The following is a 57,671-nucleotide window of genomic DNA, read 5'->3' on the forward strand; positions in this document are numbered from 1 at the left end:
TGGTACAGAACGTATTTAAAGAATTATACCGTCAACGAGTTAATCGTAAAACATGGCTATGATACGTTGAACGCTCTTGATAAAGAAGAGTTAAATACATTATTCCTCGAAAAAATGAGCAATAGTTTTGCTTCTAATGACAGCTTCCTGAATACATTTACTACTGACGTCAACGCGTATATTGAAAAAATGGTTTCTGAAATACTCATGGCGTTTGAATCAGAAAAAAACTCGATGGAGCAGATCAATGAATTACTCGGGGTTAGCCCGAATTTTTCGGTGCATCAGCCGATTGAAGCCACAGTAAAAACAAATAATCTTGTTGTCATGAGTAATGCTGTGTATCAATTCATTACAGAAGCAATTTCTAATCAGAAATTCGTATGCGAAGCGGATCAATGGCCACGCGCAACTATTCATGGGTCGAAATTAGAAGGTTCTTTGCAATTGCTTCCGAATGAAGACAACCGTACTGCAAGCCAAATGAATCTACTGCATGGCTATGCCCACACTTTATCAGAAGTCGATGTCGACGTACTCGATTCCTTATGTCATATGTATTTGACTCAATCACCGCAGGCAGACAAACGAGTAGAAATTCGGATTGATGACTTATTAACAATCCGTGGACTCAAAACCAAACTCGGCGGCACGGGGCGACGAGGAGGCTACGAGAAAGAACAACGTACTCAAGTAATGAAAGCGCTTTCCGTTATGCAAGCACTATGGATGCAACTTGATAGTGTAGTAGTCTATGAACAAGGCAAACCGATTAACAAGAACATGCAAGGACGTGCGTTTGTTTTCACGAATGAAGACGGAAGTTCATTCGAAGTCACTGAAGATATAACACCGGAACGTTTATTTATCAAGCTCGGAGAAGTATTCAATCATTTCTTACAAGGCTCCACGAGACAAGTGAAACTACTGCCGAATCAAGCGATCGAACTAAATCCATACCAGCGTAAATGGGAGAAAAAACTCATTCGGTATATTAGCTGGCGCTGGCGTACACAAGCCCGCAAAGCAAGCTACTTGCAGCCACATAAAATCAGCACATTGCTCGAAAAAATAGGTATACAAATTGATACACAGGCTCCGTCACGCATTCGCGACCGTCTAGAGAAAGCGCTAGATCTACTAGAAGAAGAAGGCGTCATTACGTTTTGGCAGTACAATCAATGGAACGAAGACAGCATGTCGAAAAAAGGATGGCTACGCGTCTGGTTAGATGCTACGATCATCATCGCACCGCCTGACGAGATTGTGAGCTATTATGAACCGATTGAGAGAAAGAAATCGGTCAAGACGCCGACCAACTTCTCCTTAGAGCCACAAAAAGTCTGCAAAAGCATAGGTAATGATTTTAAGGAATGCCGCATCAAACGTGGCTTGACACTCAAACAAGTATCAGATCAATTGAAAATTTCGACATCCTATATAAGTAATATCGAACGAGGCGGGGCATTACCATCGCAAACTGTCTACAAAAAGATGAAGGAATGGTTAAATTAAACTCGATTCTATTTAAGTTTCGACTTAACATAATATGAAGATAAAAATATATGTTATAAAAAATAAAAAAAGCGAACATACAGACGCCATACTAGGGTATACTAAGCAAAGCTCGTAAATTGTCGAGTTTTGCTTTTTTATCGTCAAAAGTAATAACTAATGGACTTTAAAATCATAAGAAACCTGGTTCCAAATAATCCTTGTTTAGTTTATTATTGTTCGCGCCGTATAAATAGGAACGCAATAAATATCTCACGTGTTGTAATCAAGGGGGGAAGTGGAAAGGGCAACAACCAGATCATATGTGGATCGATAGAATATGAAGAAAATCTGTGTTGCGATGTATTTACATGTCGTGATACGAGTGAAAGGTTTGCTGCGCCACACGGACAAGGTGTATGCAAGACAGATTTCCTGATCAACTTATACAATTCCATTAACGAATACGAACATACAAGCGGTAAAAGTGATAGACTAAGAACGGTCTATATGTATCGGAAAATCTAAATGCTATATGTAATCTTATTGAACATGGTTCCAAATAATCCTTCTTTGCATAATTTTCCTCGCATCATGCTATCAAATGAACATCGACTATTCCACGTAAAGTAATCAAGGAGAGGACCATCAAGTACTAAAACAAGCAGAAGATAAGAAGTTTAATCAGTCAACTGCAAGGGAAAGGGCGGTTAAACAGAAGACGATAGGATAATCGCCATGATAGTACGTGTCAATAGTCTTTAAAAGCGATACGTCAATTAACAAATTCAACACGGAGCTAAAGTGAACCTATAAATGACTGGTTAAATTAAGCTAAGCTAATGAGATCGATCATCCAGATAAAAAATGAAATATAAATCGCAAAGCAATACTAAAGATTTTATAGAGTTTAGTTAAGAAAGCATTGGCCAACCATTAAACAACACCTAAACATTAAACAACACCTAAACATTAAACAACACCTAAACATTAAAAAACCTTGAAGTAAACACGTTAAGTAATTATAATAGGCCTAGCGCATAAATCATTGAAAAAAGCGCAAATATCTCACTATCGCAAGTATACTTCTAAGCGAGACGTAACTTCCTATAATTTATATTATGTTCGGGGCGTTCTACGATCTATATAGTTTCCAATCTCCACGTATCCTTCTCGCCCTAGCTTTCTAAGCGATTCTTATGCTCTTTAGTCTTTATATCTTTGAAGTCGATATATCCTACACTGTACTCGATGACATCGTTTATGAACAACTTATGATCCTTAGCGAACTCTTTCACAGATTCAAGCAATTCTTTATCATACGTTGTTTTATACTGAATTCGATCTACTGGACGCAAATTCTTATCGTATTCAATAACTCCTGCAGCCAATACGTTCCACAAACCGTTTTCCAGCAAATAATTGCTATGTGTATTATGTCGCTCTGATAATTCCTCTAATTTCTCTAAAATCTCCTGACTAATATTCGTCCGAAACTTAATCCGTGTTTCATCAGTAGTTTGAATGATTCTACCACTTACTAATTTCCACATTATTTATACCTCCTAAGTCATCATAAACTCGCAGATGATTCACGAGTTTATTCTTTGTAATCGATCGGTTTGTTGCAATGCTTGGATATTCGCTGAACCTGTCGCAAACATCGCCATTCTTAATTCTAATTCACGCACTTCCATTGTTTGGAAAACGCTTTCAGCAGATATAGTGGCTTCTTCTAGAATTGCACGTCCAAAACCGACAAAATCTGCGCCGAGTGCAATACATTTTGCTGCATCGACACCCGTATGAAGTCCGCCGCTTGCAACGAGTAATTTTCCGTTCATATGAAGTCTAACTAGCTCAAGTGATTTCGTTGTCGGAATTCCCCATTCGCTAAACGCTGCCGCTGCTTGTTGTTTGATCGGTGTCGTACGGTATTTTTCCACTTGGCTCCAAGATGTTCCGCCTGCACCCGCTACATCAATGAATGACACGCCAATATCTAGGAGCTTCTTCGCGGTTTCCCCATCTATTCCCCATCCAACTTCTTTAATGCCTACAGGAATCGTTAATTCATTGCATAATTTCTCGATTTTAGAAAGTAATCCACTAAAATTCGTATTTCCTTCTGGTTGAATGACTTCTTGTAAGACATTGATATGCAGTACTAACGCATCTGCATCGGTGTAGTCGATAATTTGACGGCATTCATCAGCAGAAAATCCATAATTCAGCTGTACGGCACCTAAGTTGGCGATAATTGGTGTAGTTGGGGCGTACTTTCGTAATGCAAATGAAGGCCGGAATGCTTTACTTTCAATTAAAGCGCGCGTAGAACCTAGCGCAAGTGCCCAGCCGCGTTGCTCTGCAGCAAGTGCCAGATTGCGGTTGATCATTTCCGCAAAATCTGCTCCACCAGTCATTGAACTGACCAAAAAAGGAGTTTTGCATGTTTTGCCTAGAAAGTCTTGATCCGTATTGATTTCTTCAAATGATAATTCAGGTAAAGCATTATGTAAAAATTCATATTGTTCCACGCCTGTTGTGATCGAGTTTCCCGTCACGTGTTCATCCAGTACAATCTGGATATGCTGCGCTTTCCGATCATTTAGTTGCTTGCCCATGATTTTAGCTCCTATCTGGTAGTGAATCCATTTCGATACATATCAGTTACTAAGCATTATAGCGGTTCTCCGAAGATTACACAAAACATAAAAAAGCTCAGATATGAAATCGGAGCTTTCTGTGTGTTAATAGGTGGAAATCAATTGTTTTTTCCACTTTTCATCTTCAATTTGTCCTTCATTTAAATAAATAATCCGGTCTCCAAGACGTTCTGCTTCATCTAAATCATGCGTAACGACAATAAAAGGGATTTTCCAACGGTCGTGCAGGCGTAATAGCTCATCCTGACACTGTATACGTGTTTCTCTATCGAGAGCGGATAATGGTTCATCGAGCAATAGTACGGAAGGTTGTGTAGCTAACGCTCTCGCTAAGCCAACGCGTTGCTTTTCACCACCCGAGATTTGGTGCGGATACTTCTGCAATAAATGTTCAATGCCCAGTACGTGAAGTAACTCACGAATGGTTTCGGTACTCTCTTTTCGCCGATTCTTTTTAACACCAAACCAAATATTCTTCTCCACTGTCTTATGCGGAAATAACGCATAATCTTGGAATAAATAACCGATTTGACGATCACGAGCGGGCAATGGTTTTTCGCCGGTTTCATAAAAGGTTTGTTCTTTTGAAAGAATCATGCCGGAATCTGGATGTGTAAGCCCCGCAATGCTGTTCAGGATAGTGGTCTTACCAGAGCCTGATCGACCAACTAATACAAGAATCTCTGAACACATTTGAAAATGAATATTCATCTCATAGTGTGCGAGCTGTTTAGTGATTTCTACATGCAACATGTCGATTCCCCCTAGACTCACGATTTTGTAAAACGTCTCATATTACGTTTGCTCCACCAGTTCACCCATAAAATCAAACTAAATCCGAATGTAATGATGATAACGACCCAAAACGTCGCCTTTTCCATCTGACCCGACTCCACTGCAAAGTAGATCGCCATTGGAATGGTGTCGGTTTTACCCGGTATGTACCCTGCCAACATCAACGTAGCACCAAACTCCCCAAGTCCCCTTGCGAATGAAAGCACCAACCCTGCCAGCAATCCAGGCCAAGCGAGCGGAAACACTACTGACCAGAAGACGCGCCATTCAGAAGCGCCCATCGTACGCGCGGCATTGGATAGCCGTTCATCCAAACTGTCAAAAGCGGCCGCAGCACTTTGATACATCAGCGGAAATGACACAACAATCGAAGCAATGACAGCGCCAATCCACGTAAAGACAATCTGAAAATCGAACCACTCAAGTAACCAACTTCCAATCCAGCCTTTTTTGCCGAATAAAATAAGTAAACCGAATCCAACAACAGTCGGGGGTAACACAAGTGGCAGCAAAAACAGGGCTTCCAATATACTTTTTCCGAAAAAATCACGCTTTGCGAGCAAATATGCAATGAACACACCAACTATAAATACAAAGAAAGTGGAGATGGCAGCCACTTTTAAAGATAATAACAATGGAGAGTAATCCATTTCCAGCACGCCTTCTCCCCCCTTTCATTTACTTAAATCCAAACTTCTGTAATGCCTCTTTACCTTCAGCACCCGTTAAATAATTAAGGAATTGCTGTGCAGCTTCCTGATGCTTCGAGTCTTTAACAACAGCCCCAGGATAGACGATTGGCGAGTGCCAACCCGTGTCTGCCACAGCCAATACTTTCACATCGTCCGAAATGAACGCGTCGCTCGAGTACACGACACCGTAATCCGCATTGCCCATTTCCACATGTGTCAACACTTGCCGTACGTCGGATCCTAAAACTAACTTTTCTTTCAAAGGCTCCCATAAATCCAAGTTTTCAAATGTCTCTTTCGTATAGCGTCCAACCGGAACGGATTCCGGCTCGCCTACTGCGAAATGATTGAGTGCTGCCGGATCAATTTCTTCAAATGAAGAAATCGTACTGTCAGAATCTTTGTGTGCAATCAATACGAGCGCATTCTCAGTAAAGTCTTTTCTTGATTCATTGATGAGTAAGCCTTTGTCTTCCATTTCATTCATGTCTTTTGAACTTGCTGATAAGAAGACATCAGACGGCGCGCCATTTTCAATATTGGTTGCCAGTTTACCAGAACTTCCGAAGTTGTATGTAACGGTAACACCTTCGTTGGCTTCTTCAAAATCTGCTTTCAAGTCTTCAAGTGCGTCAGTTAAGCTAGCGGCAGCTGAGACTAATATTTCAGCTTCAGGTGTTTCTTGATCTGTTGCATCCGTATTATCCGTATCTGAACATCCTATCAGAAAAATAGTTAGCATAACGAACAAAGTAGAAAGTAAAAAATGTTTCACTATGTAATACCCCCTAACACATATAACTAATTATAGTTAAAAGTATCATAATATGCTTTGAAATGAAACGGGCCTATCATTCGCCGTGATCATTCTCTAGCAGTCTCAGGAGTTGCGTGAGTTGCGTGAATTGCTATGAGCGGTTATAGGTGTTCTATGATCACTTAGTTAGTTCTATGAGCGCTCGCGAAGTGTGATAGAGCGGAAATCGCATGTCATAGAGCGATTAACTAGACTCTAAGAGCACATCAAGCGTTTCTATGAGCACGCACATATTTCTATAAACAAAAAAGTAACCCGCCTTCTACCGGCGGGTTACTCTCTATCTATCTCATAATACTCCTCAAGCGAATCTGCATCATAATACATCTCTTCATCTGTCTCGAAACGATTATAGCGCAGCGTGAACAAGTAAAACATATGCGTCGCGACTACCTTCAGCAGCGCATACGCAGGAATCCCGAGAATCACTCCAGCGACACCGAATAGCGAACCGGCTGTCAGTAGGACGAAAATAATCGTGATCGGGTGGATATGTAGTGATTTCCCCATGATTTGCGGTGAAATGAACTTCCCTTCGATTACTTGCACAATCGTCCAAACAATCGCAAGCTTCACCAGCATGAACGGTGATGTGACAATCGCGATAATAGCTGCGGGCGTAATAGCAATGACTGGACCTAAATACGGTACAATACTCGTGAACATCGCAAGTACCCCGAGCAACAACGCATATTTCATTTTAATAATGAGGAAGCCAATCGACACCATGATTCCGATCGCAATAGCAACCAGAATTTGTCCTTGAATATACGCACTGATTTGCCGATCTGCATTGCGGAAGATGATCGATGCATCGTCTCGCAAACGTGGAGGCAACATACGCAAAATCATTTGGGGCAACTTCTCGCCGTCTTTCAGTAAGTAAAACAGTATGAGTGGTACCGTAAAAATACTCAAAATGATTCCCGTTAACGTAGAAACGAAGGAAGTAATACCTGATGCGATGCCACCTATAGTTTCCGTGAAGAACGTACCGATACTCTCAAAACCAGAATCAAGGAAGCTATTCACGTTAAAGTTGAATCCTTCATAAACCGGCGCAAATATGGAGTTGCGGAAAAACTGATCGGTGTCCAAAATTAACTGTTTAAAATACGTTGGGAATTCATCGAATAGATTGATCGTCTGTAAACGGAGGAACGGTAATACTAAGAAAATCACTAATGTTAGTAAACCTGCAGTCGCTAGTAGAATAATCAAGATTCCGTAGACGCGTGGTATACGCAGACGTTCTTCCAAAAACCGAAGAATCGGACGCATTAAGTAATACAAAATCGTCGCGAGTACGACCGGTAAAACAACTGTCGAGAAAAATACTTTAATCGGATAGAAAATAAATGAAACTTGAGTGAAGACCAAGATGATCAATCCAATGAACAATAAACAAAGTAAAACAAACAATGTAGATTGACCACCGAGAAATCCAACAACCGGTGAAGTCGAGGGAATCGACCAGAAGTTCCGTAAAGAAGATTTTTTTGGTGGCTGCCTCAATGTTTCACTCCCCCCTTTATTCGATTCGTTACGGTGTAGCTAAAAACGAACGAATCGCTTCTCTATTTTTATCTAAATCAATATCAATTACAGATCCTGCGTGACTATAGGAAGTAAAAGAATAACTTCCTTCAACTGGAATACGTAATGTTTGAAGATCCAGTTTGCGTTTCGCAACAATTGTCAGCACTCTTGTTAGCTCATCCTTTGAAGTGAGGTCCGTCTCAATGAAGTTATCGAGTGCACCAGCTACTTTCGGAGCTTGCAAGACTGTTGATACGCTGAATAGCTCGTCCTTCACTGCTTGAATCACTTCCTGCTGGCGATTGACTCGCCCGAAGTCCCCTTCATCATCTGCGCGGAATCGTGCATAACCAAGTAACTCTTTGCCGTTTAATCGCTGGACGCCAGGTTTTAGCGTGACGCCAATTTTTTCAGACATTTCATTTTGAACGTTCATTTCAAGACCCTTCGGAAACGCAATGTCCATAATGGATTCGAAATTATCGAAATCGACGACTGCGTAATGATGAATAGGTATATTGAACATCCCTGAAATCGTTTCTTTCGCAGTTTGGACACCACCCAAGTAGTAGGCGGTATTCAATTTATACGACTGGTACCCTGGGATCTGTGCGTAGATATCTCGCATAAATGAAATTAAATGCGCGGTACCAGCTGTTTGGTCCCAAGATAATACCATCATCGTATCAGTACGATATTTTCCTGATCCATCATTATCGACACCGAGCAATAAATAATTCTCTGTCGTTGGATCTTGCGGATTTAGCAGATCGCCTTGAAATTCTCCAGGGTTGATCTTGCTGCCTGCTGTCATCGCCTTGCCTTGTTTATATTGAAAGTAGCTATAAGCCGAAATCGTTACAGTGAATAGCAATACTGCTGTTATAAAAACTCTGCCAACGCGTAATTTACGCTTCTTTTTCCTGCGATGTGGCTGCTGTTCGTCGAAGTGTTCATCCATGTAGCGTCATTCCTCCATTATCCGTGTGTATCCAGTTATCAGGACGTTTCTGTTCACAACGGGTTGCGTCCAGTCACGAGCTTTGCTTGGCGGATCGACCTATTTGCAACGCTAGTCCTAGCATTGCCACAAATAAAAGAAGAAATACGAACAATGTAACATAATGATTTTCTGTGTAGTCATATAAGGAAGCGATGAGTAGAGGCAAGATTCCACCTATGATGAACCCCCCTGTCTGCATCATCGCAGTCCAAGAATTCGTTTCTTCGGCTGTATCAGTAGCGTCCATTGGCATGAGCAAGCAAATCGGGAATAATCCACCGAGCGGAATGCCCATCACGAGTACGCCGATTGCGAACCACAACGGGTCTGCCGTCCACATCAAGCCAATCGACACAATACCGAGCGCGAGAATTACAACAAGTGCTGGCGTTCTACTTGTAAACTTTTGCAAGACAATCGGGAAACCGATATTCATGAAGATCTGCACAACCGTCATCAAACTAAGCAATGTCCCCGCCTGTAAAAGCGTCATGCCGTTCGATACAGCAATCGGAACGAGATACGTTAAAACGGAGAAGAACAATGCCGTCTGTAAACCGAAGAATATAAGAAAACTCCATGCCTTCTTGCTGCGCCATGGATTTTCCCCTTTTACTACAGGTTGTTCTGACACTTGCTTCACTTCAATTGGATGCTTGGCGGTGACTGCCCACGCAATCATTCCTAGAACCGCAATAGCGGCCCAAACGGCTAGCGCAAATGAATAGGACCCTGCTTTTTCATAAAAGACCCCCGTTAAACCTGTGCTTAGCGTCGCCCCCATCCCCATACCGAATGAATAAATGCCGACTACTACTGCAACATGCATCGGAAAATACTGTTTGATGAGCGCGGACAGCAAAGGTCCAATAACGGCAATCGCGACTCCCGCAATGAAAGCTGTCAGTAATAATACACTAAATGACGTAACCGAAAAGCGAATTCCGGTTGCTACAGCAAGTAACAGCAACATTAAGTACATCGTCTTGTTTAAGCCGATCGCTTTATTCAGTATCGGTGCGAGCATGGCGAATACCCCCATGCAAATGACTGGAATAACAGTTAAGAGACTCACTTGTGTGTTGGACAACGCCAAATCATCTCGAATAATATCCAGCATGGGCCCAATAGATGTAATGGCTGGTCGTAAATTGAGCGCGACTAAGAAGATCGCAAATAATAAAAGAATTTGACTAGATTTAGCGCGCAATACCAAGACTCCTTTTACTCATAATTCGTATAGATCGTCTATCATCATTATATCGTAAATCAAATTTGTAAACAGTACTAGTTCAAACATTCCATTTCACGTAATTTTAATGTATACTAGGAACATTGTGAACTTAGGAGGATATTATATATGTTAGCAGTTAGTAATTTAAGTCTTCGCTTCGGCGACCGCAAGCTATTCGAAGACGTCAATATACAGTTCAATCCAGGTAATTGCTATGGATTAATTGGAGCGAATGGCGCAGGAAAATCTACATTTGTCAAAATCGTGTCAGGTGAACTTGAACCTCAAACAGGTAATGTTATTCTTGGAAAAGACGAGCGTATGGCTGTCTTGAAACAGAACCACTTTGAATACGAAGAATATGAAGTAATGGATCTTGTCATCATGGGCCACAAAGAGCTGTATGAAGTGATGAAAGAAAAAGATGCTATTTATATGAAGGAAGACTTCTCCGATGAAGACGGCATGCGTGCAGCTGAACTCGAAGGTGAATTCGCAGATATGAATGGATGGGAAGCAGAATCTGAAGCTTCTGTACTGCTTCAAGGTCTTGGTGTTCCTGAAAGCATGCATCACTCCAAAATGTCTGAACTGGACGGATCAAACAAAGTAAAAGTATTGCTTGCACAAGCATTATTCGGCAAGCCAGACGTTTTGCTACTCGATGAGCCGACAAACAACTTGGACACTAAAGCAATTCGTTGGTTAGAAGAATTCTTAATCAACTTCCCAAACACTGTCATAGTCGTTTCCCATGACCGTTACTTCTTGAATAAAGTATGTACACATATTGCGGATCTTGATTTCAGTAAAATCCAGATCTACGCTGGTAACTATGACTTCTGGTATGAGTCCAGCCAACTGGCGTTGAAACTATCTCAAGAGTCAAACAAGAAAAAAGAAGAAAAAGTTCAGGAATTGCAAGCGTTTATCGCGCGTTTCAGTGCCAACGCTTCAAAATCCAAACAAGCCACTTCACGTAAAAAGACATTGGAAAAAATTGAGTTGGATGACATCAAACCATCTTCTCGCCGTTACCCATTCGTCAACTTTACAATGGGACGCGAAATCGGTAACGATGTTGTATCTGTTAAAGATGTTACGAAAACAGTTGATGGCAAAACAATGATTAAAGATGCTTCTTTCTCACTCGATAAAGAAGACAAAATCGTTTTGATTGGTAACCCACTTGCGAAATCAGCAATGCTTGATATGCTCGCTGGAGTAACTGAGCCGGATTCTGGAGTGATTAAATGGGGCGTTACAACAACTAACGCATACTTCCCAATGGACAACTCGGAGTACTTTGAAGGTTCGGAGCAGACGCTAGTCGATTGGTTGCGTCAATACTCTCCTGAAGATGAAACAGAAACATTCTTGCGTGGATTCCTTGGACGTATGTTGTTCTCTGGTGAAGAAGTGAAGAAAAGTCCTAGCGTATTATCAGGTGGAGAAAAAGTTCGTTGTATGCTATCGAAAATGATGCTTACAAGTGCGAACGTCTTGTTGCTTGATGAACCGACAAACCACTTGGACTTGGAGTCTATCCAAGCGCTTAACAATGGTTTAATTGCGTTTAAAGGCGCTATGATCTTCACATCACATGACCATCAGTTCATCCAAACAATCGCTAATCGTGTAATCGAGATCAATGATGATGGAACGATCTTTGATAAATCGATGACATATGATGAGTATTTGGAGTTTAAAGGTCAGAAAGCATAATATATAGGTAATCTTGAGACTATCCTAGCAACAATTTCTAGGATAGTCTTTTTTCGTTCGTACAAACTATATGAAAAAAAGAAAAGCCGTAGCTTCTCTTTTCCTTTTTGTTATTTTCTTTTTTGCGAGTAGTTGTCTACTAACGCTCTGTTAAGTAACGATATGGATCGATCCAGTTCAAACTTGATTAAGTCTTTGTACGCTTTCACCTTTTCCTGATCCCCTATACGGTAGATGTAAAGTGTCTGCATCTCTGTCCCCTGTTTATGGACCGGATGTCTAACAATCAGGCCGTCGTTTAGTAAATCATGAAGCGATTTATATACTTCAGACTTAGTCGGACGGTAACCAAGGTCTCTGAAATGGTCTAGAAGGTCATCTAATATTTGTAGACCATACAAGTTCCCCTCTTCTGCTTTATGTAGCATGTAGAGCTTCAGAAAAGCTCTCTGACGAATGACAAATGTACTCTTCATTGATCTTCCCTCCTTGATTGCTGTACGTGAGATAGTTATAGTATAGCAAACTATGTGGTGCGAGGAGAATTGTAAAGAACTAGGATTATTTGGAACCAGGTTTCTTATAACTATGCAATAGGATAATAGACCGTATGTTCCTAGTTGTTGATGGTGAAAAAAAGATTGGTATTAATGAAGTTATAAAAATAGTTATATTTATTGATTATCCTGTGATTTATTTCTATCAATTAAGGGAATACTATAAGAATAAAAGGAGGTTTTCTTATGAAGAAACATACTGTATGGTTTCTGATAGCTACACTTCTTTTAGTACTTGCTGGATGTGGGTCCAAGCCTGCATCGACTGATAATACAAGTAGCCCTGCTCCACCCGTTGATGATGACACGATATTTGAACACATCGAACCAGAAGTGACTATTCCCGCTACTGAAATTGAAATAGATGAAAATATCGAAGAAGATGCTGTGGAGGAACCTGAAACAACAGCCGATCCACAGGCTATTCCTGATACCTTGTTGGATTACTTCCCTCCTGACGACACGAGTGTATATTATGAAGGTGTCGGGAATGAATTCGCGCAAATGGCTAATACTATATCCCGACCAGCACCCGATTATGTCGTCATTCGTGAAAATAATGGTGGTTCCTACATTCAAAAGGTCTACAAATTGGAAAGTGACCAGATTCAACTTGTGAAGGAGGAACCCGTTGATTTCAATGTACTATTGCCGACACCGGCTGAATTGGATGCTATGGTTCCCATTCGAACGTATTTGAAGGAACCTATTCAAGTGGGGACGACATTTGATGATTGGACGATTATTGAAGTCGGCGCTTCCCTACAGACACCTTATCAACAATTTGACGACGTGGTAGTTGTAGAGCAAGTTGATAGTGATTTCGTCAATAGAATATATTTGGCTGAAGGCTTTGGCGAGGTAAAACGGGAGTCGATCATGACGATCGCAGGAGAACCGGATTACGTTGTAACGTCCACTTTAGAAAATATGACGCAGCCTTAATTAATGGAAGTATAATAAATAGACTATGTAGGAAGACTATCCAGAAGTTCGAACTTTGGGTAGTCTTTTTCTTGAAACTACATACGTTTACGCTTCCCTATTCTTCACTTGATATGAATAGCTTCTACTAATAAGGGAATACCACAAAATAAAAGGAGGTTTTTCATTATGAAACGTAATCTTTGGTTTCTGATGGTTGTGCTGTTTCTCGTGCTTGCTGGATGCTCAAATAAACCTGTTACGTCCCTTGATGATAAGACGGGCTCTTCCAAGACAGGTACCGTAGGAAAGACTGACGAAAAGAAGGATCAGCAAAATGACGATGCGAATCTGACCGATGTGTCTTTATTGGAGTACTTTCTTCCCGACGGTTCCAGCGCACATTATAAAGGCGTAGGAAATGAATATGCTGAATTAGATATCACCGTAGCGAGACCTTCGCAAGATTATGTCGTCATTCATGAAAATAACGGAGGTACATTCGTTCAAAAAGTGTATAAGATCAATGGGGATGAAATTCAAGTCTTGCAGGAAGAACACATCGAATTGGATGCTGGCGTTCCTACACCAGAGGAATTAAAGTCCATGAAGCCGATCCGAACGTATTTGAAGGGCCCTATCGAAGTCGGAACTACGTTTGATGACTGGAAGATCGTCGAGATGAATGCCTCAGTAGAGACACCTTATCAGCAATTCGAGGATGCAGTTGTCATTGAACAGGCTGGGAAGGATTTTGTGAATAGGATTTATATCGTGAAGGATTTCGGGGAAGTAAAACGTGAATCCACGATGTCTATGGAAGGCGAAGAAGAATTTGTGGTTACTTCTAGTCTCGAAACCGTGACACAACCTTAATTTTCCGCAAACAAAAAGGCGCCACAATGGGCGCCTTTTCAAGTGGTTTAGATTTTAACAACGTTAGCTGCTTGTAGACCACGGTTTCCTTCGACAACTTCAAATTCAACCTGCTGACCTTCGTCAAGAGATTTGAATCCGTCGCCTTGGATTGCTGAGAAGTGTACAAAGATGTCTTCTTCTCCGTCAACTTCGATAAAACCGAAGCCCTTTTCTGCGTTAAACCATTTTACTGTACCTTGTTTCATTCGATTACCTCCAAAAATATACGTACTTATTAATACACGAACCTTAGCAAAGCAAAAAATTCACGTATTACAAAAGATACCGACGTCGCCGATCACTTTTGTAATAGGTGAATCACTTAGCATACGGTCGTTCGATTAATTTACTTACGTTAAGTATAACATATTTAACTTGATTGTCAATAAATAAATAACACTTTTTACAGAATGTTCTTACGATATGTTCGGTTCACCGTTTAGTAACACAATGATACCGTGATACAATTGTAAATCTCCTTCACAGCCATCGCAATAATGTTTTTCGGTTGTCGACCAAAATGCGTGGAAACAACCTTTACGAACTTCATAATGCTCAAAGTATGATTCCATCTTGCTGATCACTTCTTCAATATATGCTTGCGTTTCGATTTCATTCGTAAATGTTTTGGATGTGACGCTATAGTCTCTCCACTCTTCAAACATCCACCACGGCTCAAAGTCCGCCTTCATGTATACCACTTCATACATTCAGTATGCACTCCTTTATCTTGCGCTATGCAGGAATGATACTCATTTTAGCAAATCCTTCCCACTATTCAAAGTAAAATGATTCACGTGGCGTAATATATGAGTTTTCGACCATTTTCGGCTATAATTGAGATAGGTTCCAGTAACCTTACTGTCTGCACGATAAATGAAACCTTTTCGCAGTTAATCCGTAAGTATTATATAGAGTCAGAATGGAAGGTGGCCTGAACAATCATGACGAATATAAAAAACTTTTTCACACGACACTTAATTATGGCGCCTACTAGTTTCCTGACATGGTTCATCCTCATCGGTGGGACGAGCATCAATTTCTTCCTAGGGTCCGCAATCGGGATTGCCATGTATGCAGGAGGCAACGTAGCCATTAAAGAACTGCAGTTACGTTCCACACTGAAACAATTCGGTATGGCGCGCTCTGAATATAAACATATTGAACAACAATTGAGTGAATCCAAGAAAAAACTGAAACAACTCGGTAATATGTATGGACAAGTACGTTCGATTCAAGCATTTAGACAAGTGTACGACATGTCTTCAATGGCTCGACGTATCATCAAAATTGTCCAAAACAACCCACGGAAGTTCTATCAAGTCGAGAGCTTTTTCTATGCGCACTTGGACTCGGTCGTAGAACTTACTTCAAAGTATAGCTTGCTAGTGAATCAACCATTAAAAGATCAAGAGATCAAAGTTGCCTTGCAGCATACACGCGAAACATTAGCCGATTTAAGTCTCGAAATGGAACGCGATCTTCGAAATGCCGTAGCAACCGATTTAGAGAAACTACGCATGGAAATTGATTATGTGGACATTACACTCAAGAGAAACAAACCGTTGCTCGAATCGAAAGGGGAACATTCTAATGACAGATAAACACACACTAGAAGAAAAATCAGTAGACGATTTACTCGGCAATCCGTTCGATATGAACGCTAGCCTACTTCCAAAAGAGATGGAAAACTCGCTTGCGGATGAGACAGCACCTGTCAAACTCATTGACCGTTTAACACCCGAAGAACAAGTCAAAGCAAGACAATTGGCTTCACAGATTCCGGTAGGCAATTACGAAGCCGTCATTTCCTATGGCGCCAATGCACAAAATGAACTTTCCAACTTCTCTCACAAAATGCTTGACCATGTTCAAGGCAAAGATATCGGCCCTGTCGGTGATGTACTGAACGAATTAATGGCCAAATTATCCGAAATCGATACAGATGATCTATCGGATAAAAAGAAATCGGGACTAAGCCGTTTATTCAACAAGGCTACTCGCCCTATTAAAGAAATCATGACAAAATACGAAAAACTCGGCACACAAGTCGATAAAATAAGCGTTCAACTAGAACACTCCAAACGTGGTTTAATGGAAGATGTCCGCATGCTGGATAATTTGTATGAACAAAACAAAACCTACTTCCAAGCACTGAACGTCTACATTGCAGCTGCAGAATTAAAGATTGATGAAATCAATAGCACGATTATTCCAGAATTGCATAAAAAAGCACAGGCTTCAGATGATCAAATGATGGTCCAAGAAGTCAACGACATGGCGCAATTTGTAGATCGTCTTGAAAAACGCCTATACGACTTGCAACTATCACGCCAAATCACGATTCAAAGTGCGCCACAGATTCGAATGATCCAACAAACGAACCAAACGTTAGCTGAGAAGATTCAGGCGTCCATCATGACAGCTATTCCCCTTTGGAAGAACCAGATTGCGATTGCTTTAACACTCAACCGTCAGCAAAAGGCTGTGGAGTCTCAGAAGCTTGTGACGAAGACAACGAATGATTTACTACTTCGCAACTCTGAAATGTTGAAAGTGAATAGTATTGAGACAGCGAAAGAGAATGAAAAAGGCATTATTGAAATTGATACATTGAAAACCACACAAGAGAACTTGATCCAGACAATCGAAGAGACATTGCTAATCCAAGCAGACGGTCGCGCAAAACGAAAAGCTGCCGAGACCGAGATTGCCAGAATGGAACAAGACCTCAAGACACGTTTATTAGCTGTATATGAAGAGTCACAAAACCGTCCCTCATAAGAGAGACGGTTTTTTTGTATGATTTGTTGTAAGTAATGACATGTGAAGTCAGGCTATGAGCGGTTGCCGTGTCTCTATGATCGCTTGTCGGGTGTCTGTGAGCGACCAAGGACCCCGATAGAGCGGATGAGAGATGTCGTAGAGCACTTAACCAGGTTCTAAGATCACTTAACCAAATCAATGAGCGGCACCGCGATTGCCCTCACTAACTTCCTCACAAATCGAACTTCAAAACACAATAAAAAGAGACAATTCAATTAAGAACTGTCTCCCCATCCCTATCTATTCACTCAAAATACGTCTTATAATACCCGCCGACTTTGCCGGAATTGTCTACTACGAAAATAAACTCCTCGGTCTCGTTCTTCACGTCATACGCCTTCCCCGCCGTCAGCATATTACTAACGAAAAACTTCGCTGCATCCGTGTGCGTACACGTTACTGTCTTCAAAGTAGGCTCATCCAACCATTGTAAATATGACATAAAACCTCTCCCCTTCTAAATAAAAACGACCCGCTGATTAGCGGGTCGCTTGGATTGTGTTAATTAAGAACCTAGTAGAAGGTCTTCAGGGTTTTCAAGCAACTCTTTAACCATCTTCAAGAATCCTACAGAATCTTTACCATCAATTACACGGTGATCATAAGAAAGTGCAACATACATCATTGGGCGAATTTCGATATTGTCACCAATAGCTACTGGACGCTTCTGAATTGTATGCATACCCAAGATTCCTACTTGTGTACCGTTTAGGATTGGAGTAGACAATAGTGAACCGAATACTCCACCGTTTGTAATTGTGAATGAACCGCCTGTCATATCAGCCAATGTCAACTTGTTGTCGCGTGCTTTTTTCGCAAGCTCTCCGATAGATGCTTCGATTTGTGCGAAACTCTTACGGTCTGCATCTACTACGTTTGGTACAACTAGTCCACCGTCAGTAGATACTGCGATACCGATATCAAAGTAATTCTTCAATAGGATTTCATCGCCATCGATTTCAGCGTTAACATATGGATATTTCTTCAATGCAGCAACGACTGCTTTCGTGAAGAATGACATGAAGCCTAGACGTACATCGTTTTGCTCGAAGAACTGGTCTTTTTTGCGTGAACGAAGTTCCATCATTTTCGACATATCAATTTCGTTGAATGTAGTTAACATTGCTGTTGATTGTCTAACTTCAAGCAAACGCTTAGCGATTGTTTGACGGCGACGAGTCATTTTTTCACGAGTGATACGGCCATCGTCTTTCGCTTCTGCTTTAGGAGCTGGAGCCGCCGCAGCAGGTGCTGGAGCGTTGTTGTGAGCAGATACGTCTTGTGCACGTACGCGACCCATTGGATCAACAGGTGATACGTCCGCAAGATTGATACCTTTTTCACGTGCAAGCTTGCGTGCTGCTGGACTTGCAATTGTGCGGTCTGAAGAAGAAGTTTCTTCTGCTACAGCTGCTGCTGGAGCCGGAGTTTCTTCTTTTTGTGCAGGTGCTGGCGCTGCTGCTTCAGTTGCTTGTGGAGCTTGTTGTGCCGGTGCACCTGAACCTTCGCCTACAATCGCGATTACTTGGCCAACTTCAACTGTGTCGCCTTCTGCAGCCAATAGTTCAGACAATACACCCGCTTCTTCTGAAATGACTTCGACGTTCACTTTATCTGTTTCCAATTCAACGATGAATTCACCTTTATCCACGTTTTCACCGGGTTGTTTCAACCATTTTGCAATTGTACCTTCTGTAATTGATTCTGCTAGTTCAGGTACTCTGATCTCTGCCACAATAAATTCCTCCTCGTAGGTATACCGTTTTTTAACGGATAAGCTACTTTGTATAAGTAGTTTTTTAACTTTTTCTGTAAAGCTTATTTACTTGTTATATCACTTTTTCAAAGCTTCTTCAATAATTCGGTTTTGTTCTTTTTTATGTGAAGCGCCGTCGCCTTCAGAAGGACTTGAGCGTTTGATACGACCGACATAAGAAATGTCCTTGCCGTCAGCTAGTTTTTCTAGGAATGGATAAGCGAATGACCATGTACCCATGTTCTTCGGCTCTTCTTGAACCCATACTAAATCTTTTGCTTTCGGGAAACGAGCAACGATTTCTTTGATTTTGTCAGATGGGAATGGATATAGCTGCTCTACACGGATTACGTGCAAGTAGTCGAATCCTTCACCGTCTTTGATCTTCTCAGCCAAGTCAATTGCCATCTTACCGCTTGCGAACAAGATCTTTTTCACTTTTTCAGGTTTAGTTCCTGTACCAGGTTGCTCAAGAACTGTCTTGAAGTGACCTTCCGTTAAGTCTTCAACGTCTGCTCCAACTAGTGGGTGACGAAGTAAAGACTTAGGTGTTGCAATTACTAACGGACGCTCTGCTTCGCTGCCGAGAATTTTCGACTGGCGACGCAATACGTGGAAGTAGTTTGCTGCACTGGAGATATTCGCGACTGTCCAGTTGTTTTCTCCACAAAGCTGTAGGAAACGCTCAATACGAGAACTGGAGTGTTCTGGTCCTTGTCCTTCAAATGCATGTGGCAACAATAGCACTAGGCCGGATTGCTGTCCCCACTTCGCATAACTTGAAGAAACGAACTGGTCGAACATCACTTGTGCCATGTTCGAGAAGTCACCGTATTGTGCTTCCCAAATAGACATTGTTTTGTCTTCTTCTAAGTTATAACCGAATTCATATCCGACGATTCCTGCTTCTGTTAATGGACTGTTATAAGCCACGAACGAAGCGTTAGATCCGCTAATATGATGCAACGGAACAAGTTCTTCACCTGTTTTTTCATCATGTAAAACTAAGTGACGTTGTGCAAACGTACCGCGTTGGATATCTTGTCCAGAGATACGGATGGGCTTACCGTCTTGAATGATGGAACCGAATGCCAATTGCTCAGCATGTGCCCAGTCAATTTTGCCTTTACCATTGAATGGTTCTTGGCGTCGTTTTAAAATTTTATCCAATTTGCTGAAGACAGCGAAATCAGTTGGATACGTTAATAGCTCTTCGTTCATTTTACGAAGGCGATCTTCCGAAACCCCTGTTTCTAGATCACGTGGAAGTCCAGCTTGTACCACTTCCGGTGTTGCATTGGAAATTTGTGGTGCATCTGCAGATTGTTCTTTAACATGATCGTAAGCTTCTTGCATAGTTGCGTTGACCGACTTGTCCATTGCCTTTACTTCTTCGTCAGTCATGAGCTTTTGCTCGACCAGGCGTTGTCCGTAAATTTGACGAACTGTCGGGTGTTTATGGATTTCGTTGTACATCACTGGATTCGTCACTAGTGGCTCGTCCATTTCGTTGTGTCCGTAACGACGGTAACCGATTAAATCGATCAATACGTCTTTACCGAACTGCTGGCGATATTCGAATGCCAGTTTTGCGACAGCTAAAACTTCTTCTGGGTGATCTGCATTCACGTGGAATACAGGCACTTCAAAGCCTTTTGCTGGATCGGATGCATAGTGTGTAGAACGGGAATCATAGTATTCTGTCGTGAAGCCAATTGTGTTGTTGGCAATGACGTGAACCGATCCACCTGTTCTGAAACCACGAACGCGTGAATAGTTGAATGATTCCGGTACGATTCCCTGTCCAGGGAACGCCGCATCACCGTGTACTAGGATCGCGTATGCTTTGTTAGTATCTTGCTTTGGAATACCTGGGCTATCCGTGTTTTCCTGTGCAGCACGAGTCTGTCCAGTAATCACCGGGTTCACTACTTCAAGGTGAGACGGGTTATACGCTAAGAAGCGGTTCATTCCCGATTTGCCTTTATGAAGAGCTCCCATATGGTATTTCACATCGCCGAACCAGCCGCGTGTTACTTCTAAAGAACCGTCTTTTGGCAAGAACGGTGAAGCAGGTACGCCTGCGAATTCTGCGAACATCATTTCATATGGTTTATTTAAGTTATGTGTCAACACGTTCAGACGTCCACGGTGAGCCATGCCGATTAGCACTTTTTCCATTTTCGCTTCTTCAGAACGACGCATTAATTCGTCGATTAAGACAACTAATGTGTCCACACCTTCGATAGAGAAACGTTTAGCTCCAACGAATGTACGGTGAATGAACTTTTCAAATCCTTCAATTTCCGTCAAACGCTCAAGAAGTTGTTTTTTCTCGTCTTCTTGCAAGTTTGACTGTACGTCGCCGTTTTCAATTTTTGATTGAATCCACGTACGCTCTGTTTCATCGATCAAGTGTGCGAATTCGTATGCGATGGAGCCTGTGTAAAGAGACTTCAAGTAATTCATTGCATCCAATCCGTTTTCCACTGTCGCTGGAACATTTTTTAAGAACAAAGTTGCTGGCAATCCGACCAGATCGCTTTCTGTCAATCCATGATAAGACAGTTCAAGACGGGATGTATCTTTAGGTCGATCGTTTAATGGATAAATATCAGCTGCAAGATGTCCATAAGAACGAATAGCTTCAAGTAAAGAATAAACGGCAAGAACTTTACGCAAATCCGTTTGGGAACCTTGCGCTATAACTGCCTCTTGACCTGAATCATCCATCTGAGGCGCACCAAAATTCCTGAATAGCTCTGCTAAATCAGGATCTACTGCATCTTGATCTGTTTTAAACAGATCGTACATTTCCATTACATACCCAAGGTTTGGACCCGAAAAATTAGCATACGGGGAACGATGGGAATCCACATTGTTCGACATGTAATATAACCTCCACATTTGCCTACCGGCGTGTTGTGTTTATTTTCACTACTTCTATACAATAATAGCACGCAAACCTTAGAACTGAAAGGGATTAATCCTAATATGCATAGTTTTCTGCAAAGTACTAGCAAATATATTAAATAATACTGAAAACTACGCCTCTTAGGTACTTCGCGTACATTTTCATTTTTGGAACGACAAAATCAATTCTGCCATCTTTTCAGGCGTCTTCGGTTCTGTCGTCTTTTCAATATTCGACAACAATCGCGCTTTCTCCTTTACGAGTTCTTCGAATTGTTCTGTAACAGGCTGAACTTCGAATTGTTCTTCTTCAATTTGCAATGCCAATCCTTTAGAAGCAAAGTAATTGGCATTCAATATTTGATCGCCACGGCTCTTTGAAGCGGCTAACGGAACGAGTAGCATCGGCTTATGGATTGCAAGAAGTTCGAATATCGCATTCGAGCCCGCGCGTGAAATTGCATAATCGGACGCTGCCAGTAGATCCGGCAATTCATCGGTAACATATTCATACTGCACGTATCCCGCCACCGCCAGACTGTCATCCACATTTCCCTTACCACATAAATGAATGATCTGATACTTCTCAAGCAAAGCAGGCAATTCATTGCGCACCGCCACATTCAACACAGCAGAGCCTTGACTACCTCCCATTATAATGAACACGGGCTTTTCCGAATTCAGACCGGTTCTACGCAATCCTTCTTCTCGGTTACCCATAAACAGCTCTGGACGGATAATCGGGCCCGTGCATGCAGATTTCGCTGTCGGCACAAATTGCAACGTCTGTTCAAAGACCGTAAAAATTTGTGATGCGAACGGCAATGCCAATTTATTCGCAAGTCCTGGCGTCACGTCTGATTCATGGACAACGACAGGTACATTCGCAAGTTTGGCTGCCATAACGACCGGCACTGAAACGAAGCCTCCTTTAGAGAAGATGATCTCCGGCTTCAATTTGCGGAGAATAGCGAGTGCTTGTAGCGTACCCGCTCCGACCCGAAATGGATCCGTAAAATTCTTCATTGAGAAATACCGGCGGAGCTTACCACTTTGTATGGCGTGATAGACCACTTCAGGATGACCTTCTCCAATCAGCTCTTTTTCAATACCTTCATGAGAACCAATATAATGCACACTATATCCTTTATCTAAAAATATGGGAATTAACGCTTGGTTGACGGACACATGCCCTGCTGTCCCGCCACCTGTTAATACGACTACCGGTTGCTTCATTCATTCCATCCTTCCGCGTTACCTACTATATTTTCATGCTACAATAGTCAAAGTAAAAAACTTTAGTAGAGGAAATCAAAACTATGACTACTGTAACGAACCCTTTGCAACAAAAAACATCCATTTTCATTAAAATCATGATTCCCATTGTCATTACGCAAGTGGCACTGTACTTGATGTCGTTCTTCGATATTCTCATGACAGGACGCTATGATACGTTCCACTTAGCAGGCGTGACCATCGGTAGTTCCTTCTGGATACCGGTCTATACCGGCCTTTCCGGAATTCTCATGGGTCTAACTCCTATTATCGCACAGCAAATCGGTGCGAAGAACAAAAAGGATGTCCGCCCTACTGTCCAGCAAGCATTATACGTATCTCTCGCTCTTTCAGCAATCATTTTTGTCTTGATCCACTGGGTCGTGTTACCCGCTATCACAAGAATGCCACTAGATGCACCGGTTATAGAAGTGGCGTCCGCCTACCTGACGGGTATGAGCATCGGATTGGTTCCGCTGATGGCCTACACTGTACTGCGTTCATTCTTTGATGCGTTAGGGGCAACACGTGTATCGATGTTCATCATCCTGTTATCAGCACCGATTAATATCATGTTGAATTATCTCTTGATATTCGGTAACTTCGGTTTCCCTGAGCTTGGGGGTGCGGGTGCTGGGTATGCATCCGGATTCACGTATTGGCTCGTATTTTTCATTGCGGTATTGATTGCCTGGACGTCCCGCCACTTTAAAGAGTTTACGCTGTTTACTGGTTGGCAACGGATTTCATTCCCACGGTGGAAAGAGATTTTACTGATTGGTGTTCCGATAGGACTCTCCATCTTCGTCGAGACAAGTATCTTCTCTGTCGTGACGTTGTTGATGAGTAGCTATACCGCACAAGTCATATCAGCTCACCAGATAGCACTTAACTTTACGTCCCTTCTATACATGGTACCGTTAAGCGTCTCGATGGGTACGACGATACTAGTCGGTCAGTCGATTGGTGCGAATAAAACGAAAGACGCGCGCGAGTATACGTATCTCGGCATAGCGTTCGCCGTTGTTTTCAGTTTCCTATCCATATTCATATTACTAATGTTTCGTGAGTCTATTGCTTCTATGTATACGATGGACGCAGAGATTATTACACTCGCCGTGCATTTCTTTATTTATGCAGCGTTGTTCCAGTTATCGGACGCTGTGCAGGCTCCGATTCAAGGTGCGCTACGCGGGTATAAAGATGTGACGATGACGTTCTTGGTTGGCGTCGTGTCGTTCTGGCTAATTGGATTGCCTACTGGATTTGTGCTAGCACGCTTTACGGAACTTGGCGCATACGGCTATTGGGTCGGTCTGATTGCCGGCTTAACGGTCGGTGCGGTCATTCTATCGTTCCGTTTGCGGTTTATACAGAATAAGTATCGTGAAGTGGAATCATGATAAGTTTACGGGTCAATGGAGTTTTTATTCCATTGGCTTTTTTTATTGTGAAGGCGTAGTTTGCGTTACGTGGATAAACAGTTAGAGAGGTACGTGTATGCTCAATAATTCGTGTAAGTGATCATTGAACCCAGTTAACCGCTCTATTACACCCGCTGAACGCTCTATACACGTCCGTGACCGCTCATAGAAACCATCTAAGCGATCATAGCGGACGGGTAACCGCTCATAGCCTACTCACCCGCGCGTATCTACTTACTATCACCCTCCAACTCTCTCCAATAAAAAAGGTCAATGGACATAAATCCATTGACCTTTCACATTCTTACTTCTGTATAAACTGCTGTGTCCAGTAGTGTCCGTTTGCATCATATCCGATACCGATATGCGTAAACCCTGGCGTCAAGATATTCTGTCTGTGTCCAGCTGAGTTCATCCAAGCCTTCACGACTTCCTGTGCACTGCGCTGACCCATTGCGATATTCTCTGCTGCCGAACGGTAGGTAACGCCATTCTTCTTCATTTGATCAAACGGTGAACCGTATGTAGGGCTCGTGTGAGAGAAGTAATTGTTCGCTGCCATATCTGCTGATTTTTGCTTCGCAGACTTTTGCAATGCTGCATCGATCTGCAACGGCTTGAGTCCTGCTTTTGTACGTTCCGCATTCGTTAAATCGAGCACGGCTTGCTCTGTAGCGGACACGTTTGCTGTCTGCTGCTGAGCCGGTTTGTTCGTTTGTGGTTTCTCCACTGGTTGAGTTGGTTGCTGTACTGTTGGTTTCTCTACCGGTCTACTAGGCTGCTGTGGCTTTTGGTAGTTGTAGTTTCCAAAGTAATACGAATATACTTGGTGATTGGATGCATTCCACGTATACGTCTGTGTCTGCACCTGTTTCGTCGTGCTTGCCTCTGCTGCATGAGTAGGCAATAAAATAGCTGAGCTTAATAAGATGAGTGATAAAGGTTTTTTCATCTTGTTCCCCTCCTTCTTTACGCAACCTAGCATAACGTCAAAGAAAAGAAGGAAACTTGGCCAATCTTGCCAATTTAGCCAATGAACTCTGCGAAGCTATGAAATGAGAGTCTGAGAGATGTGATTTTGGTAACTCTGTCCAGTGGAGAGGACTATTAACAATAAAAAGCTATTGACAACTAGATTTCCGGCGTATATTCGATGCCGTCTACCTGTTCTCCGATGATCACCAATTTAGACGGGATTTGCATGTATTCCGGTATCCAGTTGACCATGCCATAAGCGTATTGGAATAAATGCGAGTACCGCGTATCTTCTAGCTGGATATACCCTTTCATGCGATAGACACTCTCCGGTAAGGTGCGAACCCAGTCTTCAAAATGTTGTTGGTTGATTGGTGTATCAAACGACAGCACTTTCGAATCGAGCGGCAATCCACTACCTGACGTGATCGGCTGTTTCGGTGCCGCCACATTCACCATTTTCTCAATATAGCTGAAGTCGACTTTTGCGTTGACGGCTTGGACGAGCGGCGCATGACTATTGAACTGTGTCACTTGCATTGTCACGAAAGCCAATTGATTGTCCGTCAGCAAATCCGTTTTATTGAGCACCATGAAATGGGCGTGACGGATCTGTTCAAGAAATAATGCTTGTATACGTGGTGAGAGCTTGTCACGGTCGACCCAGCGCTTCGCGTCTACTACAGTGACGATTCCCTTGAAGTCTAGCTTTTCTGCGAATAACGGCGAATATACGGCATCCAACGCTTCTACCGGGTGAGCGGCACCTGTCGTTTCAATGAACAGCACGTCAATCTCCGGATAATCCGTGAGTAAACCTTGCAGCTGCGCTTCTGTAGATTCGGCACCCGTACAGCAAATACAGCCATTCAATAATTCTTTTAACGGAACGTCCCCTGCATCTTCGACGATTTGACTGTCGATATTCAGTTCTCCGAATTCATTCATTAGAACAGCCGGTTGTCTGCCGGACTTCTTTACTTGCTCTACAAGAGTAACGAGTAGTGAAGTTTTACCGCTTCCTAGAAAGCCGCTGAGTAAATATACATCGATCATAGTTGTATCATCCTTTTCCATAGAGAACACGCGCCCAACGATTGCTGGACGCGTGTTTCTTTGATTATGAGTTGATTTCTTTTAACACGACTTCTTTCGCTTTTAGCAATTGCGGGTCATCATCTTTCATCTTGTCCCGTAATTTCTGCATTAAGCCAACTGTTGTATCGCCAGTCAAGATGCCTGTTTGTTCTTGTTCTAAGTCTTTCTGCAACGTTTTAACAGCTGCTGCCGTATCCGCGTCGTAGAGACCGTCTGTTTCGCCTGGGTCATAACCTACTGCTTCTAACATCTCTTCTGCCGCTTGTACGGAAGGAGAGACAAGACCTTCGTCCATCTCTTCAGACGAATCAAGGTACGGTAGAGATGCATATGAAGGATATGGCACTTTCACGTCTGGCTCAATTCCTTTTTTATGAATCCAGTTGCCGTCAGGTGTTAACCATTTCGCAGTCGTTAGTTTCAAGTTCGAGCCGTCTGGTAATTGAGTCGGTGTTTGAACGGTACCTTTACCAAACGTCTTAACCCCTACAATTGGAATGCCTGCAGACTCTTTTAACGCACCTGCTAGGATTTCTGAAGCGGACGCACTGCCGTCATCTACGATCAATGCAACAGGAACTGTTACTTTTTGTCCGTCAGAGGAAGGGTAGGCTTCTGGTGCTTTACCTTTTTCTTCTGTCTGGAATAACACTTTGCCATTCGGAACAAATAGATCGGAAATATCGATAGCACCGCTTAGAATACCGCCTGGATTTTGACGTACGTCAATGAGTACGCCTTCCATGCCTTTGTCGGTCATTTCATTCAACGCTTCAAGCAATTCCTCATACGTATGTTCAGAGAACGACGTGATATTGATATGCGCGATGTTGTCGTCGAGCATTTCCGCGTACACCGTATTGATCGGAATTACGTCACGGACGATTTTCACATCAAACGGATCGGATTTCTCTCCGCGTCGTACAGACAATGTCACCGTAGATCCTTTTTCTCCACGAATCAGTAAAACCGCTTCAGAAGAAGATAGACCTTGAATACTTTCACCGTCTACTGAAAGCACAGTATCGTTCGGCAATAAACCGGCTTTTTCAGCTGGAGAGTTTTTGATAGGTGACACAATGCTAATATAGCCGTTTGACTCTTGAATTTCTGCCCCGATTCCTTCAAAACTAGAAGAGATGCTTTCATTCAATTGTTTGGCTTCTTTTTCATTCAAGTAATCGGAGTATGGGTCGCCTAGTGAATCGACCATTCCGTTGATCGCGCCATCAATCACGACTTGATCGTCTACTTCGTCAAAATAACTTTCTTTCAGTTGATCATATGCATCATACAGTTTCTTGAACTCTTTTCGCTCCATGCCTACTTGCTGCGGTTTGACGACTTCTACAACCTTTTCGTCACCGACTGTCAGCGCAATGAAGGTAACCGCTGCTGTTGCTAGCACAAGGAAAAAAATGAGCATGATCAGAGAAAACGGTTTGATCCGTATATAGCGATTAGGTTTCGGCGCTTCCGGCTCTTGTTTCCCGTTCTCATGCGAATCGTTTTCGTTCATTGTCTTCCCTACTTTCCAAATCCCCGCAAAAGACCGCTGCCAAGAGCGGTCTTTTGTAGGTTTCTATCTATTCTATTATTCAGCGACGGCTGCGTCTAACGCGACTTCGATCATGTCGTTGAATGTCAATTGACGCTCTTCAGGCGTTGTGATTTCGCCCGTGATGATGTGGTCACTTACAGTAAGAACAGCAAGTGCTTTACGGCCGTAACGAGCAGCTAATGTGTAGAGTGCTGCCGCTTCCATTTCAACTGCAAGAACGCCGTGGCGTGCTAGCTCTTCATGCTGAGCATTTTCATTGTAGAAGAAGTCTTCCGTGTAAATGTTTCCTACTTGCAAGTGCAAGCCTTTTTCTTTACCTGCAGTGTACGCTTTCAACAATAAGTCGAAGTCCGCTAGGGGTGCAAAGCGGATCGGTCCGAATGTTACATCGTTTAGAGACGAATTCGTTGTCGCGCCTTGTGCCAGGATAACGTCACGTACTTTTACGTCTTTTTGAATCGCGCCACACGTACCGACACGGATCAATTGCTGTACGCCAAACTCCTGCATTAATTCTGTTGCGTAAATGGAGATGGATGGAACGCCCATTCCAGTACCTTGTACGGAAATGCGCTTGCCTTTGTATGTTCCGGTATAGCCAAACATATTACGTACTTCGTTGTACTGTACTACATCTTCCAAAAATGTTTCCGCGATATATTTCGCGCGCAATGGGTCTCCAGGTAGAAGAACTGTTTCCGCGATATCGCCTGGTTTTGCATCGATATGTATACTCATCTTTTATAGCCTCTTTTCACTAATTTGTTTTTATCATACAGTGTATAATGGCGAGATGCAATGAAACCCTCGCCACTTACCTACTGCACAGATCTTGATAGATTGCGTATATTTCATCAAAAGTGGTGGAACGTAAATCATCGTCCGCCATGTCTTCGACGTAACGGGACAATGAATCGAAATCCTCTAAGTCTTTCGGGAAACCGGCATCGAGAAACATCTTGTCCGCAAACAATGCCTTCGCGTCATCTTTTCCGCCGTTACGATAGCGTAATGCGAAATGGTAAAAGGATCGATCCATCGCCGTCACCTTCCTTCACTCAAATAATCCTTTGTATTCTGTATAGCCTTCTTTATCTAAGTCTGTTGCTGGAACAAAACGTAGTGCTGCAGAGTTAATGCAGTAACGCAATCCACCTTGCTCTTGCGGTCCGTCAGGGAACACATGTCCTAGATGAGAATCTGCTGTTTTACTGCGTACTTCCGTGCGGCGCATGCCATGAGCTGTATCAAAATGCTCCGTTACTTCTACCGCTTCGATCGGCTTCGTAAAGCTTGGCCATCCGCAACCTGCGTCGTATTTATCGTTTGAGCTGAATAACGGTTTACCTGACACCACGTCTACATAAATACCATCTTCATAATGCGCGTCATATTCATTGCGAAATGGTGGTTCTGTTCCGTTTTCCTGCGTCACATGATACTGCATTTCCGTTAATTCATTGCGTAAGTCTCTTTTCATGAACGATTCCCCCAATTTTTTTCGATGAATCCTGCGCGTCCTGATCCAACTGAATAACGCTCGTAGTGACTTGGATTCTTTTTGTAATATTCTTGGTGATGTTCTTCGGCCGGGTAGAACTCTTTACCTGGGAAGATATCTGTGACGATCGGCGAACTGAACTTGCCGCTGTCTTGTAATGCTTGCTTTGACTTTTCCGCTGCTTGCTGCTGTTCATCGGTGTTCGTGTAGATCGCAGTTTTGTACGACTCCCCGCGGTCACCGAATTGTCCACCTGCATCTGTCGGATCCATCACTTGCCAGAAAACATTCAGCAATTCTTCGTAGCTGATCACGCTGTCATCAAATTCGATACGTACCGCTTCACGGTGTCCCGTTGTATCCGTACATACTTCTTCGTATGTCGGATTGACAGTATGTCCGCCTGTATAACCACTTATTACGGAATGGACACCGTCATATTTGTCAAAAGGCTTGACCATACACCAGAAGCACCCGCCTGCAAATGTTGCGTATTGTATTGCCATCGTTATTGCCTCCTTAGTTTTTCGGTATCAATACTTCCAATATAATCTCATCTTTTGCTAAATTCACTTCTTTTGCCTTGACTTGAACATCACCTGAGATCGGCAAGTCCTTCAGATCGATGAAAATTTCCTCTTCTTTTGGTCTGACAATCATCCACGATGGAAGCTCAACTGAATTTTTCAGTAATTTCAGTACTGTTGATGGTGGAATGGTCAAATGTCCTAATTCCATTGACGATTGTTTGAGAATTAAGTTTCCGTCTTCTCGGACAATCGGATCAAAATGCATCGCAAGCGGTAATGTATGCGAGAACACCGTGAGTTCGGACGTCAACAATACATCATCGCGCATTTCAAGCTCAACCGGTAACGCGCCTTTTACAGCTTTTCGTATATAGGTGTTCGCAATACCTTCAAAATTATCTTTGGTCGTATTTAACGCCAATGTGTAGCCAGCCTCATTCACCGCTTTATCTTCTGGTAGAGGTGGAGAAGCAGTGGCGCTACTGATGAGGATGATTAATCCTACGAGCGCCGCCACCATTATTCCTGCCAGGCTAAAAAACGCTACTTTCCAAATATTCATCTTGTACTTCACTCCACTTCCACATCAACCGCTGAACAGCCTTTAATTTCTTCCACAAAACGCTCTTCCATCAAATCATATCCTTTACTGTTCGGATGGAAGAAGTCTGTGTGATAAACCAGGTTTTCATTCGAATTAAATAAATCTTCTACAGGCACAAAACAAGCCATGCCGTCTTTTTCCACTTGTTCTTCGATCGAACGGTTCCAGTCGCCAATAATTTCTTCGAACTCTTGTACTTCGTCCGTTACGACGGAGAACGGATTATAAAGACCGGCTACAATGATGGGGGCATCTGGGTTGTAGAGACGAAGGACTTCAAACAACTCTTCAATTCTATTTTCAAATTTTCCAAGCGCTTTATAGAAATCCGACATCTTCATCTGCATGAAATTCCCTTTGACCACTTTCATCACATCGTTGCCGCCAATCGTAAAGACGATATAATCTGCGGCAATGACCGCTTGTTGTACATCTTCATCTTGCAATTGCTTTAAAAACTGGTCGCTGCGCCGTCCGCGTTTTGCTAAATTCACGGCGTCCACTTCCATAATGCCTTTCCATTGTTCCATGTCCGACGTCAAACGGCCGAAATACCCGCCTTCTTTGCGCTCGTCGCCAACTCCTTGTGTCAATGAATCGCCTAGGCCTAAGACATTTACACGTCTAGGGATAAACGTTTCCGGCACAATGAATGGTTCGAACGCTACGGTTTCACGTTCCGAAAGCGTCGTCTCTTTTTGGCTAAATGGGGCCTGGCACCCTGCTAAGAACAATGAGAAGACGAAACACAGCACTAGCATTCTTCTCATAATGTCATATCCTTTGTAGTTAGAATCAGTCGGTGTAATACATGAAGCCAATCGCGCCTTCACCGGTGTGCGTACTAACAATCGGTGTAGTGAACGTCAACTTCACTTGTATACCCATTTCTTCAATCTTATTCTTCAGCGGTTCCGCCATCGCAAGTCCGTTCGCATGCGCGATCCCGACACTACGAATTACTTTCCCCGCTGTTTCCTTCTTAAACTCATCAAACAAATAAGAGACTACTTGTTTATGGCTGCGCACTTTTGCGACGGGCGTATAGACACCGTCTTTTAGTGACGCAATCGGTTTGATATTCATAAGCGAGCCGAACATCGCTTTCCCTTTACCGATCCGACCGCCTTTGACCATATTATCCAGCACGTCCAGTACGACGAATAAAGAGGAACTTTTACGGACGTGATCAATGCCCTCCACAATCTCAGCTACCGTCTTGCCTTCTTCAGCGAGTCGGCAGGCTTCAAGCACTTGGAAAGTCAGTGCGTGTGAAATATACATCGAGTCGATCACCGTAACATCTGCGTCTGATGCATGGGCTGCTGTCTCCGCCGATTTTACTGTCCCACTCATGCCGCCAGTCATATGAATCGAGATAATTTGCGATCCGTCCGCCCCTAGTTCGTCATAAAGATTCTGGAATACGCCGACTGCCGGTTGCGAGCTTTTCGGCAAGTCTTTTGCGTCGCGCATCAAATCGAGAAATTCATCGGGTTGCAGCTCTACACCGTCAATATAAGACTTGTCGTCGACGATCAGTGTTAAAGGTACCACGTGAATATTGTATTGCTCAATCAGTTCATCCGTTAAATCTGCAGTGGAATCCGTGACGATATGAATTTTTTTCATGATTTCTATCTCCTTAGCGTGTGGCTTCTGCGATTTTTTTCGCTGTATTTGGTATAGTGTGATGCAGGAGGTGCTTATGAGAATGGAAGAATCATTCGATTATAAAAATTTACATGAAGAACGCTGGAATGCGATCACTCATGCGATTGGATTCTTACTCAGCATACCTGCATTGGTCTTGCTAATTCTAAAAGGTGTGAAACAAGGAACAGGCATCGCCATAACTAGCTACACGATTTTTGGTGTGTCCATGTTATTGCTGTTCCTCGCAAGTACGCTACTACATAGTATGCCGGTTAAAGTGAAATCATTTTTTGCGATTCTCGACCATTCCGCCATCTATGTACTCATTGCCGGTACGTATACGCCGTTTTTGCTTGTCACGTTACAAGGTGCACTCGGCTGGACGTTATTCGGTATCATCTGGGGATTGACTTTGTTTGGCATCTTGTTCAAAATCTTTTATATTCACCGCTTCGCCAAACTATCGCTTGCCCTTTATCTCATTATGGGCTGGCTCATCGTCCTTGCGATCAAACCATTATATAACGCACTGCCGCCAGAAGGCGTTTGGTTGCTCGTGATCGGTGGATTATTCTATACGGCTGGCGCGTACTTCTTCATGTCACGCCGTGTTCCGTACAATCACGCGATCTGGCACTTATTCGTCATGGCAGGCAGCGCATCGATGTTCTTTAGCGTTCTTCTCTATGTATAGAGGAGAACGTTATTTTTTATCCCAAATTTGATACGTATAGGCAGTGCCGTCTTGCGCGTAATGCGGCTCAGACTTACTCGTTAACGTGTAATCCTCTTCGTATTCCGGGAAAAACGTATCACCCGGGTAATTTTTCTCAATGACCGTCACATACAATCTGTCGGCACCGTCTGCCATCGACATTTTGAAAATTTCCGCGCCACCGATGACCATTACTTCGTCGGCATAGTCTTTCGCGAGTTTCACGGCACTGTCTAGATCATGAACGACCGTTACCCCGTCCGCTTCGTAATCTTCATTACGCGTAATAACAATATTCAACCGACCTTTTAACGGGCGGCCGATCGATTCAAACGTCTTGCGTCCCATGATCATCGCCTTACCCATCGTTTTCTCTTTGAAATACTGAAGCTCTTCCGGAATATACCACGGCATCTCATTGTCCTTGCCGATTACTCGGCCAAGATCATGTGCCACCAATAATGAAATCAATGTATGTCCTCCTTTATACTGCGATCGGCGCTTTGATTCGTGGATGCGGATCATAGCCTTCGATCGAAATATCCTCCGTCGTCAAATCAAAGATCGACCGTCCATCATAATTCACGTGCAACGTCGGCAACTCTTTTGGTTCTCTCGACAATTGTTCATGTACTTGATCGATATGATTCTGATATAAGTGTGCGTCACCTAGTGTATGGACGAATTCGCCTACTTCTAAACCACATTCATGCGCAATTAAATGAATAAGTAACGCGTACGATGCAATGTTAAACGGTACGCCGAGGAAAACATCCGCACTGCGTTGGTAGAGCTGGCATGATAATTTGCCGTCCGCTACGTAGAACTGAAACAGCAAATGGCATGGTGGCAGCGCCATCTCGTCCACTTCTGCAGGATTCCACGCCGTGACAATGTGGCGGCGAGAGTCCGGATTGTTTTTGATGCTGTCGATCACTTGTGCAAGCTGATCGATGACACCACTCTCGCTATCCCACGCTCTCCACTGCTTGCCGTACACAGGTCCGAGATCACCATGCTCCTTCGCAAACTCTTCATCCGCTAAAATCTTCTCTTTAAATGAAGCGAGCTCCGCTTTATACGTAACCGCGAATTCTTCATCTTTTAGTACACGACGACCAAAATCCGTCATATCCGGTCCTGTATACGCTTCACTTTTCACATACCGCTCAAATGCCCATTCATCCCAAATACCGTTACGTTCCTGAATCAATGTGCGGATATTCGTATCACCTTTTATAAACCATAGTAATTCCGAGACAATCAGACGAAACGCCGTCTTTTTTGTCGTTAATAAAGGAAACCCTTGCGCTAAATCAAAACGCATCTGATAGCCGAAGACACTGTATGTCCCCGTACCCGTACGATCTCCCTTTTTTGTTCCTGTATCCAGAATATGTTGACATAGATCCAAATATTGCTTCATGCTTCAAGCTCCCTCATAAGAAATTACACTCATTATAACATTAAGACAACAAAACACACCACGAAAGGGCTGATTACGAAAGCCATTTGTGTGGTGTGTTTTTAGTCCAGTATTCACTGCTCGTCGTATAGATATATATCTTTCACATACTACCTTTGCTATAGCGTTTAGTATACACAAAATTCTTCTACTCTTAGTAGGATCAAGTCGCATTCGGTAAATTTACAATGAATGATTGAAAAATCTTTTCAGACTTGAGTATTGCATGGTCATCATTTTTTTATTGGAGTATGTATTGGTTGCATGAAAATCTCTCTTTACGGACACACTGGTTATGAAAAGGTTATAAGGAGGAAAATACATGAAAAAAACAAGTTTGTTACTGATTGTTCTTTCAGCTGCACTGGTCGTTATGGGTTGCGGAACAAAAAAGGATAACACAGCACACGTTGATGAAAATACTATTACGAATGAAACATCGAATGGTACTGCTGACGAAAAAGTTTCCATCCCTAGTACCCATGATACCAAGGTAGAGACTGCTGATGAAGCCGCAGACAAAATTACTGAACTGACAGATGTAGATAGTGCCACTGTACTAGTTACTGATCATAACGCTTATGTTGCGGTTGTCTTAAAAGATACAACAATGAAAGAAGCGACAAAAGAGCTGGAGGATAAAATCGCAGAAGAGGTTCGTTCTTCTAATTCGGCTATTGAAAATGTCTACGTTTCCCTTAATCCAGACTTCGTAGAAAGAATGACCGGTTATAAGGAGAAGGTCAACGCAGGCGAGCCAGTAGAAGGATTCTTTGATGAGTTTTCAGAAGCAATGAAACGCGTATTCCCTGATGCACGTTAACATCTCAGTGTTACTCAAAAGGACTTAACTCTTCTTACTGATTTTTAATGCCATCTATGAAATCAGCTGAAAAATATCTCTAGTAGTAGAGAAAAAGCGATCTGTCCTTAAGGATAGGTCGCTCTTCTCCTATATACACATTTTATAAATTGCGTCTTATCGACGTTTTCATTACGCCTAGTTGCTTCTTATTTTAATTCTTCTCCCAATAACAGTGCAATCACGTTCAGTCGCGCAATCTCCTCTTGATCCTTCACGAGCAAACCAACGCTTCGCTTATTCGTTCTCAACTCCCTAATTGGCAGGCCGTTTCTCTTCAATTACCGAATGTGTAGTTGTCTTTAATGAACTATCTTTACACAACATATAAAATCAACCAGACCACTATACAAACAAAAAACCGCATAAAACCAAATTCTCACAAACTTGGTTTCACACGGTTTTTACTCAATTCAGTTTTCTCTAAACAAAACTTTAACGTCTTACGAAAGCCATTTCGGCGGAGTGTTCTTCGACCAATAAATATCCCCAACTGAGTGATGCGCGACAAATCCATCATCCGCTGTGTGGTAATGGAAATTATAGAAGTAGCCGTCACTTGGGCGTTTTTCGGTACGAACGTGGAACTTTATCAGGTCCTGGTTCGCTGTTTTGTCGTAAACGTGGAAGATCTTTTCCGCATAATCACCTGAAGGCTGCTCGGTGATGGCCAGACGGCGATCCGTTGCATTATGTACGGTCGTTTGGATCACGGCTTCGATTCGCGGGAAAATCTCCTGATCGAATTCGTTCTGGATTACGGGGCCGATACGCTGTCCGAATTTTTCATACGTTAATAGACGCGCGTGTGCGACCAATTGTTGTTCTCTAGTGTAGCTGTCTAGTGTCAGTAAGTCATCTCGATTGTCTTGCAGTTCAAGGGAATACTCCATGCCTTCTGCGTGGGTTCCAGATTCATTTGGTTCATTCTTATCCGTAAAGTTTGTCCAAATTTCATGATTGGGTGTAATGACGCCCAATGTCAACACGGCGACAGATGCGATCATCAGCCGCTGTAACCATTGCTTCATTTCCATCACTCCTTCAACATTCCGTCATACATCTACATAACTCATACGAAAAGCGTCACAAAAGGTTTCATCTTTTACTATTTCATTGTACAATAAAGTCAAACTTCAATCATCAATATTCACAAAATGTTCTCTGATTGCAAGTTAAGCGGATTTCAATCAAACGCGCTACATAAAAGGAGGTCGCCACAATGGATGTTAACTTATTATTAGGAATTGGTATGCTTGTATTGACTTTGTACTTGAGCTCCCTGAATTTCACACATTAATTAATAGTGAAGAACGCAAAAAAGACTATGGACAGAACCTGGAATGTGATCAGGTTTGTTCATAGTCTTTTTTGTGTAGCTTTACGTAATATATCATTTTCTCTTCTCCAACACGCCATAATGCACTTTCGTGTATGGACGAATCTGCTGTATGAAGCCGAAGCGTTTGAACATCGGTGACTGATAGTGGTCTTTCAATACGACGCGGCGTCTGCATACGCGCAACGCTTCTTCTACCCATTCTTCCGTTACGCTATCAGTCACACCAATTTCTCGCAGCACTTCAAAATTGGAAGATTCCTCAATCGGTGTTGTGAACATCGGGTCGAGAAAGATGATGTCACGTGAGTTGGATTCGCAAGTTTTCAAGAACTCTATAGCTTCCGAATGAATCACTTCGACTCGTTGCATCGCTTCTTGTAGCAGCGGAAAGTCGATCAGGAAATTATGCAAACCGACTTTTGTTAGGAACGCGACGATTGGATCCGCTTCAATTCCTTCTACCGATCCTAGCTCTCCGACGGTGCTAGATGCGATGATTGCGTCCGAGCCAAGTCCGAGTGTGCAATCTAGGAACGAGTCGCCAGGTTGAAGAACAGCTGCCGCCACGAGTGGATCGGTTTCGCCTTTTAGTATGCGTTTCAAACGATAAGTGGCAGAGTTCGGATGAAAGAAGAACGGTTCGGTGCTGCCTCTTGTATAAAACGAATAGCGGTCCTTCCCCGCCACTAAGACATCTGCTTGATAGACGTCTTGTAGTTTAGGGATGGACCGCTTATTACGTTCGACGACAGGCGCCTGTAACGACTCCGCTGCTTTTTGCATAAGTGCAGTGGAGTGTTCATCAGGACGTCCTGCTGTCGTAATGATCACGTTCACTGAGCAACGACTTTCGTTAAGACGTCAACAAGGTGATCTTTAATATGTTCTTTCGGGAAGTTCTCGATTTGTTCGCGTGGAATGAAATACACGACTTTGCCTTGATCCCAAATAGCAATCGAAGGTGAACTTGGAGGAATCTCTGGGAAGTATGAGCGGAATGTTTCCGTCGCTTCTTTATCTTGCCCTGCGAATACCGTAAATAGATGATCCGGTTTCACTTCTGCCACTGCTTCGCGTACAGCCGGACGTGCTAGACCTGCCGCACAACCGCATACCGAGTTGATCATGATAATTGCTGAACCTTCAAGGCCCTTTAAAGTATCATCGACTTCTTCAGCCGTTGTTAGTTCTGTAAATCCTGCAGTAGTTAGTTCTTCGCGCATCGGTGTAACAATTCCGCGCATGTACTCATCATATGCGTTCATTTAAATATCTCCGCCCTCTCTTATGGTTACGTGTTTTATGTCGTACTATTTTTAATAGTAAAGGATAGAGGAAATTATTTCACGTGATTGGGTTGGCGGGAAGTGGAATATTGTATGTGGAGGCGCAAAATGCATAGCTAGCTTTACGATAGCTTTCAGAGATTCATTTCCTTTTTAATCTCTTTCACTCGTTCGATCGTTAACCCTGTTCCCTCCGCCACAGCTTTTTCATCCATTTTCATTTTTAATAGTCTACGAGCCGTTTGTTCTACACCTTGTTTTATCCATTGATCTTTCTTAGCCTCTAGTTTCAAATTAGCCGCTTCTTCTCTCAACTTCGCTTCATTAATAAAAGCTTCTTCATCTAAAACCTCTTTTAAACGCGCATTATACGCTAATAATCCTTGTGAATCGCGACTCATGTCAACCCAGCTGGTGAACGCGTCTTGTAGATGCTCATCCTTCATCGCAATCGCCTCCAGTTCTTTGTATATGTCTTTATATACATTTCTCTTACCTCTTACAATATAGTTTAACATTTTTCATTCAAACTATTCACTATATGAATACCCATTCATTTATGATAAAGTAAACTTACAATTCTATGAAATTCAGAAGGGGTGTAGGATATGGGGAAATTAGTAGATAAAATCGCAGTCGTAACAGGCGCAGCACAAGGAATCGGAGAGAAAATAGCAGAGCGTTTACTCGATGACGGAGCAATAGTAATTATTTTGGATGTCAATTTTGAAAAGCTGGAACGAACCGCTTCCGCGTTGGACGCTTCAGGTGATAAGGTCCACCCTATGAAGTGTAATGTAGCCGATCCAGAAGATGTGGCGACAACATTTTCTGCTATTTATGAAAAGTTCAGTCAAGTGGATATTCTAGTGAATAATGCAGGGATTACGAGAGACTCATTCTTCCATAAAATGACGGCCGAACAATGGCACTCTGTACTCGACGTCAATCTCAGCAGCATGTTCTACACGTGCCAAGCGGTCATTCCACAAATGCGTGCACAGCAATATGGAAAAATTGTCAATGTGTCCTCTTCTTCGAGTTGGGGCAATATGGGACAGGCGAATTACAGTGCGTCAAAAGCTGGAGTGCTTGGTTTAACGAGGACGTTAGCCAAGGAAAATGGCAGTAAGCAGATTACGGTAAATGCCATTGCGCCAGGGCAGATCAATACAGATATGACGAAGGACTTGCCAGAAGACGTTAAGAGAATGGCAACACTGTTAACGCCGGCGGGTCGTATGGGAGATCCTGCGGAAGTGGCATCCGTTGTTTCCTTCTTGACTTCCGATGATTCGAGTTTTGTCAATGGTGAGTGTATTAGCGTCAGTGGCGGATTTTTGATGGTTTGATGAACCGCAATTTTATCGGAATATGATTCACAATAATATCTATGTAGAAAATCGTAAACGTCATACCATCCTCTACGATACGTGAACCATTTTTCTCAATGAAATTCCGTTCTTTACTCATTTCTTTCAATTCCAGAATCGCCAAATAATGTATTGCATACATTATTTTCAAGTAAGCAAGTGAAAAGTTTTACAGGAAAATTTACTATGAAGAACCTTATTCGTTACTTTTAGTTAATGATCTAATTGAAATGACGTATAACACGAACGTCAACGAGATTGTAGCTAGGTAGTAATACCAATTGTCAAATCGCAATAACTTGGTGATAAAACCACCGACGAGCATGGATACACCTGCTCCTGCGATGAATCGGCTTACGTTAGAACGTAGTAGTTTGGTAGTGAATTCATGAAATAAAAAGCCAACGACGGCGCTGATTACAGCAGTAAATATAAGTAAGGAAAAGAACGGTAAATAGTAAAACATAAAATCATCTCCCTTTATTCCAGCTTTTTTGAACCTTATGCTTTTATGGCGATTAATTTATTCTATCATTATTAAGAATTGTCTCAAGAACTACTCATATGGACGAATTAGAATCAATATAAAAAAGCATCTAAATGAAATATTCCATGTTTACAAAACACGGTAGTTTCTCATTCAGATGCTCATTTTTCATTTCTTTATAAAGCGACTTCTTTCAGTGCTTCCAAATGCTCAGTATCGAAGTGATAGGTTTCATTGCAGAAATGACAATTCGCTTCGGCCTGTCCATCTGTTTGAATCATGTCTTCAATTTCTTCGCTACCTAAGCTGATAATCGCATTAGTGATTCGCTCCATAGAGCATTGACACTGAAATTGAACGGGCATGCTTTCTAACACGGTGACATGTTCCGGACCTAACACGTGCTCAAGTATTTGTTCGGGTGTACTGCCTTCTTCGATCATGGAAGAGAGTGGCGCAATTACTTTCATGCGTTCTTCAATCTTACTCATCACTTCTTCATCTGCGCCTGGCATGAGTTGAATGATGAAGCCACCTGCCGCTTTCACCGTATTATCAGGATTTACTAACACGCCAACTCCGACAGCAGATGCGGTTTGTTCAGATTTAGAAAGATACGATGTATAGTCTTCTCCAATTTCCCCGGAAATGAGTGGGATTTGTCCTACGAAAGGATATGTTAGCCCCACGTCTTTTGAGACCGTTAGCAATCCATTTGTGCCGACTGCCTTTCCGACTTCGTTCAATTCTACGTCGGTTTGGGGATGCGAGACATATCCTCGAACTTCACCTTTGGCGTTCGAATCCACAATAATTGTACCGAGTGGGCCGCCACCGTTAATTTTTACTGATATTTTCTCCTCGCCCTTTAACATAGAGCCTAGAATTAAACCAGCAGTCATTGAACGTCCAAGGGCATCTGCGGCTGTTGGCCAAGCCGCATGTCGTCGCTGTGCTTCCGCTACAGTTGTAGTTGAGTTCACAGCGTACGCGCGCACTTGATTTTGATAAGCTACCGCTTTTACCAAATAATCATTCATTCTATACACCCTTTCTATAGCCCTACACGTTTAGTTTAGCTTTGTTTCACGTAATTTTTCGGGTGTGACATCATTTCCAAGCGGATCGATGACGGTTAAACCTGAAAATGTGCCCATGACTTGCCCACGGATTTCACGTAAGTAATCTTGACGCAATACTGTCTGCTCCACTACTTCAGCATTTGTTAAGCCTTCTTCACGCTGTTTTTTAGCTAATTCATTAATACGACCTAATTGATTAATCATGTAAATCCCTCATTTTCATTTATTTTTTATTATGTGCACTAAAATGTGGTACGACAAATTCTTGCAGCTCTTGTATCACTTCTGTTATCGGACGGTCTTCGTTACGAATTGCCAGAACGACGTGGTTGACTCCGATATCTTGTAGTGCATACAAATAATCGATTAAAAACTGGTGACCCGATGTGAAGCCAACTTTTATTGGAATCGGTCTAGGCGACGCATTGGGTTTGTCTGATAAATGTATAGTTAGGGGCTGTATGAACGGTTTAAATTCAGTTGTCGCTTGACGCCATAGCTTGATCAACTCTTGTTGGCGATTGGCTTCTTGGGCATAAAACATCCAACCGTCTGTATTCTTAGCTAACCATTCGATCGTTTGTCCGGAATACCCGGTACCTAAAATCGGAATTTTAGATACTAATGGCTTAGGAATCACATCACCTGCTTCGAGTCCAACACGTTCAGACTGGATCGTAGGGAAAGATTCTTTCCATAATGTTTTCATTACGTCTACAGACTCTCTAAACAATTCATCACGTTGATCTCGGTTCACTTTAAATGCTGGGAATTCAATTGGCCGATCGCCAGTGGCAACACCCAGTAATAAGCGCTGGTTAGATATATCATCTAATGAAGCAGCTGATTTCGCCAAGTGAAGTGGGTGCCGCAACGTCGTGACGACACTTGCTGTGCCTAGCGCGATTTTACTTGTATGCGCACTTACAAATGCGAGAAGTTGAAATGGATCATGCTTGACGCCATTATCTCCAAAGTTCGGATCGTAAAGAGGCGAATCTCTGACATACAATGCCGCAAATCCCGCATCTTCAGCTTGCTTGGCCAGCTTCATTTGTTCGGCTAGATCCAGTGGCATATGATAATCAACAGCAAGATCCATAGGGAATGTAATGCCCAATGTTAATGTATTTTCTTTAAATGTGCGCACGAAGCCTTGATGCGATTGAAATGATTTCATCGTAATTCCACCTAACGGACAATCCTATTGATGTTCACACCATTTTTACCTTCAGCCATTCTTGCAGTGCTTGTACTTTCGGATTATAGTCTTTATTTATTCCCTCATAGAGTGACGCAACCGTTTCGCGTTTTAGAATAGATTTCCACGAATTTTCGGCTTCTGTCATTAAAGCGATTAATGCACAGTCACGATCTTCTTCTATATTAAGCATGTCATGGAAAACGCCGCTTGGAGAATAAAGTGATTGTTTGCCTTCAATCGCTAGATAAATATCATATACACAAATCTCTTCAGGCTTTTTATTTAACTTAAATCCACCCTTCACTCCAGGAACAGATGTGATCAAGTCCGCGCTGACTAATTTCCGCAATATTTTCTGCGTATATGTTGGCGATGCATGAAGTTGCTGACTAATTGCTTCACCTGGTAACACTGCTCTATCTGGCAGCAAATTCAGGATGAGAATGGCATATAAGGATTGTTCCACTCCGGTTTTCATTTGCATTCCATCATCCCCTTTCATGAGTATATATTCGCGATAAGTCAATTTATTCCTAACGTAGATAATGTTTATCCTTATTAGATTAACAGGCATTTCATAAAAAGTACAGTAATCTACTTTGCGATTGCTTTTAGATGGGAGTCGTGTACTTACGGTGTTACAAAATCGACTCTGTAATTTCTCTTATTCTAAAAAAAGACTATCCAACCTAATCAGGCTCGGATAGTCTTTTATTATTCTTTTATTATGTTCCAACATATACAGTACATCATTTTACATAACGAGTAATCAGTTCCCTCGTTACATTAAAACGCGGCTCTGAATTGTTTCCGTCGACTTCTTCCACTCCAATCAAAACAGTAATCACACGCTGTCCATTGAAGATTCCACTTCCTGTAAAACAAGAACCTGCCGCATCGGTATACCCCGTCTTCAATCCATCAATGCCATCCATCTGCATGCGCATACCCGGTAACAGTAAATTTGTATTCCACATCTTCATTCCGTCTCTAGACATGAAGTGCGTCATGCGGGTGAATTCGAGTACTTCAGGATGCTTTTTAATAAGCCGATCTGCCATGATTGCCATTTCGTGAGCTGACGCTAAGTTGTTCTTGTTCTCGCCTCTACCGAGATAAGTGCCATCCAAACCATGTGGATTGAAGAAAACCGTTTTCTTTAATCTAAAGGCGCGTGCTTGTTCATTCATGATCGCAACGAAATTTTCTTCCGTTCCTGCCACGATCTCAGCCAACGCAAGAGCTGCATCATTTGCTGAAATGACGGTCATCGCAGTAAAAAGTTCACGTACTGTATAGTTTTCATTTGCTTTCATCCCTAGTTTAGAAGCGCTCGCAAACTGTGCCATATCTAGCACAGTGGCACTTGGTTGATAAGTGGTTTCCCAGGAGATCGTCCCATTCTTAATCGTATTCAAGACAATATATTGCGTCATTAACTTGGTCATGCTTGCGATCGGTAAAGGTTTTTTACTATTTTTTTCATATAACACTTCACCTGTCTCTGCGTTTAAAAGAATCATAGCTTTGGAAGTGGCGCTCCAATTGTCATCTATTATTTGTACGTCGTTCCATTGCGTGACGACTGCATAGATTCCTAAACAGATGAGTAGGACCAATATCAGCTTCTTCATGTATACACCTGCCTATGCTATTCATTATGAAGTAGATGTCTGAAGTTTAATAGTGGTAATTTCTTAAGAATGAATGAAGATGATTAAAAAATATCTACGTTGACAGGTAACAAGTCTTTTTTCGCAGTTTCTCCAGTTTAGTATACAAAACTTAATCCTTAAAGCTTTTTAAGATACATCCTATTCTGTTTGAATCATAAAAATTCAGTTGAACTAGCATTTTTATGGGCACAATAGCTAATAAAAAGAGCTACTGGAGTGAGTCACAATCATGAAAACAAGTTGGAATATATTTAAATTGGATTTGAAACACATCGGTAAAAACTGGGTTGCCGCCCTTTTGATTGGCGGACTGACCATTTTACCATCTTTATATGCTTGGCTAAATATATACGCAACATGGGATCCTTATGGCCACACTGACCAATTGCCTGTGGCGATTGTCAATGAAGATGAAGGCGCGATGGTACGTGACAAACATATTAATGTCGGTGAAGAATTGATCAAAACGTTACAAAATAATAAAGAGATGGATTGGTCGTTCACCACAAGCCAAGAAGCGATGGACGGTGTAGAATATGGTGACTATTTTGCGGCGATTTTTATTCCAAAAGACTTCTCCAGCAAATTGGCGACAGTCACTTCAGGAGAGCCTGAAAAAGCAGAAATTCATTACTTCGTCAATGAAAAGTTGAATTCTATCGCACCAAAAATCACAGAAAAAGGCGCTTCTGTCATTGTCGACAAAGTAAGCCGCCGCTTTATTTCTACTGTGAATGGCGTAGTACTCGATTTATTTAATGAACTGGGAATAGAAATCGAGAAGGATTTACCTGACATTCAGAAATTCGAACAATATATTTTTGACATTCAGAAGCAATTACCTACGATTCATCAGACGCTAGAAGGAATCGTGACGGATGCGAACTCTGCGCAGCACATCATCAACAAAGCGCAACAGCTACTGCCTGAGGCGAAACGCACTACGAATTCAGGACTAAAAACGATAAACGATACGATCGATCAGCTGACAACAGCGCAGAATCGACTAGAAGCGGCTGCACCGCGTATTAGAACAGATTTGGAGAAAATAGTTGCTATTACGAATGAAACGAACGATTTCCTCAAACAAATTCAGCAATTATCACCTGACTTTACTGAATGGAATCGTGCGAAACAAGCAGTGGACGATCGCGTAACAGGCAGTATGGAAAAACTAGAAGGCCTTGAGCAAGACCTTCTGAATATAAAGAATGTAGCTGAACAATTGAATGGTGAACAATCGGCTGCAACAGACGCCGCTCTACTTAAAATCGATAATCTAAAGAATTTGCTAAATGAAATTCAACAACATGCACGCACAATGGACACGCTTGTGCAAGGTGAAGAAGAACAGCTACGCCATAGTCTAAATGACTTGCAAAAGATTGCTGAAAACACAACCATCCAAGGCAGTTCATTCCTAAAAGAATATAGCGACACGATAGAACCTTACATTCGCAAACAAATATCCGGGGCATTGAAAACATTAACTAGTGCAAAAACGCTACTGACAGAAGTACAAGCCTCCATTCCTAAAGTGCAGCAAACATTACTTAGTGCAGATCAACACTTGACGCAAGGTAAACAACAAGTCGAGAACGCGCTAAATCAATACCCATACGTATATGGTAAGGTGAACAAGCTCGCAAATCGCATCAAAGACATTCAAGGCGAAACGGATATTAATGAAATTATTGATTTACTGCGAAATGATCCGCAAGCAGAACGCAGCTTCTTTGAGGAACCAATTCTACTGAAAGAAACGAAGCTATTTCCAATCGAAAACTATGGAACGGGAATGACACCGTTTTATACAGTGCTTTCGATTTGGGTCGGTTGTTTATTGTTAATTTCCTTACTATCCACGGATATTAGCCGGGAAGGTACATTCACATCAAGACAAATTTATGTAGGTCGGTTATTTACTTTCGGTTTAATTGGTTGTATACAGACACTCATCGTGACGATTGGAGATTTGGTGCTACTGGGTGTCACAGTCAAAGAGCCGGTATTATTCATTTTATTTGGTGTTTTGATCAGCGTAGTGTTCATGTCGATCGTCTATACGCTTGTTTCAGTTTTCGGAGATGTTGGTAAAGCAATGGCTATCGTCTTACTCGTGCTGCAGATTGCAGGTTCAGGTGGCACGTATCCGATTATGCTTCTCCCCTCCTTTTTCCAGTGGATCAATCCTTTCTTACCCTTTACGTACGCAATTGATCTGATGAGAGAGGCAGTTGGCGGAATCGTCTGGGCACGTGCTTTAAAAGATATGCTGTTTTTAGCGGTCGTTGGAATAGCCTTAATTAGTTTCGGTGTTTTATTCAAAGAAAAAATGAATAAAGCAAGCGACCATCTTTTGGCGAAATCACGTGAGACCGATTTATTTCACTGAACTGCTATATATAATCTTTTTCAATTTAAACTACTACCACAAGCTTTACCTATTGTTTAAAACTTAGAATCCAGAACCCGAAGATTTACTATGACTTGGTGAACGTTCTGAAGTAGTAGGTCCTGGTGAAGCATATGATTCAACTAAAATTACACGCAGCACAACAAAACCTCCCTACGCTCGTAAGGAGGTTTTATTATAAAACTAGAGACTTCAGCGCGTCTGTAAAATTCTACGCAAATAAAAAGTATCTTGTTGAACATTTTGAATTTCAAAATAAAAGGCTGCGTTATGGTACTCTGCGCTAAGCTTGGAACCGGTCAAATCTCCTACCTTCACGGCATTCTTTCCATCCTTATCCATTCGATAGAAATACTGTCTATAGGTTCCGGTGTTATCGACGAAATACACGTATTTTGTGCCAATGAATAATGCAGTCGTGTCAACAGTAGATATGCGTTGTAAGAAGTCACCGCTATAATTCATTCGGTACAAATATCTGCCATTCATTGTAGAGGTTTGATGAATAACGGAATAAATATACCCATCCCGAACAATTAGTGAATCAATGTTACTTACTTTACTAATGATTGGAACGACTTGTTGAGGAGTAGATATTTTGAATCTGGCAAAACTCATTGAATAGTCATAGGGCTGAGGAACAGTAGGTATCAAGTACGTATAGTAGAGCCAGCCGTTGTGGACCGAGAATTCTTGAATGGTGCCTTCGGATGTATACAGATGCTTATTTCCTTGACCGTTTATATTGATCTCAAAAACATTGCGCCCTGTATGATAATAAATTCTATCGCGATCAATCAAGAAGTTGCTACTGGTCACTTGAGGATATTCCCTAACGAGGGTCCCATCAAAAGAAAACCGCTGCAGCTTATTTACATCATCATTAAATATAACCATCGTGTTTTTATATAATTGGATATTGGTATAGTTTCCTTGCTTGATCAAGCGAAACTTCTTCATATCATTACTGACCTTATATATACCCAGTGTCATATCCTCTAGATGTCCTCTATTTACATAGTAATTGCTTCCGTCTTTAGCAGCAAAACTATTAACGAAATGATTATCTCCTTTTACATCATCTAACGCACTAACTTTTGATGATAGTACATTGGGGAATAGCAAACCGACAAACAGGATGACGACTATTAACCGTATCCAGCGTTTCATTTGAACATCCCTCCGTTATTTTACATTCATTATATCATTATCTGAATAATTAATCTATTATCAAAATACTAAATGAGCTTTGTTTTTCGCAAGTATATTCAGCGTATCAACTATCTGAAAATATGTACTGTATAATTTTAAATAAATTCTACTTATCAAAATAATTATGTTAATATTAATTTAACGAAATTATTAGTCAACTCAGTATTATAGCTAAAAGGGAGGAATTACAATGGCGAACTGGCTTACAAGTTTACAAACAGACACACCGCAAGAAGGTTTTGAACTGGCTATCACATTGGCTAGAAAAGGAGTCGCTTACACACAAACATCTCCGGAAGTAAGGGAAAAACTACGCCCTGAGTATGCAGAAAATGCAGATAGCTTAACTAAGGCATCACATGTGATCGCTGTTCATTTCCAGACGATTTCAGCAGCGAATAATTATTGGAAGTAAAGGTTATGGGGATTGTGTTAAAAAACCACATACTAAAAAAGACGACAATCCATTCGCAATCGAATGAATCGTCGTCTTTTCGTTTTTTGAGAAATCAAAGCGTATAGTGCTCATGATTTTTCATATGCTAATCTGGCTGGTTACTGCTGTTATTCCATATTACCGTTCATTTGTGATTGAGCCTGACGCACTAATCGCTTTGTAATTTCTCCGCCGACGGATCCGTTGGCACGCGATGTGGAGTCTGGTCCAAGGTTTACACCGAATTCATTAGCGATTTCTTCCTTCATTTGGTTGATCGCCTGTTGTACGCCTGGAACTAAAAGTTGGTTTGAGTTGTTGCTGCTGTTGTTGTTTGGCATGTTGTCCACCTCCTTCTGACAATAGAATGAGCATTTTTTAAAATATCATACATCGAGTTTAAAAATGTTTTTAAATTGTTAGCACATTAACAATTTGTCCGAATTACACTTACCTTTCACATGTAGTACAGCTTAAGATGTTTAATTAGTCAGTTATCATTCACAGTGCTGTCATAATTCCACAATAATTAAATTGCGAACCAAAATCCGACATGCTTTTCATTATGCGTTTAATATGATGTAGACGTTGCTTCTTTACTAACTAGATAACTTCTGCATAATTGAAGCGTAATTTATAGTCGGAGGAATAGAAATGAAGAGAAAAATTACTACAGTATTATTGTCATTTAGGATTAAAGTAAAAAGAATGATCATGTATAAGAAAGCAAATCTTTTCGGTTTTACACATCCAAGCGTTGTGAAAAGTAGTCGGAAACTGGATCATTTATTGAACAAAGCGCAAGGGATTTGTTCTTAACTATAGAAGTTAAAGCTTTTGTATCCACAATCATATCCTAACAAAAAGACAGTTCCGAGACTTTTCGGAACTGTCTTTTCCTATTAACTACATACCTTCCCCTTGTCAATTCTTTTTGAAATCGAATAATTTTGCCGGCTATTCGTACCTTATTTTAGATAAATATTACTTATGAAAAAAATATTGTTTGATTATTGCGTGTTCCACCTTCATTAAGGGTATAAGAAGAGTAAAGAGAAATCACGAGTGAGGTGAGTGTAATTGACAAATTTCAATGAAGAGTCCATTAAACGAAAAGCTGAATTACAACCGAATGACTTGAAGAAGGTAGTAGATTACTCCGTATTTTCATTCGACTCTACGGAACATGTAGAAAAGCTGACGAATATTATCGGTCAACAACGGGCACGATCTGTGATGAATTTCGGCTTGCATGTCAATAAACCCGGATATAATCTATATGTCGCAGGGACAGAAGGTGTCGGAAAAACTTCTTTTGTTACTACCGTAGTACAGGACTTTTCAAAAAAAGAAGCTAAACTTTTTGATTGGTGTTATGTCAATAACTTCGAGGATGAGTACAAACCTAAAGTATTGAAGCTTCCTGTCGGATTAGGCAATCAACTCAAAAAATCGATGGAGCAGCTATTAAATGATTTAAAAGTAGATATTCCGAATGCGTTTAGTGAAAACAATCGACAAAAAAATCGTACATCCATCATCCAGAAATATAAAGAAAAAGTGGACCAAGTATATAAACAAACAAATGAAATAGCTACAGAGAATGGATTTATACTGAAACAAAGTGACTCAACAGTCGCTACCATTCCGATGGGCGAAGATGGACAACCAATAACCGAAGAAGCCTACGGCGCTTTAGATGATCAACAACGGGCTGCTATTGAAGAAAACTCTGCCAAACTACAGGAAATCATATTGGAAGCGACGAAAACTATACTCCATTTCGAGCAGGAGTTGAAGAAATCATTAACAGGATTTGACCATCAGACGGCCATTACGACAATCGATTTTCACATTGATGAGCTAAAAAAAGACTATAAAGACTGTCCAGAAGTCGTTCGTTATTTAAAAACCGTCAGAAAAGATTTAGCGAATAATTTCCAAGTGTTCCTGCCGAATCCAACGAAAAAAGATGAAAAGCAGTTAGGTAATCTGTTTAAAGACGAAAACCAAGCACTTAATAAGTATACAATCAACGTACTCGTTGATAATAGCGATACTACAGGTATGCCCGTAATAACAGCTGATAACCCTACTTTTTATAATCTGATCGGTAAAGTAGAATATGAAAACCGAATGGGTGTCATGAGCACTGATTTCACGAAGATAAAACCTGGCTACTTACATGACGCAAATGGCGGATATCTTCTCATTCAAGCGAAAGATATTTTTTCAAAGAGCCAAGCATGGGAAGGTTTAAAAAGAGCATTATTAATTCATAAACTTCAAATTGAAAATATAGGCGAGCATGCTAGTATAATTGCGACAGCATCGGTAAACCCAGATCCCATTCCACTCGATGTAAAAATTATTATCATTGGCAATATGAATATTTATCAAGCCCTTTATCAACACGATGAAGATTTCCGTAAATTATTTAAGATACGCGTAGATTTTGATGTAGAAATGAAATACAACCAAGAGAATATTGCAGGATTGATTAGCTTTATTCACACGCATTGTAAAAAGCACGGACTGCGACATTTTGACCCTTCCGCTGTCGCAAAGATTATAGAATACAGCTCACGTATTGCGGGTGATCAACGCAAATTATCCACACGATTTAATCTGCAAGTCGAATTGATTTACGAGGCGGATGCATGGGCCAGCATAATGGGAGATGACCTAGTTTCCGAAAAGCATATTGAAAAGGCAATTGAAGAAAAAAGATATCGCTCCAATTTATATGAGGAAAAGATTCAAGCGAGCATCGATGAAGGGAGTATTCTAATTGATACGGACGGAGGGAAAATTGGACAAGTGAATGGCTTGGCTGTTTACAACTTAGGTCAATACCAATTCGGCAAACCTTCACGTATTACGGCTACCACTTTTATGGGCAAAAAAGGCTTTGTCAATATTGAAAGGGAAAGCCAGTTGAGTGGCAATACGCATAATAAAGGTGTCTATATATTAGGTGGCTATTTAGGACAAAAGTTTGCACAAAAGTATCCATTAGTATTGACTGCACACATCGCGTTTGAACAGTCTTATGGCGGCGTAGATGGAGATAGCGCTTCAAGTACAGAGCTTTATGCGATTTTGTCTAGCCTAGCAGAAATTCCAATCGATCAAGGATTGGCTGTAACCGGCTCCGTCAATCAAAATGGCGAAATCCAACCAATAGGTGGCGTGAATGAAAAAGTAGAAGGCTTTTATAATGTATGTAAAAATAGAGGACTTACAGGCAAGCAAGGCGTACTCATCCCTCACCAAAACGTGAAGAACTTAATGCTAAATGATGAAATCATTGAATCTGTACGTGAAGGACAATTCCATATTTATAAAGTGCGAACGATTGAAGAAGGAATAGAAATTTTAACCGGTATTGCGGCTGGACAACCGAATGAACTTGGAGAGTATGATGAAGATACGGTCTATGGCAAGGTATCCGAGAAATTACGGATGTTTATGGAATTTGCGAAGGAACAAGAGAAATAAAAACATGCCTGTGGAACCCATTCATAAAAATGTGTTCTACAGGCGTTTTAATTTTACGTAGAGACATGTTGACAATTCATTTATTATGTAAAATGGAAAACGATATGTATTTAATGCCGTGGAGCGAACAATATGATGGCAACCCCTATTACGCATATGCCAGCACCTATCCAATCATATAAATCCGGCACTTTTTTATCCACTCCCCATCCCCATAAAACGGATAGGACTATAAAGACACCGCCATATGCAGCATATACTCTCCCGAATGACGGGAAATGCTGAAACGTAGCGACCACACCATATAGTGCTAGAATAATTCCTCCACCTATTCCCCAGTAAAAAGGTCTGCCTTCTCTTAACCACAACCAAATTAAATAGCCTCCGCCAATCTCAGCCAACCCCGCTACTATAAATAAAATTACAGCGTAGAAAATTTACATCACGTCCTAAAATATACTAGAGTACTTGTTCTATGCACTAAGACTTCATAAAATTATGACCTAAAACACGTACTTCTTATTATATTGATGTTGAATGAAAGATTACAAGCTGTTCTGACAAAACATATCAGGTAAAAGACATTATATACTGATCCGACAGTCTGATTAATCAGTCAACCGTAATAAATCACCAAATGAATCCAACGTATTTACAGCCAGCTTACATTCTTGAGTCATTTCGATTACATTTCATTTTTTCTGATCGATTGGTTGTACAATATAGACATGCGTTAGTTTTCTTGAGGAGCTTGATTATGAAGAATAAACGTTTATCTTGGGTAGATGTCACCAAAGGTTTTTTAATGATCCTTGTCGTAATCGGTCATTTTCCAGGTGAGCTTGATTTCCCTCTCGTTAAATATATCTATTGGTTTCACATGCCCGCCTTCTTTATTTTAAGCGGCTTATTTTTTAAGCCTGTAATTGAAAAAGGCTTAATAAAACCCACAATTCACAAGCGATTTATGCAGTTGATTGTTCCGTATTTATTTTTCTTAGTGAGTATAACGTTTATTCGCTACGGGATAGAGATCGGTTCGGGCAACTTAGATTTATCATGGTATGTACATGACATCTGGACACTTGTGGTCGGCGGTCGTTTTGTGCGTGGTGCGTACGGTGTCTTCTGGTTCGTTACAACCCTTTTCTTCACGTATTTATTCTTCTTATGGATGACTAAATATTTTAATCGAACAAAGCAAATCATTATTTTGGCGATCTTCTATACGATTGCACACTTCGAAAGTTTATTTGCGATGCATGTAATTGGAGGAGCACCTTCTACTGCGTCTCAAACGATCCCAATGATTTGGAATATCGATGTGGCATTAATGGCCGTTGTGTACTTTTCACTTGGATATTATATGAAAAGCTTTTGGATGAACGTGACGAAGAAATGGTTGATCGCAGGAGTATTCGTCAGTGGCGCGGCGATCATACTCGATAATAGTCAAATTATTGATTATCACTTGAGTATGAAATTTTTACGTTACGATCATTTTATTCTAGACTTGGTTATTCCGCTTTCATTCACTTTGGTGTTAGTTGGCGTGTTCCAACAAGCCGCTGCTTACCTTTCGTTAAATTGGCTACAAAAAATCGAAAAACACTCGTTAACGATTATGTATTTACACATCTTTACGGATATCTTGTTAAATGATTACTTCACCTATGGGATTATCGGATTCACAGCATTCGGTTTATTCGTACCCATCGTATTTTCTATCGTCATTCAAAAGTTCCTACCACATGGAAAGCTGTTCCTTGGTGGATTTACACAGAAAAAGACTACTGCGAATCAAGTTATAACTTAAAAAGTACCTGTGCACATAACTCTGGTGAGTATTGTGCACAGGTACTTTTATGTTGTTTCAAAAAAACTCATAGTTTACATCTTCATTATGTTTAAGTTCGTTTATTTTCCCCGAAACAAATTCCCACTTAATCCAAAAATTTTTAAGTCGTTCTCTTCCTGCTGCATTGAGAGTATAAAATTTTCTTGGTGGTCCAATAACAGATGGTTTTTTCTCGATCATCACTAAATGGTTTTTCTCGAGTCTCGCAGTAATCGTATAGACTGTGCCTTCTACTATATCGGTGAATCCAAGTTCTCGCAGCTGTTGAGTGATTTCGTAGCCGTATGTTTCCCCTCGATTGATGATTTCCAAGACACAGCCTTCAAGCACACCTTTCAACATTTCAGTAATATTCTCCATAACTTCCTCCTACGAAATTTCATGAATAACTTGTAAAACCACATTAATTTTTCAGTTTTGAAACAGTACTATGTATAACTGCTTACCGGTACGTTGTATTACTTAATTATAGTATACTGTAATACTATCTACTTGTATATAGCAATACAGACTAATGGTATATAGTTATACGTACTTTTGGTATATAGTAATAGATACTACTTATATATATCAACGCTTCCATTCGGTAAATAGTGTTACTTATTAGTTTGCGCAAGATTAAAAAGTACCTGAATACGAAACTAACATGAATGTTTACTCACTCATTTTTGTTCGTAGACAAGTACGTTTTTATTTACTAATACTCCTTATTCTTTCACTACTTCTAACGTAACCGCCACGATCTCGGGACGATTGAACATCCGTAACGGGATGATACTGTTACCAAGCCCTCTGCTTACGATCATTTGTGTTTGATCCAGTTCGTGTCTTCCTGCCGTATATTCTGGTAGAAATCCCTGATTGGGCGCTACAACTCCACCTATAAATGGAAGCCTAACTTGCCCTCCGTGCGCATGACCTGCAAACACCAGATCCAAATCGAACGTCGCGTAGAGTGACAGTAACTCTGGACGATGCGTCAATAAGATAGTGAAAGGATCTTCTTCCATTCCTTCTAACGAGTGAATAAGGTCTTTCTTTGCGATTTCTCGTTCTGCAAAACCTTCACTGTTATGTGCCGGATCATCAATGCCCGCCACGTAAATTTTTTCATTCTTCTTTTCTACTATCGCATGTTCATTTCGCAAAACGTGTACACCGGCCGCTTTCAATGATTGTTCTAGCGTATCAAATTTCCCTGACCACCACTCATGGTTTCCTGATACGTAATACACGGGAACAGAAGACGTTAGCTCTTTCATTAATTGTAAGCTCGATCGATCTCCTGCTCTTTTACTGTCAATAAGATCGCCGGTAAAGACGACGATATCAGGTTGAAGCTTATTGATTTTCCGCACTAATCGCTGCTGATTATGTCCGAAGCTTTTATTGTGAAGGTCAGACAAATGAACAATCTTGAATTGATCAAAATTGGCAGGAAGATACTCTGAGCGAATGACGGTTTGGGAAATTGTGATGGAATTATTTTGAAACCAAATAAAACTCATTATGGTTAAAAGTAATATCAATGCAGACAGAAGTCTCTTTTTCACTATCAAATCAGTCCAATTCTATTGGGAGTATTTTAAAGTTGATCTATTTACTTTTTTCTTTGCTGTTGATGAGTAAACCATATCCAAAGAATACGACCAATCCACTCCAGAAAATTAAAGTTGGAGAGAGAAACATTTGTTCTATAAATAAATAACAGAAATAGTTAATAGCTGTGAGAAGCATATAGGTAATAAAACCTGCTTCAGCAGCGCGCTTACTGTTTACCGATTCTTGTTTATTCATCCGTTTAAAAAACATCATCTATTCACTCCATTTTTCTGTTATTCTACTATTTTACTAGTATACAATGAAAGGTTTCACATAGCCCCCAAAACCCTAAACTGTACATTCTTAGCCGAAACACGGGTCTAACATCAACAAAAAAGCCCCCAACCAATTCGTCAGAGGCTTTCGTTTATTTGAGCTTTTATCCGACTACCTAACACGGAGTCAAATAACTGCTTGGAATACGAATGCGAAAAGTGGAATTCTCCATTTGTTTTCGTACTCTCGTCTATGATTTCCCCATCTTTCATCACATACACGCGATTACACATATACATAACGGCTTGTAGGTCGTGCGCGATAAATAATATTGTCATTCTCATTTCACGGTTTAGTTCTAGAAGTAAATCAATGATTTCTTTTTGAATTAACCGATCCAAGTTCGATACAATTTCATCACAAATCAATAACTTCGGTTCAACTAATAGTGATCGAAGCAAGTTGACACGTTGACGTTCACCGCCACTTAATTCTGATGGGTAACGTTGTAAATGTGATTCTGATAGTTTTACTCGCGTGAGCATGTGCCGAATATGTGCTTCACGATCACCCTTCATCGTACGAAGAGGTTCGAGCAATATTTCACGGACTGTCCACGAAGGGTTCAACGCAGCACTTGCATTTTGAAAAATTAATTGACTGGCTTCGTAAAATGATTTTCTGTTTTTACGGGTAACGGTTTGACCATTGAATAAAATTGAGCCGGATTCTATTGATTCGAGCTGCATCACGACACGCGCAAGCGTACTTTTTCCACTCCCACTCTCCCCAACGAGTCCTACAATCTCACCTGTATTCACAGACAAATGAACACTGTCCAACGCTTTCTTCGTCTCAACTCTATGGCGATAGCTCTTCGACACGTTCACTAATTCTAACATCGATCATCCACTCCTCTAAAAACGACTCGCAAGCAATCGCTTCGTATACGCATGAACAGGTTGCGCGAAAACAGCTTCTACCGTCCCTGTTTCCACTACTTGTCCTCGCTGCATTACGGCCATCGCATGGGCTGCTTCAGCGACTATGTCGAGGTCATGTGTAATGAGAAGAATAGTCGTCCCACGTTCTTCATTTAAATTAGTCACTAATTCAATGAATTCTTTCTGCAGCACCATATCGAGTGCAGAAGTAGGTTCGTCCGCTATGAGTAACGCAGGTTCCACATAAAACGCGCAGGCAATCATGCATCTTTGTAACATGCCCCCCGATAATTCAAATGGGTATTGTTCGACAATATCTAAAGAGAGTCCTAAACTTTCTAGAATTACATGCATTTTCGTAACATATACATCTTTTGAATCGCCTACACGACCACCAGAAAATGCATACAGTTGATTTCCCATTTTGACAGACGGATTAAAACTGTTTGCTGCGTCCTGAAAAATAGTGAAAATATCTTTCTTTCGTATGCGTTCCATTACCTGAGCCGGCTCACTCAGTAAATTTCGACCGTCATACAAGACATTCCCACTTACCTTCGCATTCGCTGGCAACAGTCCTAGCATGGCAGAAACTGTCATACTCTTCCCACTACCACTCTCACCGATTAATGAAGTGATTTTACCACGCGGAATCGTAAATTCTACACGGTCTATAATTGGTTGATCATTTATTTGTATAGATAGATCGCTAACACTAATCATTCACTCGCCTCCGCTCTGGGTCTTTCCATGCCTCTCCGATAAAATTGATTGAAAGAATGGTCAAGAAAATCATAATTCCCGGAAACAATGCGATCCACCAAGCGCCAATTAAAATATCATTTTGCGCGTAATATAACATATTGCCCCAGGATGGAATCGCAGGAGGAATACCGATTCCTAGAAAACTGAGCGATACTTCCGTAAAAATAGCTGCTGCGAAGTTGAAGAGCGTAATGACGAAAATAGCAGGTACGCTATTGCGTAGTAAATGGCCCCACAGTATTTTCCATACAGGCGTCCCAAACATAGTAGCCATTTTCACAAACTCCGCTTCTTTTAGTCGAATGAATTCTGAACGTACAATTCTCGCTGTAACAAGCCAGCCCGTCAATCCGATGATGAGCGCCATGCCCCACATGCCGCCTTGCATAAACACTTGAAACGCCAAAATAATGACAAGTGAAGGAATTGTGATCAATGCTTCTAACAAGCGCATCATCACAGTATCAATTACACCGCCAAAATAGCCACTAATCCCACCGTACACAATTCCGATGATCAACGATAAAATAACCGAACCGCCGGCAACCGCTAGCGTGACTCTCCCACCTTCAAGTAAGCGAGTAAACACATCACGACCCAAATGATCCGTACCTAACCAGTGATCACCACTCGGGGCGCTATACACTTCATCCATATTCATTTCATTGGATCCGAACGGGGCGAGTACACTCGAAAAGACTGTCAAAAAGACAATCAATCCAAGTAAGCTGTACCAAAACCAGAGT

General features: G+C 41.5%; 62 protein-coding genes (2 of these 62 running past the window's edge). 15 read left to right on the forward strand and 47 right to left on the reverse strand.

The window, feature by feature from the left end; all coding sequences use genetic code 11:
- Positions 1–1,515, forward strand: the 3' portion of a protein-coding gene (locus CSV76_RS08130; protein ID WP_099625226.1) for a helix-turn-helix domain-containing protein. Its footprint begins 480 nt before the window's first position; 1,515 of the gene's 1,995 nt are visible here — the last part of the coding sequence; the start codon falls outside the window, past its left edge; it ends in the stop codon at positions 1,513–1,515.
- 1,157 nt (positions 1,516–2,672) lie between these two features.
- Here CSV76_RS08130 and CSV76_RS08135 read toward each other — a convergent pair.
- The 8 genes from CSV76_RS08135 to CSV76_RS08170 all read right to left on the reverse strand — a co-directional run bounded on the left by CSV76_RS08135 (position 2,673) and on the right by CSV76_RS08170 (position 10,216).
- Positions 2,673–3,047, reverse strand: a complete 375-nt coding sequence (locus CSV76_RS08135; protein ID WP_099625227.1) for an rRNA methyltransferase — start codon at positions 3,045–3,047, stop codon at positions 2,673–2,675.
- Between the two features lie 39 nt (positions 3,048–3,086).
- Entirely contained in the window at positions 3,087–4,118 is a 1,032-nt protein-coding gene (gene fni / locus CSV76_RS08140) for a type 2 isopentenyl-diphosphate Delta-isomerase (RefSeq protein ID WP_099625228.1), read from the reverse strand.
- Positions 4,119–4,244: 126 nt separating this feature from the next.
- Positions 4,245–4,913, reverse strand: a complete 669-nt coding sequence (locus tag CSV76_RS08145; protein ID WP_099625229.1) for an ABC transporter ATP-binding protein — start codon at positions 4,911–4,913, stop codon at positions 4,245–4,247.
- A gap of 17 nt (positions 4,914–4,930) precedes the next feature.
- The gene (gene modB / locus CSV76_RS08150) at positions 4,931–5,605 is read right to left on the reverse strand and encodes a molybdate ABC transporter permease subunit (RefSeq protein ID WP_369823309.1); all 675 of its coding nucleotides are present in this window, start codon (positions 5,603–5,605) and stop codon (positions 4,931–4,933) included.
- A 28-nt stretch (positions 5,606–5,633) separates the two neighbouring features.
- Positions 5,634–6,422: a molybdate ABC transporter substrate-binding protein gene (gene modA / locus CSV76_RS08155; RefSeq protein ID WP_099625230.1), complete on the reverse strand. Its 789-nt coding sequence runs from the start codon at positions 6,420–6,422 to the stop codon at positions 5,634–5,636.
- Between the two features lie 315 nt (positions 6,423–6,737).
- The gene (locus CSV76_RS08160; RefSeq protein ID WP_099625323.1) at positions 6,738–7,934 is read right to left on the reverse strand and encodes an AI-2E family transporter; all 1,197 of its coding nucleotides are present in this window, start codon (positions 7,932–7,934) and stop codon (positions 6,738–6,740) included.
- Between the two features lie 73 nt (positions 7,935–8,007).
- The gene (locus CSV76_RS08165) at positions 8,008–8,964 is read right to left on the reverse strand and encodes an LCP family protein (protein ID WP_099625231.1); all 957 of its coding nucleotides are present in this window, start codon (positions 8,962–8,964) and stop codon (positions 8,008–8,010) included.
- A 73-nt stretch (positions 8,965–9,037) separates the two neighbouring features.
- Entirely contained in the window at positions 9,038–10,216 is a 1,179-nt protein-coding gene (locus CSV76_RS08170; protein ID WP_099625232.1) for an MFS transporter, read from the reverse strand.
- A 150-nt stretch (positions 10,217–10,366) separates the two neighbouring features.
- Here CSV76_RS08170 and CSV76_RS08175 point away from each other — a divergent pair, with 150 nt between their 5' ends.
- On the forward strand, positions 10,367–11,965 hold the full coding sequence (locus CSV76_RS08175) for an ABC-F family ATP-binding cassette domain-containing protein (protein ID WP_099625233.1): 1,599 nt from the start codon (positions 10,367–10,369) through the stop codon (positions 11,963–11,965).
- Between the two features lie 110 nt (positions 11,966–12,075).
- Here the strand turns inward: CSV76_RS08175 and CSV76_RS08180 are convergent, their stop codons facing one another.
- Positions 12,076–12,441 carry a helix-turn-helix domain-containing protein gene (locus tag CSV76_RS08180; RefSeq protein WP_085426215.1) on the reverse strand — a complete coding sequence of 122 codons (366 nt, stop codon included), beginning with the start codon at positions 12,439–12,441 and terminating at the stop codon, positions 12,076–12,078.
- Between the two features lie 267 nt (positions 12,442–12,708).
- Here CSV76_RS08180 and CSV76_RS08185 point away from each other — a divergent pair, with 267 nt between their 5' ends.
- Both CSV76_RS08185 and CSV76_RS08190 read left to right on the forward strand, forming a co-directional pair.
- Positions 12,709–13,467 carry a hypothetical protein gene (locus CSV76_RS08185; RefSeq protein ID WP_085426216.1) on the forward strand — a complete coding sequence of 253 codons (759 nt, stop codon included), beginning with the start codon at positions 12,709–12,711 and terminating at the stop codon, positions 13,465–13,467.
- Positions 13,468–13,635: 168 nt separating this feature from the next.
- On the forward strand, positions 13,636–14,322 hold the full coding sequence (locus CSV76_RS08190; protein WP_085426217.1) for a hypothetical protein: 687 nt from the start codon (positions 13,636–13,638) through the stop codon (positions 14,320–14,322).
- Positions 14,323–14,369: 47 nt separating this feature from the next.
- Here CSV76_RS08190 and CSV76_RS08195 read toward each other — a convergent pair whose 3' ends face one another.
- Positions 14,370–14,570, reverse strand: a complete 201-nt coding sequence (locus CSV76_RS08195) for a cold-shock protein (RefSeq protein ID WP_085426218.1) — start codon at positions 14,568–14,570, stop codon at positions 14,370–14,372.
- Between the two features lie 210 nt (positions 14,571–14,780).
- Positions 14,781–15,074, reverse strand: a complete 294-nt coding sequence (locus CSV76_RS08200) for a DUF1033 family protein (protein ID WP_099625234.1) — start codon at positions 15,072–15,074, stop codon at positions 14,781–14,783.
- A 234-nt stretch (positions 15,075–15,308) separates the two neighbouring features.
- On the opposite strand from CSV76_RS08200, the gene CSV76_RS08205 reads away from it, so the two are divergent.
- Positions 15,309–15,968 (forward strand): 5-bromo-4-chloroindolyl phosphate hydrolysis family protein, encoded by a 660-nt coding sequence (locus CSV76_RS08205; RefSeq protein WP_085426220.1) that lies wholly within the window; start codon positions 15,309–15,311, stop codon positions 15,966–15,968.
- A complete protein-coding gene (locus CSV76_RS08210; RefSeq protein WP_099625235.1) occupies positions 15,958–17,148 on the forward strand; it encodes a toxic anion resistance protein in 1,191 nt (396 codons plus the stop codon). The genes CSV76_RS08205 and CSV76_RS08210 overlap by 11 nt, the downstream gene beginning before the upstream one ends.
- Before the next feature lie 286 nt (positions 17,149–17,434).
- Here CSV76_RS08210 and CSV76_RS08215 read toward each other — a convergent pair whose 3' ends face one another.
- The 4 genes from CSV76_RS08215 to CSV76_RS08230 form a co-directional block, all read right to left on the reverse strand.
- Positions 17,435–17,632: a DUF6501 family protein gene (locus CSV76_RS08215; RefSeq protein WP_099625236.1), complete on the reverse strand. Its 198-nt coding sequence runs from the start codon at positions 17,630–17,632 to the stop codon at positions 17,435–17,437.
- Positions 17,633–17,695: 63 nt separating this feature from the next.
- Entirely contained in the window at positions 17,696–18,925 is a 1,230-nt protein-coding gene (odhB, locus tag CSV76_RS08220) for a 2-oxoglutarate dehydrogenase complex dihydrolipoyllysine-residue succinyltransferase (RefSeq protein ID WP_085426223.1), read from the reverse strand.
- Between the two features lie 99 nt (positions 18,926–19,024).
- Complete coding sequence (locus CSV76_RS08225) at positions 19,025–21,835, reverse strand: 2-oxoglutarate dehydrogenase E1 component (RefSeq protein ID WP_099625237.1); 2,811 nt, start codon at positions 21,833–21,835, stop codon at positions 19,025–19,027.
- A 186-nt stretch (positions 21,836–22,021) separates the two neighbouring features.
- Positions 22,022–23,095, reverse strand: a complete 1,074-nt coding sequence (locus tag CSV76_RS08230; RefSeq protein ID WP_099625238.1) for an undecaprenyldiphospho-muramoylpentapeptide beta-N-acetylglucosaminyltransferase — start codon at positions 23,093–23,095, stop codon at positions 22,022–22,024.
- Between the two features lie 83 nt (positions 23,096–23,178).
- On the opposite strand from CSV76_RS08230, the gene CSV76_RS08235 reads away from it, so the two are divergent.
- A complete protein-coding gene (locus CSV76_RS08235) occupies positions 23,179–24,537 on the forward strand; it encodes an MATE family efflux transporter (protein ID WP_099625239.1) in 1,359 nt (452 codons plus the stop codon).
- A 325-nt stretch (positions 24,538–24,862) separates the two neighbouring features.
- Here the strand turns inward: CSV76_RS08235 and CSV76_RS08240 are convergent, their stop codons facing one another.
- The 10 genes from CSV76_RS08240 to CSV76_RS08285 form a co-directional block, all read right to left on the reverse strand.
- Positions 24,863–25,510 carry a CAP domain-containing protein gene (locus CSV76_RS08240; protein ID WP_099625240.1) on the reverse strand — a complete coding sequence of 216 codons (648 nt, stop codon included), beginning with the start codon at positions 25,508–25,510 and terminating at the stop codon, positions 24,863–24,865.
- Between the two features lie 179 nt (positions 25,511–25,689).
- Positions 25,690–26,589 (reverse strand): CobW family GTP-binding protein, encoded by a 900-nt coding sequence (locus CSV76_RS08245; protein ID WP_099625241.1) that lies wholly within the window; start codon positions 26,587–26,589, stop codon positions 25,690–25,692.
- A 64-nt stretch (positions 26,590–26,653) separates the two neighbouring features.
- The gene (locus tag CSV76_RS08250; protein WP_099625242.1) at positions 26,654–28,150 is read right to left on the reverse strand and encodes a lmo1851 family serine protease; all 1,497 of its coding nucleotides are present in this window, start codon (positions 28,148–28,150) and stop codon (positions 26,654–26,656) included.
- A gap of 75 nt (positions 28,151–28,225) precedes the next feature.
- A complete protein-coding gene (gene deoD / locus CSV76_RS08255; RefSeq protein WP_085426229.1) occupies positions 28,226–28,930 on the reverse strand; it encodes a purine-nucleoside phosphorylase in 705 nt (234 codons plus the stop codon).
- A 76-nt stretch (positions 28,931–29,006) separates the two neighbouring features.
- Positions 29,007–29,231 (reverse strand): YozE family protein, encoded by a 225-nt coding sequence (locus CSV76_RS08260; protein ID WP_085426230.1) that lies wholly within the window; start codon positions 29,229–29,231, stop codon positions 29,007–29,009.
- Between the two features lie 15 nt (positions 29,232–29,246).
- Positions 29,247–29,672, reverse strand: coding sequence for a peptide-methionine (R)-S-oxide reductase MsrB (msrB, locus tag CSV76_RS08265; protein WP_099625243.1), 426 nt, complete (start codon positions 29,670–29,672; stop codon positions 29,247–29,249).
- The gene (gene msrA / locus CSV76_RS08270; RefSeq protein WP_099625244.1) at positions 29,669–30,199 is read right to left on the reverse strand and encodes a peptide-methionine (S)-S-oxide reductase MsrA; all 531 of its coding nucleotides are present in this window, start codon (positions 30,197–30,199) and stop codon (positions 29,669–29,671) included. Before msrA ends, msrB begins: the two co-directional genes overlap by 4 nt.
- A gap of 13 nt (positions 30,200–30,212) precedes the next feature.
- Positions 30,213–30,785, reverse strand: coding sequence for a YpmS family protein (locus CSV76_RS08275; RefSeq protein WP_085426233.1), 573 nt, complete (start codon positions 30,783–30,785; stop codon positions 30,213–30,215).
- 8 nt (positions 30,786–30,793) lie between these two features.
- Positions 30,794–31,597 (reverse strand): GDSL-type esterase/lipase family protein, encoded by an 804-nt coding sequence (locus tag CSV76_RS08280; protein ID WP_085426234.1) that lies wholly within the window; start codon positions 31,595–31,597, stop codon positions 30,794–30,796.
- 25 nt (positions 31,598–31,622) lie between these two features.
- Positions 31,623–32,459, reverse strand: coding sequence for a DegV family protein (locus tag CSV76_RS08285; RefSeq protein ID WP_099625246.1), 837 nt, complete (start codon positions 32,457–32,459; stop codon positions 31,623–31,625).
- A gap of 82 nt (positions 32,460–32,541) precedes the next feature.
- On the opposite strand from CSV76_RS08285, the gene trhA reads away from it, so the two are divergent.
- The gene (gene trhA, locus CSV76_RS08290) at positions 32,542–33,177 is read left to right on the forward strand and encodes a PAQR family membrane homeostasis protein TrhA (protein WP_099625247.1); all 636 of its coding nucleotides are present in this window, start codon (positions 32,542–32,544) and stop codon (positions 33,175–33,177) included.
- A gap of 9 nt (positions 33,178–33,186) precedes the next feature.
- Here trhA and CSV76_RS08295 read toward each other — a convergent pair whose 3' ends face one another.
- Positions 33,187–33,669: a dihydrofolate reductase gene (locus CSV76_RS08295; protein ID WP_085426236.1), complete on the reverse strand. Its 483-nt coding sequence runs from the start codon at positions 33,667–33,669 to the stop codon at positions 33,187–33,189.
- A gap of 13 nt (positions 33,670–33,682) precedes the next feature.
- On the reverse strand, positions 33,683–34,624 hold the full coding sequence (locus tag CSV76_RS08300) for a thymidylate synthase (protein ID WP_085426237.1): 942 nt from the start codon (positions 34,622–34,624) through the stop codon (positions 33,683–33,685).
- A gap of 361 nt (positions 34,625–34,985) precedes the next feature.
- Between CSV76_RS08300 and CSV76_RS08305 the strand changes: the two genes are divergently transcribed.
- The gene (locus CSV76_RS08305; protein WP_085426238.1) at positions 34,986–35,486 is read left to right on the forward strand and encodes a YhcN/YlaJ family sporulation lipoprotein; all 501 of its coding nucleotides are present in this window, start codon (positions 34,986–34,988) and stop codon (positions 35,484–35,486) included.
- A 482-nt stretch (positions 35,487–35,968) separates the two neighbouring features.
- Here the strand turns inward: CSV76_RS08305 and CSV76_RS08310 are convergent, their stop codons facing one another.
- The 4 genes from CSV76_RS08310 to CSV76_RS08325 all read right to left on the reverse strand — a co-directional run bounded on the left by CSV76_RS08310 (position 35,969) and on the right by CSV76_RS08325 (position 38,671).
- Complete coding sequence (locus CSV76_RS08310; protein ID WP_099625248.1) at positions 35,969–36,556, reverse strand: YpjP family protein; 588 nt, start codon at positions 36,554–36,556, stop codon at positions 35,969–35,971.
- 362 nt (positions 36,557–36,918) lie between these two features.
- On the reverse strand, positions 36,919–37,704 hold the full coding sequence (locus tag CSV76_RS08315; RefSeq protein ID WP_099625249.1) for a class I SAM-dependent methyltransferase: 786 nt from the start codon (positions 37,702–37,704) through the stop codon (positions 36,919–36,921).
- Positions 37,701–38,132: a BrxA/BrxB family bacilliredoxin gene (locus CSV76_RS08320; RefSeq protein WP_085426240.1), complete on the reverse strand. Its 432-nt coding sequence runs from the start codon at positions 38,130–38,132 to the stop codon at positions 37,701–37,703. The genes CSV76_RS08315 and CSV76_RS08320 overlap by 4 nt, the downstream gene beginning before the upstream one ends.
- Before the next feature lie 155 nt (positions 38,133–38,287).
- On the reverse strand, positions 38,288–38,671 hold the full coding sequence (locus CSV76_RS08325; RefSeq protein WP_158232764.1) for a hypothetical protein: 384 nt from the start codon (positions 38,669–38,671) through the stop codon (positions 38,288–38,290).
- Positions 38,672–38,761: 90 nt separating this feature from the next.
- Here CSV76_RS08325 and fabG point away from each other — a divergent pair, with 90 nt between their 5' ends.
- On the forward strand, positions 38,762–39,505 hold the full coding sequence (fabG, locus tag CSV76_RS08330) for a 3-oxoacyl-ACP reductase FabG (RefSeq protein ID WP_099625251.1): 744 nt from the start codon (positions 38,762–38,764) through the stop codon (positions 39,503–39,505).
- Here the strand turns inward: fabG and CSV76_RS17280 are convergent.
- From CSV76_RS17280 to CSV76_RS08360, 7 genes are all read right to left on the reverse strand, one after another.
- Positions 39,480–39,677, reverse strand: a complete 198-nt coding sequence (locus CSV76_RS17280; RefSeq protein WP_158232765.1) for a hypothetical protein — start codon at positions 39,675–39,677, stop codon at positions 39,480–39,482. The two genes, fabG and CSV76_RS17280, sit on opposite strands and share 26 nt — an antisense overlap.
- A gap of 45 nt (positions 39,678–39,722) precedes the next feature.
- On the reverse strand, positions 39,723–39,992 hold the full coding sequence (locus CSV76_RS08335; protein WP_099625252.1) for a hypothetical protein: 270 nt from the start codon (positions 39,990–39,992) through the stop codon (positions 39,723–39,725).
- A gap of 197 nt (positions 39,993–40,189) precedes the next feature.
- A complete protein-coding gene (gene hslO / locus CSV76_RS08340) occupies positions 40,190–41,053 on the reverse strand; it encodes an Hsp33 family molecular chaperone HslO (protein ID WP_099625253.1) in 864 nt (287 codons plus the stop codon).
- Between the two features lie 30 nt (positions 41,054–41,083).
- Positions 41,084–41,299 carry a DUF896 domain-containing protein gene (locus CSV76_RS08345; protein ID WP_085426245.1) on the reverse strand — a complete coding sequence of 72 codons (216 nt, stop codon included), beginning with the start codon at positions 41,297–41,299 and terminating at the stop codon, positions 41,084–41,086.
- Between the two features lie 19 nt (positions 41,300–41,318).
- Positions 41,319–42,275: an LLM class oxidoreductase gene (locus tag CSV76_RS08350; RefSeq protein ID WP_085426246.1), complete on the reverse strand. Its 957-nt coding sequence runs from the start codon at positions 42,273–42,275 to the stop codon at positions 41,319–41,321.
- Between the two features lie 34 nt (positions 42,276–42,309).
- Entirely contained in the window at positions 42,310–42,783 is a 474-nt protein-coding gene (locus CSV76_RS08355) for an RrF2 family transcriptional regulator (protein WP_099625254.1), read from the reverse strand.
- A 265-nt stretch (positions 42,784–43,048) separates the two neighbouring features.
- Positions 43,049–43,933 (reverse strand): D-alanyl-D-alanine carboxypeptidase family protein, encoded by an 885-nt coding sequence (locus CSV76_RS08360; protein ID WP_099625255.1) that lies wholly within the window; start codon positions 43,931–43,933, stop codon positions 43,049–43,051.
- A gap of 271 nt (positions 43,934–44,204) precedes the next feature.
- On the opposite strand from CSV76_RS08360, the gene CSV76_RS08365 reads away from it, so the two are divergent.
- The gene (locus CSV76_RS08365; protein ID WP_099625256.1) at positions 44,205–46,370 is read left to right on the forward strand and encodes a YhgE/Pip domain-containing protein; all 2,166 of its coding nucleotides are present in this window, start codon (positions 44,205–44,207) and stop codon (positions 46,368–46,370) included.
- A 213-nt stretch (positions 46,371–46,583) separates the two neighbouring features.
- On the opposite strand, the gene CSV76_RS08370 is transcribed toward CSV76_RS08365, so the two are convergent.
- The gene (locus tag CSV76_RS08370; protein WP_099625257.1) at positions 46,584–47,561 is read right to left on the reverse strand and encodes a DUF5050 domain-containing protein; all 978 of its coding nucleotides are present in this window, start codon (positions 47,559–47,561) and stop codon (positions 46,584–46,586) included.
- 232 nt (positions 47,562–47,793) lie between these two features.
- Here CSV76_RS08370 and CSV76_RS08375 point away from each other — a divergent pair, with 232 nt between their 5' ends.
- Positions 47,794–48,018 carry a hexameric tyrosine-coordinated heme protein gene (locus CSV76_RS08375; RefSeq protein ID WP_085426250.1) on the forward strand — a complete coding sequence of 75 codons (225 nt, stop codon included), beginning with the start codon at positions 47,794–47,796 and terminating at the stop codon, positions 48,016–48,018.
- Positions 48,019–48,167: 149 nt separating this feature from the next.
- On the opposite strand, the gene CSV76_RS08380 is transcribed toward CSV76_RS08375, so the two are convergent.
- A complete protein-coding gene (locus tag CSV76_RS08380; protein WP_085426251.1) occupies positions 48,168–48,380 on the reverse strand; it encodes an alpha/beta-type small acid-soluble spore protein in 213 nt (70 codons plus the stop codon).
- Positions 48,381–48,693: 313 nt separating this feature from the next.
- Between CSV76_RS08380 and CSV76_RS08385 the strand changes: the two genes are divergently transcribed.
- The gene (locus tag CSV76_RS08385; protein WP_099625258.1) at positions 48,694–48,858 is read left to right on the forward strand and encodes an aspartyl-phosphate phosphatase Spo0E family protein; all 165 of its coding nucleotides are present in this window, start codon (positions 48,694–48,696) and stop codon (positions 48,856–48,858) included.
- Between the two features lie 261 nt (positions 48,859–49,119).
- Positions 49,120–51,540 (forward strand): ATP-binding protein, encoded by a 2,421-nt coding sequence (locus tag CSV76_RS08390; RefSeq protein ID WP_099625259.1) that lies wholly within the window; start codon positions 49,120–49,122, stop codon positions 51,538–51,540.
- Between the two features lie 110 nt (positions 51,541–51,650).
- Here CSV76_RS08390 and CSV76_RS08395 read toward each other — a convergent pair whose 3' ends face one another.
- On the reverse strand, positions 51,651–51,977 hold the full coding sequence (locus CSV76_RS08395; protein ID WP_085426254.1) for a YnfA family protein: 327 nt from the start codon (positions 51,975–51,977) through the stop codon (positions 51,651–51,653).
- A gap of 320 nt (positions 51,978–52,297) precedes the next feature.
- Between CSV76_RS08395 and CSV76_RS08400 the strand changes: the two genes are divergently transcribed.
- Positions 52,298–53,356, forward strand: a complete 1,059-nt coding sequence (locus CSV76_RS08400) for an acyltransferase family protein (RefSeq protein WP_099625260.1) — start codon at positions 52,298–52,300, stop codon at positions 53,354–53,356.
- Positions 53,357–53,413: 57 nt separating this feature from the next.
- Here the strand turns inward: CSV76_RS08400 and CSV76_RS08405 are convergent, their stop codons facing one another.
- From CSV76_RS08405 to CSV76_RS08430, 6 genes are all read right to left on the reverse strand, one after another.
- Complete coding sequence (locus tag CSV76_RS08405; protein WP_099625261.1) at positions 53,414–53,758, reverse strand: PadR family transcriptional regulator; 345 nt, start codon at positions 53,756–53,758, stop codon at positions 53,414–53,416.
- A gap of 347 nt (positions 53,759–54,105) precedes the next feature.
- The gene (locus CSV76_RS08410) at positions 54,106–54,906 is read right to left on the reverse strand and encodes a metallophosphoesterase (RefSeq protein ID WP_369823307.1); all 801 of its coding nucleotides are present in this window, start codon (positions 54,904–54,906) and stop codon (positions 54,106–54,108) included.
- An 88-nt stretch (positions 54,907–54,994) separates the two neighbouring features.
- Positions 54,995–55,195 carry a hypothetical protein gene (locus tag CSV76_RS08415; RefSeq protein ID WP_158232766.1) on the reverse strand — a complete coding sequence of 67 codons (201 nt, stop codon included), beginning with the start codon at positions 55,193–55,195 and terminating at the stop codon, positions 54,995–54,997.
- A gap of 158 nt (positions 55,196–55,353) precedes the next feature.
- Positions 55,354–56,118, reverse strand: a complete 765-nt coding sequence (locus CSV76_RS08420) for an ABC transporter ATP-binding protein (protein ID WP_099625264.1) — start codon at positions 56,116–56,118, stop codon at positions 55,354–55,356.
- Positions 56,119–56,133: 15 nt separating this feature from the next.
- The gene (locus CSV76_RS08425; protein WP_099625265.1) at positions 56,134–56,883 is read right to left on the reverse strand and encodes an ATP-binding cassette domain-containing protein; all 750 of its coding nucleotides are present in this window, start codon (positions 56,881–56,883) and stop codon (positions 56,134–56,136) included.
- A protein-coding gene (locus tag CSV76_RS08430) for an ABC transporter permease (protein WP_099625266.1) crosses the window boundary here: on the reverse strand, positions 56,876–57,671 show its 3' portion. Its footprint extends 17 nt past the window's final position; 796 of the gene's 813 nt are visible here — the last part of the coding sequence; its start codon lies beyond the right edge, outside the window — the gene reads right to left on this strand; its stop codon occupies positions 56,876–56,878. Before CSV76_RS08430 ends, CSV76_RS08425 begins: the two co-directional genes overlap by 8 nt.

The sequence above is a fragment of the Sporosarcina sp. P17b genome (genome assembly GCF_002743115.1).
Taxonomy (GTDB): domain Bacteria; phylum Bacillota; class Bacilli; order Bacillales_A; family Planococcaceae; genus Sporosarcina; species Sporosarcina ureae_C.

Excerpts from the sequence above, each read along its gene's own strand:
- CSV76_RS08185 (WP_085426216.1), top strand. The coding sequence starts at position 12,709 with ATGAAGAAACATACTGTATGGTTTCTGATAGCTACACTTCTTTTAGTA.
- CSV76_RS08200 (WP_099625234.1), bottom strand. The coding sequence starts at position 15,074 with ATGTATGAAGTGGTATACATGAAGGCGGACTTTGAGCCGTGGTGGATG.
- CSV76_RS08285 (WP_099625246.1), bottom strand. The coding sequence starts at position 32,459 with ATGAAAAAAATTCATATCGTCACGGATTCCACTGCAGATTTAACGGAT.
- CSV76_RS08405 (WP_099625261.1), bottom strand. The coding sequence starts at position 53,758 with ATGGAGAATATTACTGAAATGTTGAAAGGTGTGCTTGAAGGCTGTGTC.
- CSV76_RS08230 (WP_099625238.1), bottom strand. The coding sequence starts at position 23,095 with ATGAAGCAACCGGTAGTCGTATTAACAGGTGGCGGGACAGCAGGGCAT.
- CSV76_RS08335 (WP_099625252.1), bottom strand. The coding sequence starts at position 39,992 with ATGTTTTACTATTTACCGTTCTTTTCCTTACTTATATTTACTGCTGTA.
- CSV76_RS08165 (WP_099625231.1), bottom strand. The coding sequence starts at position 8,964 with ATGGATGAACACTTCGACGAACAGCAGCCACATCGCAGGAAAAAGAAG.
- CSV76_RS08375 (WP_085426250.1), top strand. The coding sequence starts at position 47,794 with ATGGCGAACTGGCTTACAAGTTTACAAACAGACACACCGCAAGAAGGT.
- CSV76_RS08360 (WP_099625255.1), bottom strand. The coding sequence starts at position 43,933 with ATGAAGAAGCTGATATTGGTCCTACTCATCTGTTTAGGAATCTATGCA.
- CSV76_RS08225 (WP_099625237.1), bottom strand. The coding sequence starts at position 21,835 with ATGTCGAACAATGTGGATTCCCATCGTTCCCCGTATGCTAATTTTTCG.
- CSV76_RS08280 (WP_085426234.1), bottom strand. The coding sequence starts at position 31,597 with ATGAGAAGAATGCTAGTGCTGTGTTTCGTCTTCTCATTGTTCTTAGCA.
- CSV76_RS08355 (WP_099625254.1), bottom strand. The coding sequence starts at position 42,783 with ATGCAAATGAAAACCGGAGTGGAACAATCCTTATATGCCATTCTCATC.
- CSV76_RS08235 (WP_099625239.1), top strand. The coding sequence starts at position 23,179 with ATGACTACTGTAACGAACCCTTTGCAACAAAAAACATCCATTTTCATT.
- CSV76_RS08260 (WP_085426230.1), bottom strand. The coding sequence starts at position 29,231 with ATGGATCGATCCTTTTACCATTTCGCATTACGCTATCGTAACGGCGGA.
- CSV76_RS08305 (WP_085426238.1), top strand. The coding sequence starts at position 34,986 with ATGAAAAAAACAAGTTTGTTACTGATTGTTCTTTCAGCTGCACTGGTC.
- CSV76_RS08350 (WP_085426246.1), bottom strand. The coding sequence starts at position 42,275 with ATGAAATCATTTCAATCGCATCAAGGCTTCGTGCGCACATTTAAAGAA.
- fabG (WP_099625251.1), top strand. The coding sequence starts at position 38,762 with ATGGGGAAATTAGTAGATAAAATCGCAGTCGTAACAGGCGCAGCACAA.
- CSV76_RS08205 (WP_085426220.1), top strand. The coding sequence starts at position 15,309 with ATGACGAATATAAAAAACTTTTTCACACGACACTTAATTATGGCGCCT.
- CSV76_RS08190 (WP_085426217.1), top strand. The coding sequence starts at position 13,636 with ATGAAACGTAATCTTTGGTTTCTGATGGTTGTGCTGTTTCTCGTGCTT.
- CSV76_RS08400 (WP_099625260.1), top strand. The coding sequence starts at position 52,298 with ATGAAGAATAAACGTTTATCTTGGGTAGATGTCACCAAAGGTTTTTTA.
- CSV76_RS08250 (WP_099625242.1), bottom strand. The coding sequence starts at position 28,150 with ATGAACGAAAACGATTCGCATGAGAACGGGAAACAAGAGCCGGAAGCG.
- CSV76_RS08370 (WP_099625257.1), bottom strand. The coding sequence starts at position 47,561 with ATGAAACGCTGGATACGGTTAATAGTCGTCATCCTGTTTGTCGGTTTG.
- CSV76_RS08215 (WP_099625236.1), bottom strand. The coding sequence starts at position 17,632 with ATGTCATATTTACAATGGTTGGATGAGCCTACTTTGAAGACAGTAACG.
- CSV76_RS08325 (WP_158232764.1), bottom strand. The coding sequence starts at position 38,671 with ATGTTAAACTATATTGTAAGAGGTAAGAGAAATGTATATAAAGACATA.
- CSV76_RS08245 (WP_099625241.1), bottom strand. The coding sequence starts at position 26,589 with ATGATCGATGTATATTTACTCAGCGGCTTTCTAGGAAGCGGTAAAACT.
- CSV76_RS08420 (WP_099625264.1), bottom strand. The coding sequence starts at position 56,118 with ATGTTAGAATTAGTGAACGTGTCGAAGAGCTATCGCCATAGAGTTGAG.
- CSV76_RS08145 (WP_099625229.1), bottom strand. The coding sequence starts at position 4,913 with ATGTTGCATGTAGAAATCACTAAACAGCTCGCACACTATGAGATGAAT.
- CSV76_RS08410 (WP_369823307.1), bottom strand. The coding sequence starts at position 54,906 with ATGAGTTTTATTTGGTTTCAAAATAATTCCATCACAATTTCCCAAACC.
- CSV76_RS08240 (WP_099625240.1), bottom strand. The coding sequence starts at position 25,510 with ATGAAAAAACCTTTATCACTCATCTTATTAAGCTCAGCTATTTTATTG.
- CSV76_RS08385 (WP_099625258.1), top strand. The coding sequence starts at position 48,694 with ATGAAGAGAAAAATTACTACAGTATTATTGTCATTTAGGATTAAAGTA.
- CSV76_RS08310 (WP_099625248.1), bottom strand. The coding sequence starts at position 36,556 with ATGAAGCAATGGTTACAGCGGCTGATGATCGCATCTGTCGCCGTGTTG.
- CSV76_RS08175 (WP_099625233.1), top strand. The coding sequence starts at position 10,367 with ATGTTAGCAGTTAGTAATTTAAGTCTTCGCTTCGGCGACCGCAAGCTA.
- CSV76_RS08275 (WP_085426233.1), bottom strand. The coding sequence starts at position 30,785 with ATGAATATTTGGAAAGTAGCGTTTTTTAGCCTGGCAGGAATAATGGTG.
- hslO (WP_099625253.1), bottom strand. The coding sequence starts at position 41,053 with ATGAATGATTATTTGGTAAAAGCGGTAGCTTATCAAAATCAAGTGCGC.
- CSV76_RS08320 (WP_085426240.1), bottom strand. The coding sequence starts at position 38,132 with ATGAACGCATATGATGAGTACATGCGCGGAATTGTTACACCGATGCGC.
- CSV76_RS08415 (WP_158232766.1), bottom strand. The coding sequence starts at position 55,195 with ATGAATAAACAAGAATCGGTAAACAGTAAGCGCGCTGCTGAAGCAGGT.
- CSV76_RS08210 (WP_099625235.1), top strand. The coding sequence starts at position 15,958 with ATGACAGATAAACACACACTAGAAGAAAAATCAGTAGACGATTTACTC.
- CSV76_RS08345 (WP_085426245.1), bottom strand. The coding sequence starts at position 41,299 with ATGATTAATCAATTAGGTCGTATTAATGAATTAGCTAAAAAACAGCGT.
- CSV76_RS08195 (WP_085426218.1), bottom strand. The coding sequence starts at position 14,570 with ATGAAACAAGGTACAGTAAAATGGTTTAACGCAGAAAAGGGCTTCGGT.
- CSV76_RS08300 (WP_085426237.1), bottom strand. The coding sequence starts at position 34,624 with ATGAAGCAATATTTGGATCTATGTCAACATATTCTGGATACAGGAACA.
- msrA (WP_099625244.1), bottom strand. The coding sequence starts at position 30,199 with ATGGCAATACAATACGCAACATTTGCAGGCGGGTGCTTCTGGTGTATG.
- CSV76_RS08180 (WP_085426215.1), bottom strand. The coding sequence starts at position 12,441 with ATGAAGAGTACATTTGTCATTCGTCAGAGAGCTTTTCTGAAGCTCTAC.
- msrB (WP_099625243.1), bottom strand. The coding sequence starts at position 29,672 with ATGAAAAGAGACTTACGCAATGAATTAACGGAAATGCAGTATCATGTG.
- CSV76_RS08365 (WP_099625256.1), top strand. The coding sequence starts at position 44,205 with ATGAAAACAAGTTGGAATATATTTAAATTGGATTTGAAACACATCGGT.
- trhA (WP_099625247.1), top strand. The coding sequence starts at position 32,542 with ATGGAAGAATCATTCGATTATAAAAATTTACATGAAGAACGCTGGAAT.
- modB (WP_369823309.1), bottom strand. The coding sequence starts at position 5,605 with ATGGATTACTCTCCATTGTTATTATCTTTAAAAGTGGCTGCCATCTCC.
- CSV76_RS08380 (WP_085426251.1), bottom strand. The coding sequence starts at position 48,380 with ATGCCAAACAACAACAGCAGCAACAACTCAAACCAACTTTTAGTTCCA.
- fni (WP_099625228.1), bottom strand. The coding sequence starts at position 4,118 with ATGGGCAAGCAACTAAATGATCGGAAAGCGCAGCATATCCAGATTGTA.
- CSV76_RS08135 (WP_099625227.1), bottom strand. The coding sequence starts at position 3,047 with ATGTGGAAATTAGTAAGTGGTAGAATCATTCAAACTACTGATGAAACA.
- CSV76_RS08425 (WP_099625265.1), bottom strand. The coding sequence starts at position 56,883 with ATGATTAGTGTTAGCGATCTATCTATACAAATAAATGATCAACCAATT.
- deoD (WP_085426229.1), bottom strand. The coding sequence starts at position 28,930 with ATGAGTATACATATCGATGCAAAACCAGGCGATATCGCGGAAACAGTT.